49 protein-coding genes (1 of these 49 running past the window's edge) are annotated in these 57,671 nt (G+C 63.4%); 23 read left to right on the forward strand and 26 right to left on the reverse strand.

Annotation, left to right across the window (positions count from 1 at the left end; all coding sequences use genetic code 11):
- Positions 1–389: 389 nt before the first annotated feature.
- The 3 genes from BLS08_RS26455 (at position 390) to BLS08_RS23360 (ending at position 2,010) form a co-directional block, all read left to right on the forward strand.
- On the forward strand, positions 390–950 hold the full coding sequence (locus tag BLS08_RS26455) for a hypothetical protein (protein WP_017675797.1): 561 nt from the start codon (positions 390–392) through the stop codon (positions 948–950).
- An 85-nt stretch (positions 951–1,035) separates the two neighbouring features.
- Complete coding sequence (locus tag BLS08_RS23355) at positions 1,036–1,305, forward strand: hypothetical protein (RefSeq protein ID WP_017675798.1); 270 nt, start codon at positions 1,036–1,038, stop codon at positions 1,303–1,305.
- Between the two features lie 294 nt (positions 1,306–1,599).
- Positions 1,600–2,010, forward strand: coding sequence for a lysozyme inhibitor LprI family protein (locus BLS08_RS23360; RefSeq protein ID WP_017675799.1), 411 nt, complete (start codon positions 1,600–1,602; stop codon positions 2,008–2,010).
- 55 nt (positions 2,011–2,065) lie between these two features.
- Here the strand turns inward: BLS08_RS23360 and creC are convergent, their stop codons facing one another.
- The 6 genes from creC to BLS08_RS23390 all read right to left on the reverse strand — a co-directional run bounded on the left by creC (position 2,066) and on the right by BLS08_RS23390 (position 9,075).
- On the reverse strand, positions 2,066–3,487 hold the full coding sequence (gene creC, locus BLS08_RS23365) for a two-component system sensor histidine kinase CreC (protein ID WP_017675800.1): 1,422 nt from the start codon (positions 3,485–3,487) through the stop codon (positions 2,066–2,068).
- Positions 3,488–3,490: 3 nt separating this feature from the next.
- Entirely contained in the window at positions 3,491–4,171 is a 681-nt protein-coding gene (creB, locus tag BLS08_RS23370) for a two-component system response regulator CreB (RefSeq protein WP_017675801.1), read from the reverse strand.
- 224 nt (positions 4,172–4,395) lie between these two features.
- Positions 4,396–4,836, reverse strand: a complete 441-nt coding sequence (locus BLS08_RS23375) for a CBS domain-containing protein (RefSeq protein ID WP_017675802.1) — start codon at positions 4,834–4,836, stop codon at positions 4,396–4,398.
- Between the two features lie 58 nt (positions 4,837–4,894).
- Positions 4,895–6,925, reverse strand: a complete 2,031-nt coding sequence (locus BLS08_RS23380; protein ID WP_017675803.1) for a methyl-accepting chemotaxis protein — start codon at positions 6,923–6,925, stop codon at positions 4,895–4,897.
- Positions 6,926–7,087: 162 nt separating this feature from the next.
- Positions 7,088–7,597, reverse strand: a complete 510-nt coding sequence (gene rloA2, locus BLS08_RS23385; protein ID WP_017675804.1) for a retropepsin-like aspartic peptidase RloA2 — start codon at positions 7,595–7,597, stop codon at positions 7,088–7,090.
- Positions 7,598–7,836: 239 nt separating this feature from the next.
- Positions 7,837–9,075 carry an HD-GYP domain-containing protein gene (locus BLS08_RS23390; RefSeq protein ID WP_017675805.1) on the reverse strand — a complete coding sequence of 413 codons (1,239 nt, stop codon included), beginning with the start codon at positions 9,073–9,075 and terminating at the stop codon, positions 7,837–7,839.
- A 162-nt stretch (positions 9,076–9,237) separates the two neighbouring features.
- On the opposite strand from BLS08_RS23390, the gene BLS08_RS23395 reads away from it, so the two are divergent.
- From BLS08_RS23395 to aauR, 7 genes are all read left to right on the forward strand, one after another.
- Positions 9,238–10,131: an acyltransferase gene (locus tag BLS08_RS23395; protein WP_017675806.1), complete on the forward strand. Its 894-nt coding sequence runs from the start codon at positions 9,238–9,240 to the stop codon at positions 10,129–10,131.
- A 257-nt stretch (positions 10,132–10,388) separates the two neighbouring features.
- A complete protein-coding gene (locus tag BLS08_RS23400) occupies positions 10,389–11,297 on the forward strand; it encodes a glutamate/aspartate ABC transporter substrate-binding protein (protein WP_017675808.1) in 909 nt (302 codons plus the stop codon).
- Between the two features lie 216 nt (positions 11,298–11,513).
- Positions 11,514–12,260 (forward strand): amino acid ABC transporter permease, encoded by a 747-nt coding sequence (locus BLS08_RS23405; protein ID WP_017675809.1) that lies wholly within the window; start codon positions 11,514–11,516, stop codon positions 12,258–12,260.
- Positions 12,257–12,925: an amino acid ABC transporter permease gene (locus tag BLS08_RS23410; RefSeq protein WP_026088468.1), complete on the forward strand. Its 669-nt coding sequence runs from the start codon at positions 12,257–12,259 to the stop codon at positions 12,923–12,925. The genes BLS08_RS23405 and BLS08_RS23410 overlap by 4 nt, the downstream gene beginning before the upstream one ends.
- Complete coding sequence (locus BLS08_RS23415; protein WP_017675811.1) at positions 12,922–13,656, forward strand: amino acid ABC transporter ATP-binding protein; 735 nt, start codon at positions 12,922–12,924, stop codon at positions 13,654–13,656. Before BLS08_RS23410 ends, BLS08_RS23415 begins: the two co-directional genes overlap by 4 nt.
- A 108-nt stretch (positions 13,657–13,764) precedes the next feature.
- Entirely contained in the window at positions 13,765–15,633 is a 1,869-nt protein-coding gene (locus tag BLS08_RS23420) for a sensor histidine kinase (protein WP_033377329.1), read from the forward strand.
- Positions 15,630–16,949 (forward strand): two-component response regulator AauR, encoded by a 1,320-nt coding sequence (gene aauR / locus BLS08_RS23425; RefSeq protein WP_017675813.1) that lies wholly within the window; start codon positions 15,630–15,632, stop codon positions 16,947–16,949. The genes BLS08_RS23420 and aauR overlap by 4 nt, the downstream gene beginning before the upstream one ends.
- Positions 16,950–17,112: 163 nt before the next feature.
- On the opposite strand, the gene fdhA is transcribed toward aauR, so the two are convergent.
- The 7 genes from fdhA to glyA all read right to left on the reverse strand — a co-directional run bounded on the left by fdhA (position 17,113) and on the right by glyA (position 26,441).
- Positions 17,113–18,312, reverse strand: a complete 1,200-nt coding sequence (gene fdhA / locus BLS08_RS23430) for a formaldehyde dehydrogenase, glutathione-independent (protein WP_017675814.1) — start codon at positions 18,310–18,312, stop codon at positions 17,113–17,115.
- A gap of 351 nt (positions 18,313–18,663) precedes the next feature.
- Positions 18,664–19,527 (reverse strand): formyltetrahydrofolate deformylase, encoded by an 864-nt coding sequence (gene purU / locus BLS08_RS23435; RefSeq protein ID WP_017675815.1) that lies wholly within the window; start codon positions 19,525–19,527, stop codon positions 18,664–18,666.
- A 124-nt stretch (positions 19,528–19,651) separates the two neighbouring features.
- Complete coding sequence (locus BLS08_RS23440; protein ID WP_090337580.1) at positions 19,652–20,281, reverse strand: sarcosine oxidase subunit gamma; 630 nt, start codon at positions 20,279–20,281, stop codon at positions 19,652–19,654.
- Positions 20,274–23,297 (reverse strand): sarcosine oxidase subunit alpha, encoded by a 3,024-nt coding sequence (locus BLS08_RS23445; RefSeq protein ID WP_090337582.1) that lies wholly within the window; start codon positions 23,295–23,297, stop codon positions 20,274–20,276. Before BLS08_RS23445 ends, BLS08_RS23440 begins: the two co-directional genes overlap by 8 nt.
- Entirely contained in the window at positions 23,294–23,620 is a 327-nt protein-coding gene (locus BLS08_RS23450) for a sarcosine oxidase subunit delta (RefSeq protein ID WP_090337585.1), read from the reverse strand. Before BLS08_RS23450 ends, BLS08_RS23445 begins: the two co-directional genes overlap by 4 nt.
- 194 nt (positions 23,621–23,814) lie before the next feature.
- Positions 23,815–25,065, reverse strand: coding sequence for a sarcosine oxidase subunit beta family protein (locus tag BLS08_RS23455; protein ID WP_021490391.1), 1,251 nt, complete (start codon positions 25,063–25,065; stop codon positions 23,815–23,817).
- 122 nt (positions 25,066–25,187) lie between these two features.
- Positions 25,188–26,441, reverse strand: coding sequence for a serine hydroxymethyltransferase (gene glyA, locus BLS08_RS23460; protein WP_017675820.1), 1,254 nt, complete (start codon positions 26,439–26,441; stop codon positions 25,188–25,190).
- A 357-nt stretch (positions 26,442–26,798) separates the two neighbouring features.
- On the opposite strand from glyA, the gene BLS08_RS23465 reads away from it, so the two are divergent.
- Positions 26,799–27,806 carry a GlxA family transcriptional regulator gene (locus tag BLS08_RS23465; protein WP_090337586.1) on the forward strand — a complete coding sequence of 336 codons (1,008 nt, stop codon included), beginning with the start codon at positions 26,799–26,801 and terminating at the stop codon, positions 27,804–27,806.
- A 19-nt stretch (positions 27,807–27,825) separates the two neighbouring features.
- On the opposite strand, the gene BLS08_RS23470 is transcribed toward BLS08_RS23465, so the two are convergent.
- The 7 genes from BLS08_RS23470 to BLS08_RS23500 all read right to left on the reverse strand — a co-directional run bounded on the left by BLS08_RS23470 (position 27,826) and on the right by BLS08_RS23500 (position 36,859).
- Positions 27,826–29,283 carry a sodium:solute symporter family protein gene (locus BLS08_RS23470; RefSeq protein WP_090337588.1) on the reverse strand — a complete coding sequence of 486 codons (1,458 nt, stop codon included), beginning with the start codon at positions 29,281–29,283 and terminating at the stop codon, positions 27,826–27,828.
- Positions 29,284–29,488: 205 nt separating this feature from the next.
- Positions 29,489–31,123: a BCCT family transporter gene (locus tag BLS08_RS23475; RefSeq protein ID WP_090337590.1), complete on the reverse strand. Its 1,635-nt coding sequence runs from the start codon at positions 31,121–31,123 to the stop codon at positions 29,489–29,491.
- 75 nt (positions 31,124–31,198) lie between these two features.
- Positions 31,199–31,984: a creatininase gene (locus BLS08_RS23480; RefSeq protein WP_090337592.1), complete on the reverse strand. Its 786-nt coding sequence runs from the start codon at positions 31,982–31,984 to the stop codon at positions 31,199–31,201.
- 80 nt (positions 31,985–32,064) lie between these two features.
- A complete protein-coding gene (locus BLS08_RS23485) occupies positions 32,065–33,276 on the reverse strand; it encodes a M24 family metallopeptidase (RefSeq protein WP_090337594.1) in 1,212 nt (403 codons plus the stop codon).
- A gap of 234 nt (positions 33,277–33,510) precedes the next feature.
- Positions 33,511–34,500 carry a GlxA family transcriptional regulator gene (locus BLS08_RS23490; protein WP_090337596.1) on the reverse strand — a complete coding sequence of 330 codons (990 nt, stop codon included), beginning with the start codon at positions 34,498–34,500 and terminating at the stop codon, positions 33,511–33,513.
- Between the two features lie 36 nt (positions 34,501–34,536).
- The gene (locus BLS08_RS23495) at positions 34,537–35,919 is read right to left on the reverse strand and encodes an L-serine ammonia-lyase (protein ID WP_090337599.1); all 1,383 of its coding nucleotides are present in this window, start codon (positions 35,917–35,919) and stop codon (positions 34,537–34,539) included.
- A gap of 640 nt (positions 35,920–36,559) precedes the next feature.
- Positions 36,560–36,859, reverse strand: coding sequence for a hypothetical protein (locus BLS08_RS23500; RefSeq protein WP_017675821.1), 300 nt, complete (start codon positions 36,857–36,859; stop codon positions 36,560–36,562).
- Positions 36,860–37,097: 238 nt separating this feature from the next.
- Between BLS08_RS23500 and BLS08_RS23505 the strand changes: the two genes are divergently transcribed.
- The gene (locus BLS08_RS23505; RefSeq protein ID WP_090337602.1) at positions 37,098–38,138 is read left to right on the forward strand and encodes a threonine aldolase family protein; all 1,041 of its coding nucleotides are present in this window, start codon (positions 37,098–37,100) and stop codon (positions 38,136–38,138) included.
- Positions 38,139–38,247: 109 nt separating this feature from the next.
- Here BLS08_RS23505 and gbcB read toward each other — a convergent pair whose 3' ends face one another.
- A complete protein-coding gene (gene gbcB / locus BLS08_RS23510) occupies positions 38,248–39,351 on the reverse strand; it encodes a glycine-betaine demethylase subunit GbcB (RefSeq protein ID WP_017675823.1) in 1,104 nt (367 codons plus the stop codon).
- Between the two features lie 313 nt (positions 39,352–39,664).
- Here gbcB and gbcA point away from each other — a divergent pair, with 313 nt between their 5' ends.
- Positions 39,665–40,957: a glycine-betaine demethylase subunit GbcA gene (gene gbcA, locus BLS08_RS23520; protein WP_090337604.1), complete on the forward strand. Its 1,293-nt coding sequence runs from the start codon at positions 39,665–39,667 to the stop codon at positions 40,955–40,957.
- A gap of 179 nt (positions 40,958–41,136) precedes the next feature.
- On the opposite strand, the gene typA is transcribed toward gbcA, so the two are convergent.
- Entirely contained in the window at positions 41,137–42,960 is a 1,824-nt protein-coding gene (gene typA, locus BLS08_RS23525) for a translational GTPase TypA (protein WP_090337606.1), read from the reverse strand.
- Positions 42,961–43,110: 150 nt separating this feature from the next.
- A complete protein-coding gene (thiI, locus tag BLS08_RS23530) occupies positions 43,111–44,565 on the reverse strand; it encodes a tRNA uracil 4-sulfurtransferase ThiI (protein ID WP_090337607.1) in 1,455 nt (484 codons plus the stop codon).
- A gap of 328 nt (positions 44,566–44,893) precedes the next feature.
- On the opposite strand from thiI, the gene glnA reads away from it, so the two are divergent.
- From glnA to ntrC, 5 genes are all read left to right on the forward strand, one after another.
- The gene (gene glnA / locus BLS08_RS23535; protein WP_017675827.1) at positions 44,894–46,300 is read left to right on the forward strand and encodes a glutamate--ammonia ligase; all 1,407 of its coding nucleotides are present in this window, start codon (positions 44,894–44,896) and stop codon (positions 46,298–46,300) included.
- A gap of 277 nt (positions 46,301–46,577) precedes the next feature.
- On the forward strand, positions 46,578–47,144 hold the full coding sequence (locus BLS08_RS23540; protein WP_090337609.1) for a DUF4124 domain-containing protein: 567 nt from the start codon (positions 46,578–46,580) through the stop codon (positions 47,142–47,144).
- A gap of 5 nt (positions 47,145–47,149) precedes the next feature.
- Positions 47,150–47,767, forward strand: a complete 618-nt coding sequence (locus BLS08_RS23545) for a DUF4124 domain-containing protein (protein WP_090337611.1) — start codon at positions 47,150–47,152, stop codon at positions 47,765–47,767.
- A 188-nt stretch (positions 47,768–47,955) separates the two neighbouring features.
- Positions 47,956–49,044, forward strand: coding sequence for a nitrogen regulation protein NR(II) (gene glnL, locus BLS08_RS23550; RefSeq protein ID WP_090337613.1), 1,089 nt, complete (start codon positions 47,956–47,958; stop codon positions 49,042–49,044).
- Entirely contained in the window at positions 49,041–50,474 is a 1,434-nt protein-coding gene (gene ntrC / locus BLS08_RS23555) for a nitrogen regulation protein NR(I) (RefSeq protein ID WP_090337615.1), read from the forward strand. Before glnL ends, ntrC begins: the two co-directional genes overlap by 4 nt.
- Positions 50,475–50,621: 147 nt before the next feature.
- Here ntrC and BLS08_RS23560 read toward each other — a convergent pair whose 3' ends face one another.
- Entirely contained in the window at positions 50,622–51,020 is a 399-nt protein-coding gene (locus BLS08_RS23560) for an NINE protein (protein ID WP_021490398.1), read from the reverse strand.
- A gap of 147 nt (positions 51,021–51,167) precedes the next feature.
- Between BLS08_RS23560 and BLS08_RS23565 the strand changes: the two genes are divergently transcribed.
- Together BLS08_RS23565 and BLS08_RS23570 are read left to right on the forward strand one after the other, a co-directional pair.
- Positions 51,168–52,379 (forward strand): putative DNA modification/repair radical SAM protein, encoded by a 1,212-nt coding sequence (locus tag BLS08_RS23565; protein ID WP_090337617.1) that lies wholly within the window; start codon positions 51,168–51,170, stop codon positions 52,377–52,379.
- A complete protein-coding gene (locus tag BLS08_RS23570; protein ID WP_090337619.1) occupies positions 52,379–53,266 on the forward strand; it encodes a TIGR03915 family putative DNA repair protein in 888 nt (295 codons plus the stop codon). Before BLS08_RS23565 ends, BLS08_RS23570 begins: the two co-directional genes overlap by 1 nt.
- Here the strand turns inward: BLS08_RS23570 and BLS08_RS23575 are convergent.
- The gene (locus BLS08_RS23575) at positions 53,232–54,377 is read right to left on the reverse strand and encodes a PilT/PilU family type 4a pilus ATPase (RefSeq protein WP_017675834.1); all 1,146 of its coding nucleotides are present in this window, start codon (positions 54,375–54,377) and stop codon (positions 53,232–53,234) included. The genes BLS08_RS23570 and BLS08_RS23575 overlap by 35 nt on opposite strands.
- A gap of 126 nt (positions 54,378–54,503) precedes the next feature.
- On the reverse strand, positions 54,504–55,538 hold the full coding sequence (locus BLS08_RS23580; RefSeq protein ID WP_055984795.1) for a type IV pilus twitching motility protein PilT: 1,035 nt from the start codon (positions 55,536–55,538) through the stop codon (positions 54,504–54,506).
- Between the two features lie 217 nt (positions 55,539–55,755).
- On the opposite strand from BLS08_RS23580, the gene BLS08_RS23585 reads away from it, so the two are divergent.
- The 3 genes in view from BLS08_RS23585 to BLS08_RS23595 are tightly spaced (at most 17 nt apart) and all read left to right on the forward strand, a layout consistent with a single transcriptional unit that may run on beyond the window.
- Positions 55,756–56,448 (forward strand): YggS family pyridoxal phosphate-dependent enzyme, encoded by a 693-nt coding sequence (locus tag BLS08_RS23585; RefSeq protein ID WP_055984798.1) that lies wholly within the window; start codon positions 55,756–55,758, stop codon positions 56,446–56,448.
- A 17-nt stretch (positions 56,449–56,465) separates the two neighbouring features.
- A complete protein-coding gene (gene proC / locus BLS08_RS23590) occupies positions 56,466–57,284 on the forward strand; it encodes a pyrroline-5-carboxylate reductase (RefSeq protein WP_055984800.1) in 819 nt (272 codons plus the stop codon).
- Positions 57,285–57,295: 11 nt separating this feature from the next.
- Positions 57,296–57,671, forward strand: the 5' portion of a protein-coding gene (locus BLS08_RS23595) for a YggT family protein (protein ID WP_055984803.1). It continues 218 nt past the right edge of the window; the window shows 376 of its 594 coding nt (coding positions 1–376); it begins with the start codon at positions 57,296–57,298; its stop codon lies beyond the right edge, outside the window.

Consider the following 57,671-nt stretch of genomic DNA (forward strand, 5'->3'; position numbering starts at 1 on the left):
CTAAAAGCCTCAGTGCCGTACGCTCAGGCCGTAGCTTTGCGCGCCAACGCAAACGCGCAGCCAGCCGAGGTTGTGAGGGCTACAAACCGACGCGCTGAAGAAACACCACCGCCCAACCTCCGTGCAAAAAAGCTGGCCACAAGCGGTCGGCATAGGCTCGTCCGGAGAACGAGAAATCTCGCCTAGACAGCCGGAACAGACGATGATCACATCACCGCCAGCCCAGCTAGACCGCCTGATTGAGCGGCAGAGGCCTGGTCATCGCCCGACGGCCATGGCGGCTGGCTGCTTCGGGGGGCTTGCCTTGGGCAGGGCTGCAGCTTAGGTTGATGACATTGGGCTAAAGCCAGCCCCTTAGCTTAATCGTTATGCACCAATAGGATTCACTCATGGAACCTGACAGAATTTACTTTAAGGACAATCCTTGGCCAGAAGGGCATCCAATCAAGGCGTTCTCATGGTTGGCGAAGGTGGTGGGTGAAGATGTGTGGTTCGATCTGCATCTTGAGTCAGTCGATTACTATGCGGAGCGCGACATAGAAGACGATGAGGATGTCGATTATCCATCTGACTGGGCCGCGCCGATTGTCTGGGGTAATTATCACTCATGCACGCTGTCTTCCAATTATTGGCACAATGGCGGATTTAGGGTGTGCGCAGTCGCCGAATACACACCTGAGCTTCTGGACGGTCTTGAGGTAGTAGTCGATCCGAATCCCGAAGCCCTAAAGGACTGGGATGACCTCGCATTTCATATCTACTTGCTTGGCCATGATGCGGTCGGCAAGCACCGGATCAGGTTTGAGCGGATCGGCAACTCTATGCAATTCAAAATTACGTGGTTGGGTGCGATTGCTCAGGCATATGTGGGCGACTATGAGTTCAAGCACGAGTTTACAGCCTTGGTGGACGCAGCAGAGTTTCCAGAGCTATCCAGCAGAAATGCATAACAGGTTGCTGCACGCGGAAAAATTACTCGCTGCGCTCCCAATTTCACGGTGAGCAAAGCGTTAGATCTAAAGGAGCAGCAATTACATGGCAGTCACACAAGACCAAGTGTTGGCGTTCGCTATCTACGAAATCCGGCAATTGCTCGCCTATCATTTAGGTAGCGACGACACTCCTGATCCAGCGGTAAAAGCTGCAGCCCATCTGGCATATGCTCTCCATAACCAAGCTGACGCTATCCTGCAAGGGCGCACATTCGATCCTCAGCAGGCTATAGAGTCTCTGAACGTAGTAGATCGAATGCTGGCAACCAATTTTCAAGCTAGGTTCTTACAATCAGTTAGCCATGATGTCTAACTAAGCAATAACAGCAATAACAGGGGACAGACCACAATTTACGGATAAATCAATCAGCCCCTTATTATTCATGTGACTTACTACGCAGGTAGATACCTGTACCACAGCAGAATCATCGTAACGCCAACCCAACCAGAGCAACTCCCAGCGCAAAAAGCCAAAGTTGCCCGCAATAAGAAATGCAGGTGCGCACAAAAATTAGTCTTACGTTCAAGCTGTACCTTTTTCGTCCTCAAACGATGTAAAACACCATCTCACTCAAGCGAAAAGCCCGCCCTGGCGCAGGATACGATCATGAATGGACTCCCTCTCTCACTCGCCCTCCTTCTCATCTCCAGCACAACCTTTGCTGCCGAGGAAGATGATGATCCCTGCACGGTTCAAGGTGGTGGCGTTATGGCGGGTTATGCCTGCGCTGCTCAGCGATACAAGGTCGCCGATGACCAGCTCAATGCCGAATACAAGAAAGCCATCCAGCGAACGGAAGAGGAGCAGACAGCATTGCGCGAAAACTGGCCGAATACGGAACTGGTCAGCCTGCTCCGTTCGGCACAGCGGGCCTGGCTGAAGTTCAGGGATGCCGAGTGTCAGTTCACGGGGATTTCCTCGACACCCTCGCCCTGGCAGGGCGTTCAGGTGGAGGAGTGCAAGTTGCGCATGACCATCGAACGAACAGAGCACCTGAAAGGCGTTCACTCAGGTTGAACAAAAGGTTCGCGGCTGAAGCCCCTCCCACAGGGCTGCCGGTGAGAGACGCAGCCTAGGCAGGTAGCGTCAGGCTCACTTCCACCCCGCCTTCGACATTACCGATCTGCAACTCGCCGCCATGCAGCTCGGCCACCTCCTGCACGAAGTTCAGGCCCAGCCCGGTGCTCTTGCGCCCGCCGCCGGGGCGGGCCAGGGAGTAGAAGCGCTCGGTCAGGCGCGCCAGGGCGTAGTCGGGGATGGCTTCGCCCTGGTTGAACAGGCGCAGGACGATACGCTCGCCATCGCGCTCGGCGGCGATGCGGATACGCCCACCGGGCGGGGTGAAGTCCAGCGCATTGTCCAGCAGATTGGCCAGTGCCTGGCGCAGCAGGAAGCGCTCGCCGCGCAGGCTGAGGCCTGCTGGCACAACCTGTTCGATCTGCAGGTTGGCGGCGGTGACACGCGCCTGTTGCGCTTGCAGCAGTTCGTCCACCAGTGGCGCCAGCGGCACCGCCACGCGTTCTTCCAGCCCCTGGCGTTGCTCCACCTGAGCCAGGTGCAGCAGGCGTTCGATCAGGTTCTGCAGGCGCGCGCTTTCCTGCTGGATATTGGCCACGAAACGCTGGCGCTGCTCGGCCGGCATGTCGCCGTCGAGCAGTTCGGCGGCGCCGCGGATGGCCGCCAGCGGGCTCTTCAGCTCGTGGGTCAGGGTGTGCACGTAGCGCTCGACGTAGGCCTTGCCTTCCAGCTCGGTGCGCATGCGCTCCACCGCCTTGGCCAGTTGCCCCAGTTCACCGCCGCGCACGTTCGGTGCCTCGGCACGTTGTCCCTCACTGACCGCCTGGGCGTAGCGAGTGAGCTTGCCCAGCGCGGCGCTGAGCCACCAGGACAGCCCCGCGCCAATCAACAGGCCAAGGCCGATCAACCCGGCACCGAGCCAGCCAAGACGCGTTTGCGAGCGCTCGATATAGGGCTGCAGGGTGCGGTTGGGTTTGGCCACCGAGACCACGCCGATGATCTGCTCGCCATCCCTGATCGGTGCGGCGACGTACATCACCGAAGAGTCGGGATCGTCCGGCTCTTCACGGGTCGAGCGGGCGCCGTATTGGCCGCGCAGGGTCAGCAGCACGTCGTTCCAGCGCGAATAATCCTGGCCGACCGCCAGGCCAGTGGAGTCGAGCAGGACGATGCCCTGGGCGTCGGTGACGTAGATGCGGTGGTTGACCTCGGCCTTGGTCAGCCCCCAGATGCTGGCCTGCGGCTGGCGCCGGCCATAGGCTTCCAGCGCTTCGTGCAGACGGCCCTGGCCGAGGGTACCGGCCTTGACCTCGTCGCGCAGGATCTCGGCCAGCAGGTTGGCGGTATCGACCAGCGTCTCCTCGGTGCTCTGGCGTACGCCGGGGCGAATCTCGTCCATCACCGTGCTCAGCACGAACCAGCCGGCCAGGCCAACGAAGAGGAAGTAGACGAGGAAGATGCGCACGCCAAGTGGCATGACTCAGGCCTCCGGTTCGAAACTGTAGCCCAGGCCGCGATGGGTCTGGATCGGCTCTTCGCTCGGGGCGATGGCGCGCAGTTTGGCGCGCACGCTCTTGATATGGCTGTCGATGTTGCGCTCGTAGCCAGCCTCGCTGGCCACGCCTAGGGCATCGAGCAATTGCTCGCGCGAATAGACCCGGCGTGGCTGTCCGAGCAGCGTGCGCAGCAGGCGAAATTCGTGGCGGGTCAGGCTCAGGGCCTGGCCGTGGTAGTGGATGCGAAAGGCGGCATCATCGATCTGAAAGGTGCTCGGCACGCTGGCTGCTGGTGTTTCACGCGGCGCCACGCGTTTGAGGATGGCCTTGACCCTGGCAGCGACCTCACGCGGGCTGAAGGGTTTGACCACGTAGTCGTCGGCGCCGATTTCCAGGCCCACCACACGGTCGATCTCCTCGCTGCGTGCGGTGAGGAAGATCACCGGCACCTCGGAGAAACGGCGCAGGCGCTTGCACACTTCGAAGCCGCTGATATCGGGCAGGCCGACGTCGAGAATCGCCAGGTCGAAGGCGCCGTTTTCCAGCAGCGTCAGGGCCTCGCCACCGAGGCTCGACCAGTGCGTGACGAAGCCTTCGGCCTGCAGGGCATAGACCAGCGTATCGGCAATCGCGGCTTCGTCTTCGACTATGAGTATCTGCGGCATCGGGCGTCCTGCACCTAGTGGGCAACGGCGGCAGACTGCCGGGGGCCGGATCATGCGTCAAGCGGACGATAGCGTAGGACTGGGGCAGCCCGTCAGGGGTGGTTGGCGGGTTGCACCCGCCCTACGCGACAAGCGCCTCCCACAAGGTTTTCGCTCACCTTTGGCCCGGATGCAATCCGCGAAATCGTGCCATTCGTTCCCCGGATTGCATCCGGGCTACGCGCTCAGGGAATCTCGCCGCGGATGTACTGCTCCAGCTGGCGGATCAGGTCGGCCTGTTCGGCAATGGTTTCCTTGACCAGGTCACCGATGGACAGCAGGCCAATCAGTTCGCCTTCGGCCAGCACCGGCAGGTGGCGCAGGCGGCGCTCGGTCATCAGCTCCATGCAGTACTGCACGCTGTCACGCGGACCGACGCTGATGACGTCGCTGGTCATGATTTCACTGATCTTGGTGTTGAGCAGCGAACGCTCGGCCAGCGCTACCTTGCGCACGTAGTCACGCTCGCTGACGATGCCTACCAGGCGCCCGCCGGAGAGCACCACCAGTGCCCCGACACCCTTTTCGGCCAGTACACGCAAACCGTCGAGCAGGGAATCCTCACGGTCGACGCTGTAAACGTAGGCATGGGCTTTATTGCGAAGAACTTCTGCGGCGGTTTTCATGCTGACGACTCCTTTTGTTGTTATCCGTTTTTAGCAGAGTTGGCCGCCGCGGTCAGCCTCACTCGAGGCTGAATCGTCCAGTATTCTGCGCCAGCCCTTCGCTGCCTCGGCGCAGTTGCTCGGCGGCGCTGCTCACGGCCTGGGCGCCGTCGAGCAGTTGTCCGGCGGCCTGATCGACCTGCTGGATATTGCCACTGACCTCATCGGCGGTGGCCGCCTGCTGCTCGGCGGCCGTGGCGATCTGCGCCAGACGGTCGCTGACGCGCTGCACCGAGTCGACGATGTTCTGCAGTTCATCACCCATGGCCAGCACGCTGCCGATGTCGCCGTCGGCCTGGCTGCAGGCTTCTTCCATCAGGGTGACCGACTGGCCAACCACGCGCTGCAGATTGTCCACGGTCTGGGCGATTTCCTGGGTCGAGTCCTGGGTGCGTTTGGACAGCGAGCGCACTTCGTCGGCAACCACGGCAAAGCCTCGACCGGCCTCGCCCGCGCGCGCCGCCTCGATGGCGGCATTGAGTGCCAGCAGGTTGGTCTGCTCGGCAATGCCCTTGATCACCTCGACCACGCGGTTGATCTGCTGGGTCTGATCACGCAGTTGCTGCAACGCAGCGGCGCTGTCGCCGAGACGGCTGCTGAGGTGGCGCATGCTGGCGCTGGTGCGCTCACTGCGCTGGTTGCTGCTCAACGCCACCTCGCGGGTCTGCTGCGCTTCCACCGCTGCCTGCTCGCAGCTTTGCGCCACGCTCTGCGCGGTGGCGGCCATCTGCGTCGCGGCAGTGGCGATCTGACTCATCTGCGCCTGCTGCTGCTCGACGGCATCCAGGGCGTCACGCGCCTGGCCACCGAGCAGTTGCACCGTGCTGTCCAGTTGCTGGCTTTCGCGGTTGACGCCCTGCAGCGAGTCGCGCATCTGCTCGACCGCAGTATTCAGCGCCTGGGCGATGGCGGCCAGGTCATCACGGCCGTTGACCTCCATGCGCACGCGCAGGTCGCCGTCACGCAGACCACGCGCAGCTTCGATGATGTTGCTGGTGCTGATGCGGATCGAGGCGTTCAGGCATATCAGCACGTACATTGCCAGCAGGGTCAGCACGCTGAAGGCACCGATCACCTCGATCATCGAGTGCAGTGCCTGCTGCCGGTAATGACCGAGGCTGGCGCTGAACTGTTGATAGAGCGCCTGCTGCAGGCCCTGCAGCTGGCTTTCCAGCGCCTCGACACGCTGTACGAACTGCTCGGGCGTGAGCGCCATCGGGCTGGCCTCGAACATGTCGCGATCGATCTGGGTGAGGAAGTCGTCGAATGCCTTGAGCGAGGCGTCAAAGGGCGCGCTCAGCTGGCGCATGGCCTGCGGCGCCTCGCGCGACAGGGTGATCTGCGCCTTGACCAGTTGCGCCCGCTGCTCGTCCAGGCTGCGGCGCAGGTCGCGGATCAGCACCCGGCTCTGCAGGGTGAAATGCTGCGAGACCACGGCGCCATGGCCCTGAGCGGCGAAGGTGCCAAGCTGCTCGAGCAGCCGCGGCATGACGTAGGTGATCTGCTCCATCATCAGGTAGGTGTCGAGGCGCGGATCGAGAATCAGGGTGCTGTCGGTCGCCACCTGCTCGCGCAGGGCGATCAGGTACAACAGCGCCTTCTGGTAGCGCTCCAGTGCATCGGGCAAGGGAACCTTGGTCAGCCCAGCAGCTCGCAGACCGTCGCGCTCACCCTGCAGGGCCTGGAAATGCTGGCGCGCCTGATCACTGATCAGCTCGCTCTGCAGCGGCTCGGCGGCCTGCTGCAAAGCCTCGTCGAGCCTGGCCTCGCGCTGCTGCAGCAGCCCTTGCGCGGCATTCTCGGTGCCTTTCCAACGCGCCAGCAGGGTGCGCTGGGCAATCAGCTCATGCTGCACCTGCGCCATGCGTTCCAGCGCTTGCGCACCTTCCACCTCGAAGTCCACGGACTGCAGACGTGACAAGTAATCACTGCTGATGACCCACAACGCGTATCCGAGCGGAAGCGCGAACAACAGGAACACCAGCTGAAACTTGTGGGCAAAACTGAAACGCTGCAGCAGCCGTACACCCGGCTTGAGTACTCCCGTCATAGCGACACCTCAACGACCTAAAGGGCCTACAGGCCTGGCAAAGAATTGCATGTAGCAAAAAGCAGGCCCGGCGCCCCTTGGGGCAAGGAAGTCGATACTGGGCACTCTCGACGAGTGTAATGGCCAATGAGTATCAGCCTTTTCCGAAATGCGACAATTAACTCAGCATTGGGGACGATCGCGGGTGTAGCGCTCGGCCGGGTCCACGGCTGCACCAAGATCGCGCATGGCGCTGGCACCGATCAGCAGCGGATAGCTGAAAGTGCTGCGATCCGTCAGGTTGACTTCGATGGTGCGTTCCTCTTCGCCCAGGCAGATCGGCATCTCGATCACCGGACGCTGCGAATAGGCGACTTCCTTGATCTCGGCGTCACTCTCTTCAGCGCGCTTCTTGATCTCGGCGATGCGCACGAGCGGGTGTTCGTAAACCGTATCCTCGGCACCATCGACGGCCAAGCGGAAGCGTACCCAGTCTTCACCGTCGCGCTTGAAGGGTTCGATGTCCTTGGCCGATAGCGAGGCGGTCATTGCGCCGGTGTCCATCTTGGCCTTGAGGGTCTGGCCCAGAGCAGGGAGCTTGATCAGTTCGTAGCGGCCGTAAAGGTCCGGTTGTTCATCGGCCATGGTCGGCAGACTGATGGCGGCGGCCAGCAGGAGCAGAGCGTATTTCAAGGTCAGGTCCTCTCGTTTGCGGTGACCGAACCTACGACTGCCATGCGCCTGCCGCGTTCCACCAGAAGCGTTACAACATGCTGCGTACAAGCGCTATTTTTTAACCTGAGGTTTCCGCACGCCGTCAGGGAGACACTGAAAAAATCGTCATGCCCGCGCAAGCGGGTATCCAAAATCTGCGAAGCATCTGGGCTCACGCCTTCGCGGGAGTGACGACAGATGGCTTTTGCAGAACAGCCTCAGCGGCCGCGCCCCTCCAGATCCATCCCACTCCACAACTCGTCGAGCCGCTCGAAGCCCCACTCTTCGGCCGACTCACGCCCGACGATGCGGTCCTGATCGGTGATCTTGCTCAGATCGACGACGCTCTGCGGCAACGGCAAACGTGACTTGGCCGAGAAGAACACCTTGACCCTGGGCGCCAGCAGCGCCTTGGGATTCTGCTCCATGACTACCGCCAGGCGTCCACTTTGCAAACGCACCAGCGCGCCGACCGGGTAGATGCCGACGGTCTTGACGAATGCCTGGAACACCAGCTCGTCGAAATGCCCCTTCCACTCGGCCATCTTGCGGATCGACTCGGCCGGGTCCCAGCCCTGTTTGTAGGGACGGTTGGAGGTGATGGCATCGTACACGTCGCAGACCGCGCCCATTTTCGCCATCAGGCTGATCTGCTCGCCCTGCAGGCGGTGTGGATAACCGCTGCCATCGACCTTCTCGTGGTGATGCAGGCACACGTCGAGGACCAACGCACTGACCTGTTTGCTGGCGATCAGAATGCCACCGCCCTCCTCCGGATGCTTGCGCACCTTGGCGAACTCGTTGTCGGTGAGCTTGCCGGGCTTGTCCAGCAACTCCTGCGGTACGGCCATCTTGCCAATATCGTGCAGCAAACCGGCCAGCCCGGCCTCGCACACAGCCGCTTCAGGCAGGCCGAGCTGACGCGCCAGGGCGATCATCAGCGCACACACCGCGACCGAGTGCATGTAGGTGTATTCATTGCTGTGCTTGAGCCGTGCCAGGCTGATCAAGGCATTGGGGTGGCGCATCACCGACTCGGAAATTTCCTCGACCAGCGATTCGGCCTGCTCGAACTGCAGCGCCTGGCCCATGCGCGCATCGCAGAACATGTCCATCACCGCCTGCTTGGAGCGCGCGCAGAGCTTCACGGCCTGCTCCAGCTCCTGCTCCATCGACAGCGCCTTGACCTTGGGCGGCTCGATAGCGGCCAGTAACCGCGCCTCGGCTTCGCACTCGACCTCGGCTTCTGTCGCAGCTTTCACGCCAACGGCGACATCGCTGCCCTTGCTGACGTCGATCCACAACTCGGTGATCGCACTATCGCGAATACGAGCGAGGTCTTTTTCGGAGTTGAGGACAAACTTGGACTTCCAGAAGGGATGATCCATCCAGGAGCCGCAGAACTCCTGGATGAACATTCCGACGCGTAGATCAGCGACGGCGATCCGTTTGAGCATGGTGCATACCGGCAGGTTGAAGCGCCTTCCGTGGGCGGGATGTCCCGTGGTGACGATCATTGGCTTATAGACGCTGATCTGGCAATAGGCCAGTGGGGGGAGCTTTGAGCAAAATGCCGTGCTTGCATAAGATGGCCGCTCACTGCCCGCCATGGAGTCGACATGCGCCCTCTGCTGACCGGCCTCGCCAACATCGTCCTGCTGCTCGCCAACACCCTGATCCTGATCGGCCCGTTGCTGCTGATCGCCCTCGCCAAGCTCGTCTTGCCCGGACAAAGCGCCCGCGACACCTGTTCGCGCGGGGTGATGTGGGTGGCCGAATTCTGGGCGGAGAACTGCAAACGCATCTTCGCCCTGCTGACGCCGACACACTGGGACATCCGCGGCAACGCCGAGCTGCGCAGAGACCGCTCCTACCTGGTGATCAGCAATCACCAGTCCTGGGTCGACATTCCCGCCCTGGTGCAGGCCTTCAACCGCAGGACGCCCTACTTCAAGTTCTTCCTCAAGCAGCAACTGATCTGGGTGCCCTTTCTCGGCCTGGCCTTCTGGGCGCTCGATTACCCCTTCATGAAGCGTTACTCCAAGGCCTTCCTCGACAAGAACCCGCACATGAAGGGCAAGGATCTGGAGATCACCAAGGCCGCCTGCGAGAAGTTCAAGCGCCTGCCGGTGACCGTGGTCAACTATCTCGAAGGCACCCGCTTCACTGCGGCCAAGCGGGCCCAGCAGCAGTCGCCCTACCGCTACCTGCTCAAGCCCAAGGCCGGCGGCGTGGCGTTCGTACTCTCGACGCTGGGTGAACAGATCGATGCTGTGCTGGACGTGACGCTGGTGTATCCCGGCAAGCAGGTGCCGGGGTTCTGGGCCCTGCTCAGCGGCCAGGTGCCGAAGGTGATCATGGATATTCAGACACTCGAACTGGATCCGGCGCTGTACCAGGGCGATTACGAGAACGACCCGGCTTTCCGCCTGCAGGTGCAGGACTGGGTTTCGGACCTGTGGCTGGCCAAGGACAAACGCATCGAGCAGTTGCGCAGCGAAAACCACGACTGACTGTCGGCACCGCACCGGGCGTCGTTCGGATTTCCGAATACGCCCGCACGCAATGGTCGGAAGAGCGAACGAGCAACGCTTGAAGATAACCTGAAGTTAAAAATTTAATTCATATAAATCAAATAGTTAACAAATTATCGAAGCCCTCGAAAACGCTGGCACACAACCTGCTCAAGTCACTACAGGAATGCAATAGACCTTCCATGAGCAAAGTGGCGTACCGCGCCATCACAACAACAACATCGAGGATTCGATTCATGCGTACCTTCCACCGTGTACTGAGCGTGGCCATTGCCGCCGCCGTCCTTTCCACCCCGGTGACCGCTGCGGAACTGACCGGCACCCTGAAGAAGATCAAGGACAGCGGCACCATCACCCTGGGCCATCGCGACTCGTCCATTCCCTTCTCCTACTTCGGCGACAACTCGCGCCAGCCGATCGGTTACTCCCACGACCTGCAACTGAAAGTGGTCGAGGCGATCAAGCAGGAACTGGGCATGCCGGACCTGAAGGTACGCTACAACCTGGTCACGTCGCAGACCCGCATCCCGCTGGTGCAGAACGGCACCGTCGACCTGGAGTGCGGCTCCACCACCAACAACATCGAGCGTCAGCAGCAGGTCGACTTCTCCGTCGGCATCTTCGAGGTCGGCACCCGCCTGCTGGCCAAGAAGACCAGCGGCATCAACGATTTCGAAGACCTCAAGGGCAAGAACGTGGTGACCACCGCCGGTACCACGTCCGAGCGCCTGATCAAGTCGATGAATGCCGAGAAGAAGATGGGCATGAACGTGATTTCCGCCAAGGATCACGGCGAGTCCTTCCTGATGCTCGAATCCAACCGCGCCGTCGCCTTCATGATGGACGACGCCCTGCTCGCCGGCGAAATGGCCAAGGCCAAGAAGCCGGATGACTGGGCCGTGGTCGGCACTCCGCAATCCTTCGAGATCTACGGCTGCATGGTGCGCAAGGGTGACGCTGGCTTCAAGCAAGTGGTCGACAAGGCCATCAGCGACACCTTCGCCTCCGGCGAGATCAACGGCATCTACGCCAAATGGTTCCTCCAGCCAGTGCCGCCGAAGGGCCTGAACCTGAATTTCCCCATGAGCGACGAGCTGAAGAAGCTGATCGCCAACCCGACCGACAAATCTGCAGAACAGATCTGACGGTAAACCTGCGCCAGCTTCACAAGAGCTAGCACAGCACCGTAGGGCGGGTGCAACCCGCCAACCCGATCGTCCACGACGACTCTGGCGGGTTGCACCCGCCCTACGGTTCTTTCTCCTGATGGATAAGGGGCACAGCCGCCACCCGCGGCTGGGGCACGCTGCTGCGCGCTCGGCCCCTCCAACCCAAGCTTTAGCCACACGGGGGTCACCCGCATGAATTACAACTGGGACTGGGGTATTTACTTCAAGTCCACCGGCATTGGCAGCGAAACCTACCTGGACTGGTTCATCACCGGCCTGGGCTGGACCATCGCCATCGCCCTGGCTGGCTGGATCATCGCCCTGGCACTGGGCTCGCTGCTCGGCGTGATGCGTACCCTGCCGAACCGCTGGCTGTCCGGCCTGGCCACCGCCTACGTGGAAATCTTCCGCAACGTGCCGCTGCTGGTACAGCTGTTCCTCTGGTACTTCCTGGTGCCGGACCTGCTGCCCGAGCCACTGGAGCTGTGGTTCAAGCAGGATCTCAACCCGGCCACCTCAGCCTATCTCTCGGTGGTGGTGTGCCTCGGCCTGTTCACCGCCGCGCGGGTCTGCGAACAGGTACGCACCGGCATCGAGGCGCTGCCCAAGGGGCAGACTGCCGCCGCTTACGCCATGGGTTTCCGCCTGCCGCAGATCTACCGCAACGTGCTGCTGCCGCAGGCGTTTCGCATCATCATTCCGCCGCTCACCAGCGAGTTTCTCAACATCTTCAAGAACTCCTCGGTGGCCTCGCTGATAGGCCTGATGGAGCTGCTGGCGCAGACCAAGCAGACCGCCGAATTCAGCGCCAACCTGTTCGAGGCCTTCACCCTGGCCACGCTGATCTACTTCACCCTGAACATGAGCCTGATGATGATCATGCGCCTGATCGAGAAGAAGGTTGCCGTGCCCGGCCTGATCTCCGTAGGGGGTAAATGATGGATTTCAGCGAAATCATCCCCGCCCTGCCGGGCCTGTGGGACGGCATGGCGATGACCCTGCAACTGATGGCCCTGGGCATCATCGGCGGCGTGGTACTGGGCACACTGTTGGCCCTGATGCGCCTGTCGCACAGCAAGTTGCTGGCGAACATTGCCGCCACCTACGTCAACTATTTCCGCTCGATCCCTTTGCTGCTGGTGATCACCTGGTTCTACTTCGCGGTGCCGTTCATCCTGCGCTGGATCACCGGCGAGGACACCCCGGTGGGCGCGTTCAGCTCGTGCCTGGTGGCCTTCGTGATGTTCGAGGCGGCCTACTTCTGCGAGATCGTGCGTGCCGGTATCCAGGCCATTCCCAAGGGCCAGATGGGGGCCTCCCAGGCGCTCGGCATGAGCTACGGGCAGAGCATGCGCCTGATCATCCTGCCGCAGGCCTTCCGCAAGATGACGCCGCTGCTGCTGCAGCAGAGCATCATCCTCTTTCAGGACACCTCGCTGGTGTACACCGTGGGCCTGATGGACTTCCTCAACGCCGCACGCTCACGTGGCGATATCATCGGCCAGCCCCATGAGTTCCTGATCTTCGCCGGCCTGGTCTACTTCACCATCAGCTTCGCCGCCTCGCGCCTGGTCAAGCTTCTGCAAAAAAGGTTAGCCGTATGATTTCCATCCAGAACGTCAACAAGTGGTACGGGGACTTCCAGGTGCTGACCGATTGCAGCACCGAGGTGAAGAAGGGCGAGGTGGTCGTGGTGTGCGGGCCGTCCGGCTCGGGCAAATCGACCCTGATCAAGTGCGTCAATGCGCTGGAGCCGTTCCAGAAGGGTGACATCAACGTCGACGGCACCTCCATCGCCGACAAGAAGACCAACCTGCCCAAGCTGCGCTCGCGTGTCGGCATGGTGTTCCAGCACTTTGAGCTGTTCCCGCACCTGACCATCACCGAGAACCTGACCATCGCGCAGATCAAGGTGCTCGGCCGCAGCAAGGAAGAAGCCACCAAGAAGGGTCTGGCCCTACTCGATCGCGTCGGTCTGGCTGCCCATGCGCACAAGCATCCTGGTCAGCTCTCCGGTGGCCAGCAACAGCGCGTGGCCATTGCCCGTGCCCTGGCCATGGACCCGGTGGTGATGCTGTTCGACGAGCCGACCTCGGCACTCGACCCGGAGATGGTCAACGAAGTGCTCGACGTCATGGTGCAGCTGGCCCAGGAAGGCATGACCATGATGTGCGTGACCCACGAGATGGGCTTCGCTCGCAAGGTCGCCGATCGGGTGATCTTCATGGACGCCGGGCAGATCGTCGAGGATTGCCCCAAGGAAGAGTTCTTCGGCGACATCAACGCCCGCTCCGAGCGCGCCCAGCAGTTCCTGGCGAAGATCCTGCAGCACTGACCTGTCGCGCCTGACGTAGCCCGGATGCAATCCGGGGATGACCGTTCACGGCTTCCCGGATTGCATCCGGGCTACACATCCACATATCTGGCCAGTCTGGGGAGGACTATGATGCAATGCCTGCCCGCCCCTTCTCGCGCCGATCTGACCGTGAAACCGCGCCTGCTCCGCCACCTGTCGCTGATTCTGCTGTTCCTGCTGCTGGTGCTCGGCTGCGGCTACGCCGCCTATCACATCAGCGACCGCGCCGGCATTCGTGCGCTGGCCGAGAACGGCGAGCGTCAGCTGGAGCTCAACGCCCGCGCGGTGGAAAGCGAAATCACCAAATACACCTACCTGCCCAGCCTGCTGGAGCTGGAAGGCAACGTCTCGCGCCTGCTGCTGGCGCCTACGGCCTATCGCCGTCATCACGTCAACATGTACCTGCAGGGTCTCAACGAACGTAGCGGCAGCCTGGCCATCTACGTGCTCGACCTGGACGGCCGGGTAATCGCCACCAGCAACTGGGACGAGGCCGACAGCTACCTCGGCGAGGACCTGTCGTTCCGCGCCTACTACCAGGACGCCATCAAGGGCCGTCCGGGCCGTTTCTACGGTATCGGTAGCACCACGGGAGAGCCTGGCTACTACCTGGCTCATGGCCTGCGTGAGGGCAATCGCATCATCGGCGTGGCGGTGGTCAAGGTGCGCCTCGACGCGCTCGAGGAGCGCTGGCAACGCGCGCTGCTGGAGGCCTATGTCAGCGACGAGAACGGCATCATCATTCTCGCCAGCGATCCGATGGTGCGCCTGAAGTCCGTACGTCCGCTCGACGATGCAACCAAGGAGCACCTGGCGCGCAGCCTGCAATATCACTGGGCGGCGCTAGAAGAACTGCAGCTGTTCAACCGCTCGCCGCTGGACGAAGGTATCGAACAGGTCAGCTTCGCCACCGCCGGCGCGCCCGCCAACTACCTGCTGCAGACGCGCCGCCTGGAAGACACACCCTGGCACCTGACCCTGCTCAGCCCGCTGCAGGAACAACGTAGCGCGGCCATGAGCCACGGCATGCTGGCGGCAGTGGCGGCGGCCCTGCTGGCCTTTCTGCTGATCGCCTGGAACGAGCGGCGCAAGGTCATCGCCACCCGCCTGGCCGCCCGCGAGGCACTACAGGCGGCCAACGACGAACTGGAACGCAAGATCACCGAACGCACCGCCGACCTGCAGGCCAGCAACGAGCGCCTACAGGCCGAGGTGCGTGAGCGACAGCAGGCCGAGACCACCCTGCGCCAGGCCCAGGACGAGCTGGTGCAGGCGGGCAAGCTGGCGGTGATCGGGCAGATGTCCACCAGCATCGCCCACGAACTAAACCAGCCGCTGGCAGCGCTGCGCACCCTGTCCGCCAATGCCGTGCGCTTTCTCCAGCGCGGTGCGCTAGATGTTGCCAGCAGCAATCTGCAGAACATCGCCGAGCTGGTCGATCGCATGGGCAAGATCACCGGCAGTCTGCGCGCCTTCGCCCGCCGTAGCGGCGACCAGGGCGAGGCGTCGCTGCAGCAGGCGGTGGACGCGGCGCTGCTGCTGTTGCACCCGCGCCTGCAGCGCACCCGCGTGCAAATCCACCACACGTTCACCGAGACGCGCCTGAATATCGAGCAGATTCGCCTGGAGCAGATTCTGGTCAACCTGATCAGCAACGCCCTCGACGCCCTGCAGCCGCAGACCGACCGACAGATCTGGCTGAGCGGCAGCCGTGAGGCCGAGCATTATCAGTTGGAAGTGCGCGACAATGGCCCCGGTATCGCCCCGGAAACCCGCGCGCACCTGTTCGAGCCCTTCTTCACCACCAAGCCGGGCGAACAGGGTCTGGGCCTCGGCCTGACCCTTTCTGCCAGCCTCGCCGCCGCTGCCGGTGGCAGCCTCACCGTGCGCCACCCCGAAGAGGGCGGAACCGCCTTCGTCCTCAGCCTGCCCTACCCGCGAGAGCCACAAGCATGAGCGACCGCCTCACCGTCCTGATCGTCGAAGACGATCCCCATGTGCTGCTCGGCTGCCAGCAGGCCCTGGCGCTGGAAGACATCCCCAGCATCGGTGTCAGCAGCGCCGAAGAAGCGCTGGCGCAGGTCGACGCGGACTTCGCTGGCATCATCGTCAGCGACATCCGCCTGCCCGGCATCGATGGCCTGGCGCTGCTCACCCGCCTCAAGCAGCGTGATCCGAGCCTGCCGGTGGTACTGATCACCGGCCACGGCGATATCGGCATGGCGGTCAGCGCGATGCGCGACGGCGCCTATGACTTCGTGGAAAAACCCTTCTCCCCCGAGCGCCTGGTAGACGTCGCCCGCCGCGCTCTGGAGCAACGCAGCCTGGCCCGCGAGGTCAGCGCCCTGCGCCGCCAACTGGCCGGGCGCCAGGCGCTGGAGCAGCGCATCATCGGTCGCTCGCCAGCCATGCAACAGCTGCGCGAACTGATCGCCAACGTCGCCGATACAGGCGCCAACGTGTTGATCGAAGGCGAAACCGGCACCGGCAAGGAACTGGTCGCCCGTTGCCTGCACGATTTCAGCCGCCGGCAGAGCAAGCAGTTCGTCGCCCTCAACTGTGGCGGCCTGCCGGAAAGCCTGTTCGAGAGCGAGATTTTCGGTCACGAGGCGCATGCCTTCACCGGCGCCGGCAAACGCCGCATCGGCAAGATCGAACACGCCGACGGCGGCAGCCTGTTCCTCGACGAGATCGAGAGCATGCCGATCAACCTGCAGATCAAGCTGCTGCGCGTGTTGCAGGAGCACAGCCTGGAGCGCTTAGGCTCGAACCAGTCGATCACGGTCGACTGTCGGGTGATCGCCGCGACCAAGGCGGATCTCGGTGAGCTGGGCAAGCGTGGCGAATTTCGCAGCGACCTGTATTACCGCCTCAACGTGGTGACCCTGGAGCTGCCACCGCTACGCGAGCGGCGTGAGGACATCGCCCTGCTGTTCGAACACTTCCTGCAACTGGCGGCGCTGCGCTTCGACCGCGGCGTGCCGGAGCTGGATCGACACACCCTGGCGGCGCTGACCGCCCACGACTGGCCCGGCAACGTACGCGAACTGCGTAACGTTGCCGAGCGCTTCGCCCTCGGCCTGCCGGTGTTCAAGAAAAGCGGCCAGACCGACAGCAACGCGCTGGGCTTCAACGAAGCCGTGGAGGCCTTCGAGCGCAACCTGCTGGGTGCGGCCCTAGAGCGCCACGCCGGCAACCTCAGCCAGGCGGCGCAGGCACTGGGCCTGGCCAAGACCACGCTGTTCGACAAGGTGAAGAAGTACGGGCTGTAACCACCGCAGCCGCGGTAGGAGCGGCTTCAGCCGCGAAAAAGGTGAACCCGGAACGACCTCATGCAAAACAAAAAGGGAGCCCGCAGGCTCCCGAAAGACGACGCCAACAACTGCGCCTTTGCCGTGAAAGGTAGCGGCCTGGGACTAAGCCCAGGTCACGCCGTCACGCCGCACTGAAGGTCTTGTGCGGGTCGATGACGAATTTCTTCGGCACGCCAGCATCGAACTCGCCGTAACCGCGCGGCGCATCGTCCAGGCTGATCACCTGCACACCGACCACTTCGGCGATATTGATGCGATCCCACATGATGGCCTGCATCAGCGCGCGGTTGTACTTCATCACCGGGGTCTGGCCGGTGTGGAAACTGTGCGACTTGGCCCAGCCGAGGCCGAAGCGGATGCTCAGGGAGCCGATCTTCGCCGCCGCATCCACCGCGCCCGGATCTTCGGTCACGTACAGGCCGGGGATGCCGATCTTGCCGGCCACGCGCACGACACCCATCAGCGAGTTGAGCACCGTGGCCGGCGCCTCCTGCTGGGCACCGGCATGACCGTGACCACGGGCTTCGAAGCCCACGGCGTCGACCGCGCAATCCACTTCCGGCTCGCCCAGCAGATCGGCGATCTGTTCATGCAATGGCGTGTCTTTGGACAGGTCGGCGATTTCAAACCCCTGTGCCTTGGCATGGGCCAGACGTGTTGGATTCACGTCACCGACGATCACCACCGCAGCACCCAGCAGGCGCGCCGAGGCGGCAGCGGCCAAACCGACCGGACCCGCGCCAGCGATATACACCGTGCTGCCCGGTCCGACACCGGCAGTGACCGCACCGTGATAGCCGGTGGGCAGGATGTCGGACAGGCAGGTCAGGTCACGGATCTTCTCCATGGCCTTGTCGCGATCCGGCAGCTTGAGCAGGTTGAAGTCGGCGTAGGGCACCAGCACATACTCTGCCTGGCCACCGGTCCAGTCGCCCATGTCGACGTAGCCGTAGGCGCCGCCGGCACGCGCCGGGTTGACGGTCAGGCACACGCCGGTGTGCTGTTCCTTGCAGGAGCGGCAACGGCCACAGGCGACGTTGAAGGGAACGGACACCAGATCACCGAGCTGCAAACGCTCGACGTCGCGGCCCTTCTCGATCACCTCGCCGGTGATCTCATGCCCCAGCACCAGGCCGACCTGCGCAGTAGTACGGCCACGCACCATGTGCTGGTCGGAGCCGCAAATATTGGTGGAAACGACTTTCAGGATGACCCCGTGCTCGATCTTCTTGCCGCGCGGGTCCTGCATTTTCGGGTAGTCGATCTTCTGCACTTCGACCTTGCCCGTACCGAGATAAACCACACCACGATTACCAGACATGCGTAACTCTCCTTTCTTGTTGTGGACACAAGACGCGACCGACTGGCCGCGCGGCCTTGCACTGGAGCTTGTTGCGTCTGTTGCCGGAAACCACCGGTGAAACCTGGCAGGGCGGCTTCCGTAGGGTGGGCCGAGCGGCGATCCGCTTTAGCCCACCAATAACTTTCTTCGTTGCGCCTGGTGGGCTAAAGCCCACCCTACAAGTGGCATCGTTACCGTAGGGTGGGCTTTAGCCCACCAAATAGCGTTTTCCGTTGCGACTCCTTCTGTAGGGTGGGCCGGGCGGCGTTCTGCTTCAGCCCACCTAAAAAATCTGTGGGCTGAAGCCCACCCTACGCGGCTGCGATTGCCTCAGGCGTTGAGCACCACCGTGCGATTGGCGTTGAGGAACACGCGGCGATCGATGTGATAACCGACGGCGCGGGCCAGGGTCAGGCATTCGATGTCGCGACCCTTGGCGATCAGGTCTTCGGGATAGTGGGCGTGATCCACCGCCTCCACGCCCTGGGCGATGATCGGCCCCTCGTCGAGGTCGTTGTTGATGTAGTGCGCCGTGGCGCCGACCAGCTTGACGCCCTTCTGGTAGGCCTGATGGTAGGGCTTGGCGCCCTTGAAACCGGGCAGCAGCGAGTGGTGAATATTGATCGCCCAGCCATCCAGCTTGCGGCACAGCTCGGGTGACAGCACCTGCATGTAGCGGGCGAGCACTACCAGTTCCGCACCGGTGTCCTCGATCACCTGCAGCACCTTGCGCTCCTGCGCCGGCTTGTCGGCCGGATCGAGCGGGAAATGGTGGTAGGGAATGCCGTGCCAGCGCGCCAGCGGTTCCAGATCCGGGTGGTTGGACACCACCGCCACCACGTCCATGGCCAGTTGGCCGATGCGCTGGCGATAGAGCAGATCATTAAGGCAATGGTCGGCCTTGGACACCATCAACACCACCTTGGCGCGGTAGCCCGGCGGGGTCAGCTCGACCTGCATCTCGAAGGGCGCCAGGCGCTCGGCCACACCGGCGCGGAAGGCGGCCTCGTCAAAGTCCTGCGGCTGACGAAACTCGACGCGAATGAAGAAGCGCGAGGACAACCGATCATCGAAGCTGTGATGCTCGGTGACGTAGCAGCGCTGTTCGAAGAGAAAGCGCGTCACCGCGTCCACGGTGCCAAGCACGCTCGGGCAATGGGCGGTGAGAATCCAGGTGTCGGGGGTGCGGCTCATGGTAGGGGGCTCCGCTGAATGGCTCCCCTCTCCCATTTATAGGAGAGGGGCTGGGGGAGAGGGTAAAGCGGCCCTCTCCCTAACCCTCTCCCGCAAGCGGGAGAGGGGACGGTTCGCATGCGGCTCAGGCCTCGACCGCCAACCCATACTCGGCGCTGGCATCCTGCAGCCACAGCCAGAAGTAGTCGGAGAAGCTGCGGCGGATCACCAGCTCCCAGCTCTCCTCGCCGGTGTGGCGAATCACCAGCTGGGACTTGGCGAACACGGTGCCCACCGCCTTGCCGACCGGGAAGTTGCTCGGATGCACGTCGTAGCTGGTGGACTTCATCAGCAGCTCGCGCACCTTCGGCCCGGACAGCTCCAGCAGGGTCTGCCCGCCACTGACGTTGACCACCGAGAAATGCTGGCCGTCCAGCGCCGCGCGCAGTGTGCGCTCGACCTCGAACTCGGTGCCGCCCGGCACGATCAGCAGCCATTCATCGGGGCCCAACCACTGCAACGAGGTGTCGCCATCGGCCACCAGGGTCAGCGCCACCGGCAGTTCCAGGCCCAGGGCCTTGTGCACGCCGCCGGAGAAGGCGGCGTCGCGAGCGTCGCCACGGATCACCAGATGTCCGCGCAGCGTCTTCTCGCGCAGGGTGATGCCGGCGTTGTTGCGGCCCTTGCCGACCAGTTCGTGCAGGCCGGCGTGGTGCAGCGGCGATTGCCCGGCGATGTCGGCGGGGCGTTGCTGATAGACGTTGACGTTAGACATTCTGGCGATCCCCTTTCGGGTCATAGAACACGGAGCTGCAGATTTCGGCTTCGATCAGGCTGCCATCGGCCAGCGGCGCGAACACGCGCTCGCCCATGCGTTTGAGGCCGCCCTTGACCACCGCCATGGCGAAGCTGTAACCCATGGCCGCGCTCATGTAGCTGGAGGTGACGTGGCCGACCATCTGCATCGGGATCGACTGTTTCGGGTCGAACACCAGTTGCGCGCCTTCCGGCAGCACCTGGTTCGGGTCGATGGGCTTGAGCCCGACCAGCTGCTTGCGGTCTTCGCGCAGGCAGTCGTCGCGGTTCATGCCGCGCTTGCCGATCCAGGAGAAAGGCTTGGTGCGACCAACGCACCAGCCCATGTTCAGGTCGTCCGGGGTCACCGAGGCGTCGGTGTCCTGGCCGACGATGATGAAGCCCTTCTCCGCACGCAACACGTGCATGGTCTCGGTGCCGTAGGGCGTCAGGTCGAACTCCTTGCCGGCTTCGATGATCTGTTCCCAAACGCCCAGGGCGTAGTCGGCCTGCACGTTCACCTCGTAGCTCAGCTCACCGGTGAAGGAGATACGGAACACCCGTGCTGGCACGCCGCCGACCAGGCCTTCCTTCCAGCTCATGAAGGGGAAGGCATCCTTGTCCAGGTCGATGTCGGTGACCTTGGCCAGCAGCTTGCGGCTGTTGGGGCCGGACAGGGTCATGGTCGCCCAGTGGTCGGTGACCGAGGTGAAGTAGACCTTCAGTTCCGGCCATTCGGTCTGGTGGTAGATTTCCAGCCACTCCATCACCCGCGCCGCGCCGCCAGTGGTGGTGGTCATGACGAAATGGTTGTCCGCGAGACAGGCGGTAACGCCGTCGTCGAAAACCATGCCGTCTTCCTTGCACATCAGACCGTAGCGCGCCTTGCCCACGTCCAGCTTGGTCCAGGCATTGGTGTAGACGCGGTTGAGGAACTCGCGCGCGTCCGGGCCCTGGATGTCGATCTTGCCCAAGGTGGAGGCATCGAGGATGCCCACGCTGTTGCGCACGGCCAGGCATTCACGAGCCACGGCGGCGTGCAGGTCCTCGCCATTTTTCGGGAAGTACCAGGGGCGCTTCCACTGGCCGACGTCCTCGAACTCGGCGCCGTTCTTCAGGTGCCAGGCCTGCATCGCGGTGTAGCGCTTGGCATCGAACAGCTCGCCACAGTGGCGACCGGCCACGGCGCCGAAAGTCACCGGGGTGTAGTTCGGGCGGAACATGGTGGTGCCCATCTGCACGATGCTGATGCCCATCGAACGCGCGGCGATGGCCAGGCCGTTGATGTTGCCCAGTTTGCCCTGGTCGGTGCCGAACCCCAGTGCGGTGTAGCGCTTGACGTGCTCGACCGACTCGAAGCCTTCGCGAGTGGCCAGCTCGATGCCGGCCGCAGTGACGTCGTTCTGCAGGTCGACGAACTGCTTGGGCGCACGTGCCGTGGACTTGTCGTGCGGCACCTGGAACAGCGCCAGCATCGGCTCTTCCTGGCGCATCTCGGCCTGTGGCAGGCTGCCGCTGACGGCCTTGTAGCCAGTCTCGGCAGCCGCCTTGGCGCCTGCTTCGAAGCCATTGGCGAGCACGTCGCCGAGGGCAAACACGCCGTTCACCGCACCGGCGTCGATGCGCTGCTGGATGCCGTTGCCCGGCCCCGGCACGAAGCCGAGGATGTCTTCGCGCCACTCGGGACGACCGCCCAGGTGCGAGGCCAGGTGCACCACCGGGCTGTAGCCACCGGAGCTGACGATCAGGTCGCAGTCGAGCACTTCACCAGGGCTGGTGACCTTGTGTGCCTTGGCATCGATGGCGCAGATACGCGCACCGGTCACGCGCTTGCTGCCACGTGCCTCGACCACTGCGCTGCCGGTGAGGATGCGCACGCCACGCGCACGCGCTTCCTCGACCCAGCTGCCGCGCGGGTTGCTGCGGGCATCGGCGACAGCCACCACCTTGCGCCCGGCATCGAGCCAGTCGAGCACCACGCGATAGGCGTAATCGTTGTTGGTCGACAGCACCAGTTCCTGCCCTGGCGCCACGCCATAACGACGCACGTAGGTCGACACGGCGCCAGCCAGCATGTTGCCGGGCACGTCGTTGTTGGCGTACACCAGCGGCCGCTCATGGGCGCCGCTGGCCAACACCACACGCTTGGCACGCACGCGGTGCATGCGCTGACGGGCCTGGCCCATCGGCGCGGTTTCACCGAGGTGATCGGTGAGGCGCTGGTGGATGGTGAGGAAGTTGTGGTCGTGGTAACCGTTGACCGTGGCGCGAGGCAGCAGGGTCACTTCCGGCATTTTCTGCAGCTCGGCGATGGCCTGCGCCACCCAGTCGGCGGCGGGCTTGCCGTCGAGGGTTTCGCGAGTGTCGAGCAGGCTGCCGCCGAACTCTTCCTGTTCATCGGCAAGAATCACCCGCGCGCCGCTACGGCCAGCAGCCAGCGCGGCGGCGAGACCAGCAGGGCCGGCACCGACGATCAGCACGTCGCAGTGCTGGTTGAGCTGGTCGTAGATATCCGGGTCGACCTCGGTGGGCGAACGGCCTAAGCCTGCGGCCTTGCGGATGTACTTCTCGTAGGTCATCCACAGGTTCTGCGGATACATGAAGGTCTTGTAGTAGAAACCGGGCGGCATCATGCCGCCGCCGACCTTGCCGAGGATGCCCATCAGGTCGGTGTTGACGCTCGGCCAGCCGTTGGTGCTGTTGGCCACCAGACCGCTGTACAGCGCCTGCTGGGTGGCGCGCACGTTGGGGATCTGCGCGGCCTCGGTGGAGCCGATCTGCAGCACGGCATTGGGCTCTTCACTACCGGCTGCGACGATGCCGCGTGGGCGCGAATACTTGAAGCTGCGGCCGACGATGTCGACGCCGTTGGCCAGCAGCGCGGCGGCCAGGCTGTCGCCGGCGAAGCCCTGGTAGGTCTGGCCATTGAAGGTGAAGCTCAGCGCCTGGCTGCGGTCGATGCGACCACCCTTGGCAAGACGATTGACCTGACTCATGCCGTTACTCCTTCTGCCACGGCTTGCTTGTCGGTGGCCGCGGCTGCGGTGACCGAAGGCTTCTCACCGACCTTGTAGGTCTCGAGGATCTCGTAGGTCACGGTGTGGCGGGTGGCGTTGAAATATTTGCGGCAACCGGCTGCGTGTACCCACAGCTCATGGTGGATACCACGCGGGTTGTCGCGGAAGAACATGTACTCGCCCCACTCTGCATCCGTGCAGGCATCGGGATCGAGCGGGCGGGCGATGTGCGCCTGGCCCTTGGCGTGGAATTCCTCTTCGGAGCGCAGTTCGCCACAGTAGGGGCAGAAGATGTGCAGCATGGTGGAGCCTCCGCTTGCTTTACTCCCCTCTCCCGCTTGCGGGAGAGGGGCTGGGGGAGAGGGCTGCTCTATGCACGCCATCCCCCGAGTCAGTTACAGGGAGCTGCAGTGCCGAACACAGCACCCTCTCCCGCCCTTCGGGCACCCTCTCCCGCAAGCGGGAGAGGGTCATCAGCTTTGCGCTACGCGCGCTTTTAATGAGCCACGGCAGCAGCGCCGTGCTCGTCGATCAGTGCGCCGGTGTGGAAACGGTCGATGGAGAACGGCTTGGCCAGCGGGTGCATCTCACCCTTGGCCAGGCTGGCCGCGAAGACGTGGCCCGAACCCGGCGTGGCCTTGAAGCCACCAGTGCCCCAACCGCAGTTGAAGAACAGGTTGTCCACCGGAGTCTTGGAGATGATCGGGCAGGCGTCCGGACTGGTATCGACGATGCCGCCCCACTGGCGGTTCATACGCACCCGCGAGAGCACCGGGAACATCTCGACGATGGCCTGCAGGGTGTGCTCGATGGTGCCGTAGGAGCCGCGCTGGCCGTAGCCGTTGTAGCCGTCGATGCCGGCACCGATGACCAGGTCGCCCTTGTCCGACTGGCTGATGTAGCCGTGCACGGCGTTGGACATGATCACGCTGTCGATGATCGGTTTGATCGGCTCGGATACCAGCGCCTGCAGCGGGTGGGATTCCAGCGGCAGACGGAAGCCGGCGAGCCCCGCCATGTGCCCCGAGTTACCGGCGGTGACCACACCGACGCGCTTGGCGCCGATGAAACCCTTGTTGGTCTCCACGCCGATCACCGCACCGTTCTGCTTGCGGAAACCGGTCACCTCGGTGTTCTGGATCAGGTCGACGCCCAGGGCATCGGCGGCACGCGCGTAGCCCCAGGCCACGGCGTCATGACGGGCGACGCCACCGCGACGCTGCACGGTGGAACCCATCACCGGATAACGGGTGTTCTTGCTGCAGTCGAGGTAGGGTATTTCCTCGGCCACCTGCTTGGCATCCAGCAGTTCGCCATCCACGCCGTTGAGGCGGTTGGCGCTGACGCGGCGCTCGGCGTCGCGCATGTCCTGCAGGGTGTGGCAGAGGTTGTAGACGCCACGCTGGGAGAACATGACGTTGTAGTTGATGTCCTGCGACAGCCCTTCCCACAGCTTCATGGCGTGTTCGTAGAGCTGCGCGGACTCGTCCCACAGGTAGTTGGAACGCACGATGGTGGTGTTGCGTGCGGTGTTGCCGCCGCCGAGCCAGCCCTTTTCAACCACGGCGACGTTCTTCACGCCGAACTCCTTGGCCAGGTAATAGGCCGTGGCCAGGCCGTGGCCGCCACCGCCGACGATGACCACGTCGTACACCGGCTTGGGCGTCGGGTTGCGCCACATGCGCTGCCAGTTCTCATGGTGGCTGAACGAGTGCTTGAACAGGCCGAAGCCGGAATAACGTTGCATGAAGATGCTCCTTGAATCTGTTCTCGAACGCCTAACCTGTAGGAGCCAGCTTGCTGGCGATCCATTACAACGAGCTCGGCTGGATCGCCAGCAAGCTGGCTCCTACAACAGAGCAGAAGGCTTTAGCGGTATACGGGGTAGTCCGCGCACAGCCCTGCGACCAGCTTGGCCACCTGCGCCTCGACATCGGCATCGCCGAGGTGATCGAGGATGTCGCAGATCCAGCCGGCCAGCGCCTGGCACTGGGCGACCTTGAAGCCACGGGTGGTCACCGCCGGCGTGCCGATACGGATGCCAGAAGTCACGAACGGCGACTGCGGGTCGTTGGGCACGGCGTTCTTGTTCACGGTGATGCCGGCGCGACCGAGGGCGGCGTCAGCCTCCTTGCCGGTCAGGCCCTGCTTGATCAGGCTGAGCAGGAACAGGTGGTTGTCGGTGCCGCCGGACACCACTTCGTAGCCGCGCTCGATAAATACCTTGGCCATGGCCTGGGCGTTGTCGATGACCTGCTGCTGGTAGGCCTTGAACTCCGGCTCCATGGCTTCCTTGAAGCACACCGCCTTGGCGGCGATGACGTGCATCAGCGGGCCGCCCTGGGCGCCGGGGAAGACAGCGGAGTTGAGCTTCTTCTCGATCTCTTCGTTGGCCTTGGCCAGGATCAGGCCGCCGCGCGGGCCGCGCAGGGTCTTGTGCGTGGTGGTGGTGACCACGTCGGCAAAGGGAATCGGGTTCGGGTACAGACCGGCAGCGACCAGGCCCGCCACGTGCGCCATATCGACGAACAGCAGCGCGCCGACCTTGTCGGCGATGGCGCGAAAGCGCGGGAAGTCGAGGGTCTTGGAGTAGGCGGAGAAGCCGGCGACGATGATCTTCGGCTTGTGCTCCACGGCCAGGCGCTCGACCTCGTCGTAGTCGATCAGCCCGGTGGCGGTGTCCAGGCCGTACTGCACGGCGTTGTAGAGTTTGCCCGAGGACGACACCTTGGCGCCGTGGGTCAGGTGGCCGCCGTGGGCCAGGCTCATGCCGAGGATGGTGTCGCCGGCATTGAGCAGCGCCAGATAGACCGCACTGTTGGCCGAGGAACCGGAGTGCGGCTGAACGTTGGCGTAGTCGGCGCCGAACAGGGCCTTGGCGCGGTCGATGGCCAGCTGCTCGACCTTGTCGACGTACTCGCAGCCACCGTAATAACGCTTGCCCGGATAACCTTCGGCGTACTTGTTGGTCAGGCCGCTGCCTTGCGCTTCCATCACCCGTTGGCTGCAGTAGTTCTCCGAGGCGATCAGCTCGATGTGCTCTTCCTGACGGCGTTCTTCCTGATCGATCGCCGCGAGCAACTCGTCGTCGTAACCCTGAATCTGATCCTGCTTGCTGAACATCTCGATCTCCCGGCAACCCGTCAGGGCCACATCAGTGTTGGTGAAGCGCCCGCCGCGCTGGCTCGCGTAGCCATAGGCAAGACATCTGTTGGAATCGATTGTGCGAAATAGCCTGGGGGGTCATTTGCCTAAATACGACGTCAAAATGCTCAAACTGACCTGCCCCGAATCACGCGACGGGCGGTGACGGCGGTGCCTGGCGGCCCAACGCCGGGGATGTCGCGGAGAGACAGGTGGCGCCCTGGACCACAGCGCCGGGCCAGGGCCAATTCGGTGTAAGATCGCGTCATGCGCGCCGGGGGCCGAACAGGGTTGACCCGCCTCCCGCTGGCGAGGACCGGACAGGAGCACCACCAGATGAGCTACGCCGAATATCTGCAACCGCAAGCGCCTGCCTGCGGCACGCTGAAGACCTTCGGCTTCCTGCTGATCCCCAACTTCACCGCCATCGGCTTCGCCTCGGCCATCGAGACCCTGCGCATGGCCGGCCTGGCCGCCAGACGACCGCTGTACCGTACCCTGCTTATCGCCGCCGGCAATGAGCCGGTGCCGGCCAGCAACGGCATGCGCGTGCTGGCGGACACCAGCTTCGAGCAGGCGCCACCGCTGGACGCCCTGTTCGTCGTCGGCGCCAACCCGATCCCGCAGAAGTACGACCGGACGCTGCTCGCATGGCTACGCCGGCTGGCCGAACAGGGCGTGCCGCTGGGCGGCATCTGCACCGGCAGCCACCTGCTGGCCTGCGCCGGCCTGCTCAAGGGTTATCGCTGCACCCTGCACTGGGAAGACATCGAGCAGGTCAAGGAGAAGTTCCCGGGAATCATCATCTCCAACCAGCTGTACGAGCTGGATCGCGATCGCTACACCTGCTCGGGCGGCACCGCCGCGATGGACATGACCCTGCAGTTGGTCAGCCGCGAGCCCGACGGCGCCGAGATCGCCAGCCGCGCCGCCGAGCTGCTGCTGTGCGACCGGGTGCGCAGCGCCCGCGACCAGCAGCGCATCCCGTTGCGGCAGAAGATCGGCAACGCCCAGCCCAAGCTGAGCCAGATCGTGGCGATCATGGAGTCGAATCTGGAGGAACCGCTGGAACTGGAGGAGCTGGCGCATCTCAACGAGGTGTCGGTGCGCCAGCTGGAGCGGTTGTTCCACAAGTACCTAGGGCGCAAGCCCAGCCAGTACTACCTGGAGCTGCGCCTGAACCGGGCGCGCGAGCTGCTGCTGCGCAGCGATGCCCAGGTGCGCGACGTCGCCCTGGCCTGCGGCTTCGCCTCGCCGGCGCACTTTTCCAAGTGCTACAGCCGCCAGTTCGGCCTGTCGCCGCGCGGCGAGCGCAAGCAGAGCGGAATCGCGGTGCAGGAGTGACCTCCCGCACCGCGCGGGGTCAAGCCAGGCGCGCCGCGACTCCCGCCTTGCCGCGAGTCAGCAGGCTGACCGTCACGTAGCAGAGCGACGAGACCAGGCAACCGAGCAACGGTCCTTCCACCCAGCCGATATCGGTGCTCAGCAACAGACCGCCGCTGGTGAAGAAGCCGACCAGCATGGCCGTCAGCGCGCCGGCGACGTTGCCACGCCAGAAGGTGGAGATGAACACCGGGCCGATCATCGCCGCCAGCAGGGTGCCGGAGCCGAGGATGCCGAGCCAGGACAGCATGAACGGCGGCGCGTACATCATCATCAGCAAGCCGAGCAGCCCCAGCGCCACCACCGCGACACGGTTGACGATCAGCGCACGCGGCGAATCCGTCTCGGCATGCTTGTTCAGTGCCAGGCGCAGGTCGTGCGAGGTCGCCGAGGCCACGGTATGCAGCATGGAGTTGGCGGTGGACTTCATGGCGAAGATGATGAACAGGGTGATCAAGCCCTGCAGCGCCGGGTGCATGAAGGTCTGCAGGTACATCGGCATGGCGTTGTCAGGATCGGCCAGCTGCGGGCCGAAGGCGCGCATGTACAGGCCGACGATGGGGATCAGGCTGAGCAGGCCGCCGAGAATGGCCACGTAGATCCCGACCTTGTGCATCTTCACCTTGGGCCGGAAGGCCAGAAAGCGGATGGCCATATAGGGCAACACCGCGGCGAACAGGAAGGCATAGGGCAGCACCAGAAACACCGAAGCCTTGCTCGCGCCGTAGGGCGCCGCGGTGACCGGGTTGAGCAGGTTCGGGTCGATACCGTTGAGGTTGGCCTCCCACAGCCCCAGGTCGACGCTGGTGAACATCTGCAGCATGATCACCACCGCGGCCAGGGCCATGCCGCAGACCATCACGGTGTCGGTCCAGGCCACCGCAGCCAGGCCGCCGAGCATGGTGTAGAGGATGATCACCGAGATCATCAGCCAGGCGCTGCTGGTCATATCGATGTTCAGCCAGGACGCGCCGAGCATGCCCACCGCCTTGATCTGGCTGACCAGAAAGACCATCAGCAGGACGATGGTCATGACCGCCGCCACCCCCTGCAGCAGGCGCCCGCCGGCGCCGCCGCCATGGATCTGGCCGATGTACTCGGGGATGGTGTTGCTGCCCATGCACAGGGCGCGCTTCTGCATGTGATTGGCGAAGAACAGCACGGCGATCATCATCGCCGGGGCGAAGAAGAAGTTACCCAGCAACTCGATGGCGCCGAACTCGTAGGCCACCGCCGGCGAGCCCATAAAGCCCCAGCCGCTGAAGCCGGTGGCGACTATGGTGCTGGCGCCGACGAAGGCGCCCAGGCTTCGGCCGGCGAGCAGAAAGCCGCCTTCGTCGCTGTCCCTGACTTTGCGCGAGGAGAGAAAACCTATTCCGATCATTACCGCGAAGGTGACGACCAGCAGAGCCCAGTTGAACAGTTCATAGAAGTCCATTGCGCTTACTCCGCCGGTCGGGAGGTTTCGTGGGCGGCACGGCACACATAGGTGGCGGCCGCGATCAGGAACATGAGGATGTTTAGCGCTACGAAGAGCGTGAGTACCCAGGAGCTCATAGATGAGGCCTCTTGTTGTCGTTATGGGTACCCCCACAAGTGGGGGCTAGGGGCAAGGGCCGATCGCGCTGCGCGATCAGTGCCACTCAGCTGGCCGGCGCGGGAACCGCAGCCTCGGCATGCAGGGCCTTGGTCAGGCTCAGGCACATCAGCAGCATGATCAGCGAGAACGGCAGGGCGCCGGCGATAGCCGCGGTCTGCAGGGTGGCCAGCGAGGCAGTGCCGCCGGCGACCAGTAGCACACCGGCCACCACCCCCTGCTGCGCGCCCCAGAACACCCGATGGCGCTTGGCCGGGTGAATGCCGCCGTGGGACATGATGGTGGTCAGCACCAAGGTGGCGGAGTCGGCCGAGGTGATGAAGTAGGTGGCCACCAGCAGGGTGCCCAGCCATAGCGCCAGGGTGCCGAGGCCCTCGAGCGCCATGCTGTCCACGGTGGCGAAGAAGGCGCTGGCGACGTCCTGGGATACCGCGGCGGCGACGCCACCCTGATCGAACAGCTCGTGGCTCATGGCGGTACCGCCGAATGCGGCGATCCACACGAAGGTCATCAGCGATGGCACCAGAATCACCCCGAGGATGAACTCACGGATGGTCCGCCCGCGGGAAACCCGGGCGATGAACACGCCGACGAAGGGCGCCCAGGACAGCCACCAGCCCCAGTAGAACACCGTCCACCAGCCCTGCCAGCTGGATTTCCAGCCTTCCCAGGCGCCCGGATCCTGGCGGTTGGCGTCCATCCAGAAGCTCATTTCGATGAAGTGCGCCAGGTAATCGCCGGTGGCGTCGACCAGCGACATGATCAGGTAGCGGCTCGGCCCCCAGATGAAGAAGAACAGGATCAGCACGAAGCTCAACCAGATGTTCAACTCGCTGAGCCGCTTGATTCCGCGGGTCACGCCGGACACCGCCGACAGCACGGCGACCAGAGTGATACCGCCGATCAGGCTGAGCTGCACCAGGATCGAGCTGTCCAGGCCGAGCAGACGGCTGAGCCCGGCATTGATCTGCTGCGCACCGAGGCCCAGCGAGGTGGCGACGCCGAAGATGGTGGCGAGGATTGCCAGGATATCCACCGCATGGCCGAGCGGGCCGTCCATCAGCCGGCCGAACAGCGGGCGCAGGGTGGAGCGTATGGTCAGCGGCAGGTTCTTGCGGAAGGCGGCGTAGGCCAACGCCAGGGCGACGATGCAGTAGATCGACCAGGCATGCAGGCCCCAGTGGAAGAAGGTGATGCGCATGGCGCTTTCCGCCGTCGCGGCGTTCATGCTGCCGTCGCTGAAAGGGTTGCCCTGCAGGTGGAACATCGGCTCGGCGATGCTCCAGAAGATCAGGCCGATGCCCTGTCCGGCGGAGAACACCATGGCGAACCAGGAGAAGTAGCCAAACTCGGGCCGCTCGTCCTGGCGGCCCAGGCGGATGCGCCCGAAGCGGCTGCAGGCCAGCCAGGCGTTGAAGAACAGGAACAACGCGGCGATCAGTACGTAGTACCAGGTGAAGTAGTAGGTGATGCCGCTGCGCACCCGGTCGAACAGCAGCGCCGCCTGTTCCTGGAACAGCAGCAGGCCGACCACTACCGCCACGATCACCAGCAGCGAGCCGAGGGTAACCACGGGGTTGAGACCCTTGAGCCAGGCGCTCTCGGAGATGTCCACGCGGGCCTCCTGTGGCGGCCCGACGAAGGTTGATGCGGGTTCCGCCACGCATTGGTGCGCTTTCATGATGCTAGCCTCTCGATCATTCTTGTCATTGTCGGAATCAGTGGGCGAAGTCATGCGGATGTCGCGTCTGCGTCGTCAGGGGGCGTTCTCGAACGCCTCGCCGACCGCCTTGGCGATACCCTCTACGCACACCTCGAGAATCAGCTCGCCCTTCTCGCGGCTGGCGCCGCGCGCCGAGGACAGGGTGCCGGGTGCCGGGGTGCGCGAAGGATCGATGGGGTAGAGGTCGTAAGGCGGGAAGGTCGCCGGCGGGTGATCCACCACGCGGCTCATGTCCACTCGCTGCGGGTAGAGGGCGAGCATCAGCGAGGTTTCGAAGACGCCGCCATGCTCGATATCCCAGCCAAGGAAACCGTCCGGGTAGAGCTGGGCGATCACCTGCGGGTCCTTGACGAAGTCCCAGTAGGACAGCAGCACCACACGAAAATCGTCGATGCCGGCGTAGCGCAGCTCGCGCAGGCCGAGGTCGATGCCTTCGACCAGGAACATGGCGTTCTCGTAGTGACCGTTCATCAGCACCAGGCGGCGTACGCCGTGGCGCCCGAGCTCGCGGATGATGTCCAGCACCGTGTGGCTGAGGGTGGCCCCGTCCAGGCTGGTGGTGCCGGGGAAATGGTTGCCGCCGCCGGACTTCTGCTGCGACTTGTAGCCGTACGGCAGAGCCGGCAGCACCAGGCCACCGATACGCTGGGCGACGCGCTGGCTGACCGCGGTGGGCAGCAGCACGTCGACGTCCATGCACAGGTGGTGACCGTGCTGCTCCAGGGCGCCGACCGGCAGGAACAGCACGCGCTGGCCGTCGGCCACCAGGGCTTCGTATTCCTTCCAGCTCAGTTCGCCGACGAACACGCTGTCATTCATTAAGTGACCTCCTGGTCACCTGCTGGCGGCAGGCGACCCGAATGGGGCCGTGCCCGGCAAGGGCACGGCGGTGGCAGAGACTATTTGCGGATGATGTTGCGCTCCGGGCCGTAGGGGAACTTGGTGATGTTCTCCGCGCCCTGCTCGTTGACGATCAGGATGTCGTGTTCGCGATAGCCGCCGGCGCCGGGCAGGCCCTCGGGCAGCATGATCATCGGCTCCATCGACACCACCATACCCGGTTCCAGTACGGTGTCGATGTCCTCGCGCAGCTCCAGGCCGGCCTCGCGGCCGTAGTAGTGGCTGAGGGTGCCGAAGGAGTGGCCGTAGCCGAAGGTGCGGTACTGCAGCAGGTCGTGGCTGAGGAAGATCTCGTTGAGTTCCTTGGCGATGTCGCTGCAGCGTGCGCCGGGCTTGATCAGCTTGAGGCCGGCCTCGTGCACCTCGACGTTGGCCAGCCACAGGCGCAGGTGGTCGTCGGAGCAGTGGTCGAGGAACAGGGTGCGCTCCAGCGCGGTGTAGTAGCCGGCGATCATCGGGAAGCAGTTGAGGCTGAGGATGTCGCCCTTGTTCACCTTGCGGGTGGTCACCGGGTTGTGCGCACCGTCAGTGTTGATGCCGGACTGGAACCAGGTCCAAGTGTCCATCAACTCGACGTCATCGAAGGTCTCGGCGATGGCGCGAACCATGGCCTGGGTGGCGTGCAGGGCCACCTCGTACTCCGGCACCTGGTCGCGCAGGGCCTCGACCACCGCCGCGCCGCCGATGTCGGCGATGCGTGCGCCGTGGCGGATCATCACGTGCTCCTCGGCGGACTTGATCATGCGCATGCGCATGCAGGGCGCGGCGACGTCAACCAGCTCGGCGTCCGGATAGCGGGCGGCCAGCCTGTCGCGGTTCTGCAGGTTCAGGTGGTCGAACTCGATGCCGATGCGGCGCGCGCGCGGCAGCGCCTGCTGGATGGCGACGAAGTAGTTGTCGCGCTGCCAGTCGGTGTAGACGATGTTGTCGGTGCCGACGGTGCGGCGCCAGGGCTGGCCGCCGTCGATATTGGCGCTGATGCTGACCACGTCGCCCTGGGTCACCACCAGGGCGTAGGGGCGGCCGAAGGAGCAGTAGAGGAAGTCCGAGTAGTAGTTGATGTTGTGGTACGAGGTGAAGACCGCCGCGTCGATGTTCTCGGCCGCCAGGTGGGCGCGCAGCTTGGCATGACGGTTGGCGTATTCCTCGGCGGAGAACGTCGATTTGACCTTTTCGCCGTTCCGGATTCGAAGCGTTTGAGGCATCTGCATGGCGTGAATCCCTTTGCTGTCTGGGGTAAGGCGACCGGCCGGTTTGGCGGGTCGTTGAGAGGATTGCAACAGATGCCCGGCGCGAACTTTTGTACGATTCCGACCCGAAGTTGGTCAGATCCGCTGCGGCCTATGCCCTGCCGAGCGGGCAATTTCCGCGCGCAAAAAAAGAGGCCCGTACCGCGCTGCCAGCACGGACGGGCCTCGAAAGGGTGACAGCCGGAGGGACGGCGGTCAGTGCAGCGCCACCTGCGGCGTACGCCGCTCGTCGCTGGGGCAGAGGGCGAAGTGCTCGCGGTAGCAGCGCGAGAAGGTCTGCGCCGAGAGGAAGCCGCAAGCGGCTGCCACCTCGACCACGCTGAGGCGGGTACGGCGCAGCAACTGGCGCGCGCGCACCAGGCGCAGGCGCAGGTAGTAGCGCGCCGGCGAGCACTGCAGATGGCGCTCGAACAGGCGCTCCAACTGGCGCCTCGACAGCGCGACGAACCCCGCCAGCTGGCCGAGTTCGAGCGGCTCCTCGAGGTTGCTCTCCATCAGGCTGATCACCTCGCGCAGCTTGGGGCTGGGCTCGTCGCCGCACAGGTGCAAGGGCATCTGCGCCGGCAGCGGCTCGCAGCGGACCAGCTCGAACGCCAGGGTCTCGGCGATCGCCCTGACCAGCGGCTGGCCATGCCGACCGGCGATCAGCTGCAGCATCAGTTCCAGCCCCGCCGCGCCGCCGGCGGCGGTAGCGCGGTCGCGGTCGACGACGAAGGGCTGGGCGCTCAGCGCCACGCCGGGAAACGCGCGCTGCAGATCGACCCGGCAGCGCCAGCTGGTGCTGCACTGGTGGCCCTCCAGCAGACCGGCGCGCGCCAGCGTCCAGCTGCCGCTGCCGAGCGCGCCGAGAAACCGCCCGGGCTGCGCCTGCTGCCGCAGGTAGCGCTCCAGTTCGGGCCGCTCGCGCGCCTGCGCGGCATCGCTGCCACAGAGGATCAGCCCGTGCAGCTCGCCCGCCGCGTCGGCGGCGCCATCCGGGGTGATCCACATGCCGTTGCTGGCGCGCAGCGGCCGGCCCTGCAGGCTGAGCGTCTGCCAGCGGTACAGGCTGCGCCCGGCCAGCTGGTTGGCCAGGCGCAGCGGCTCCAGCGCGGCGGCCAGGGCTACCAGGCTGAACTGGTCATCCAGCAGAAAGCCGATCGACTCCACGGCGGCAAGGGTCGGCAGTTTCTCGAAACGGGTCATTGCGGCAGTCCTCGACAAAACCAGCGGGCAGGAGAATCAGCACTCGACCTGGCTCACCGCCAGGCCGCCACGCGAGGTTTCCTTGTACTTGTCGTGCATGTCGGCGCCGGTGTCGCGCATGGTGCGGATCACCCGGTCCAGCGAGATGTGGTGCTCACCATCGCCGCGCAGGGCCATCTGCGCCGCGTTGATCGCCTTCACCGCGGCGATCGCGTTGCGCTCGATGCACGGCACCTGCACCAGCCCGCCGACCGGGTCGCAGGTCAGCCCCAGGTTGTGTTCCAGGCCGATCTCGGCGGCGTTTTCCAGTTGCTCGGGGCTGGCGCCGAGCACTTCGGCCAGACCCGCCGCAGCCATGGCGCAGGCCGAGCCCACCTCGCCCTGGCAGCCGACTTCGGCGCCGGAGATCGAGGCGTTCTTCTTGCACAGGATGCCCACCGCCGCGGCGGCCAGCAGGTAGTCGACCACGTCGGCGTCGCTGGCGTCCGGGTTGAAGCGCATGTAGTAGTGCAGCACCGCCGGGATGATCCCCGCCGCGCCGTTGGTCGGCGCGGTGACCATGCGCCCGCCGGCGGCGTTTTCCTCGTTGACCGCCAGAGCGTAGAGGTTGACCCATTCCATGGCGCTCATGGTGCTGCCGATCACATTGGGCTTGCCCAGCTCCTGCAGGCTGCGGTGCAGCTTGGCGGCGCGCCGGCGCACGCTGAGCCCGCCGGGGAGGATGCCTTCCTCGCGCAGGCCGTTGGCCACGCAGTCCTGCATGGCCTGCCACAGCCCGAGCAGGCCGGCGCGGATCTCGGCCTCGCTGCGCCAGGCCTTTTCGTTGGCCAGCATCAGTTGCGACACGCGCAGGCCGTGCTGGCGGCACAGGCGCAGCAGCTCGGCGCCGCTGGAAAAATCGTAGGGCAGCGCGGTGTGGTCCTGGTCCAGCGCGCCGGTGGCGGCCTGGGCGGCATCGACGACGAAACCGCCGCCCACCGAGTAGTAGGTGTCGGCATGCAGCTCGCCGCCCTCGCCCTCGCCCTCGGCCACCAGGGTCATGGCGTTGGGGTGGTAGGGCAGGTTCTCCTCCAGCAGGCACATGTCGCGCGTCCAGTCGAAGGCGACCGCCAGGCGGCCATCCAGTAGCAGCTCGCCGCGCTCGAGCAGCGTGGCGATGCGCGGGGCGATCTGCGCCGGGTCGATGCGATCCGGCCACTCGCCCATCAGGCCCATGATCACCGCACGGTCGCTGCCGTGGCCGACGCCGGTGGCCGACAGCGAGCCGTACAGGCGCACTTCGATGCGCCGCACCCGCGCCAGCAGCTGGCGCTCGCGCAGCGCCTCGACGAACAGCGCGGCGGCGCGCATCGGCCCCACGGTGTGCGAGCTGGACGGCCCGATGCCGATCTTAAACAGGTCGAATACGCTTATGGCCACCAGAGGGGACTCCTTAGCTAGGATGCGCCTCAGGGCGCTGTACAGCGGATTCTCCGGTGTTGCCAGGCTGCAAATTTGTTCAACTTCGACGCGAAAGTGTTCATAGCCGCCCCTGCAGTTATGCACTCCGCTCAAGAGGATCAAGCTGTGGATAAACCGTGCATACCGCGCCTCGCCCCAGCAGTTGCAAGGGTTTCCTGGCAGCGATCATTTCCTGATCGATATCAAGCAGTTAACAATGCAGACCATGCACAGAAGCGGTGGACTAGCCTGTGGAAAAGCTGTCAGCAGATGGCTGCCGCCCCCGCCAGCGCTGCCCATGACGGCGCTGTTCGATATCCATACACGCACGCAGGCTCCCTGGCTTATCCACCAGCGACATGAGCGAGAGGCAGGGATCGGTTGGGGATATGCACAGAAGATGTGGATGAAACTGTGCATAGGCTGTTCGACGAGGGCGCGCGCCCAGAGCCACCGCGGCCTGCCGGGATACGGCTAAAAATCGAACAGGATCAAGGAGATAGGTCAGGCTTGTGCACAAATACTGTGGGCGGCGCTGTGCATGGCCTGTGGAAACATGGCGCCAGGCCAGGGCCCATAGGGCTCCGGAGCCAGCGCCTGCTATTTGCTCAACGACGCCTTACGGCTTGAGCTTGCCAGCACAGCTGCTGGAGGCATTCACCAGACGCTGCTGCATGGCAGGGTCAGGTGGGGACTGGCGGCTGATTTCCTGCAATTCAGCTTCACTGAATTCCTGGCTGACCTTGGTCGCAGCGCAGTCGCAATAAGCGCGCAATTGTGGCTCCTCGTAGCCTGCCGGTGCGCCAGCGATGCACTGCTGAACGAACTCGGTCTTGGCATTATCCGACCACTCGGCGGCGGAAACGGGCAGCGCCACGGCCAGCGGCAGGGCAAGGGCGAGCAGGTGACGATAAGTCATGGGAAACTCCTTCTCTTGATTGCGGAGAGCGGATCGACTGCCGCCCTCTGGTAAGTGTGAACCCCGCTGCAAGCCCCAAGTTCCATCTGCGAGCCGAACGGTTGGCCACGAACCGACCCGGCAGTACGCTTCAGCGCAACAACTCGTCGCCGCGACGGACGCCTGACCGCCAGCCGCAGGTTAAAGTGAGCGCTTTGTCGGCAGACCCGCCGGCAGGCTTTTCAGAAGGAACGCGCCAATGCCCGACAATGCCCAGCAATTCGCCAGCGACAACTACTCCGGCATCTGTCCCGAAGCCTGGGCCGCCATGGCCGAGGCCAACCAGGGCCACCAGCGCGCCTACGGCGATGACGAATGGACAGCGCGCGCCGCCGATCACTTCCGCGGCCTGTTCGAGACCGACTGCGAAGTGTTCTTCGCCTTCAACGGCACCGCCGCCAACTCCCTGGCCCTGGCCTCGCTGTGCCAGAGCTACCACAGCGTGATCTGCTCGGAGACCGCCCACGTCGAGACCGACGAGTGCGGCGCGCCGGAGTTCTTCTCCAACGGCTCCAAACTGCTGCTGGCCAAGACCGAGAACGGCAAGCTGACCCCGCAAGCCATCCGCGAAATCGCCCTCAAGCGTCAGGATATCCACTACCCGAAACCGCGCGTGGTCACCCTCACCCAGGCCACCGAAGTCGGCACCCTGTACCGCCCGGAGGAAGTCCGCGCCATCAGCCAGGTCTGCAAGGAGCTGAATCTCAACCTGCACATGGACGGCGCGCGCTTCTCCAACGCCTGCGCCTTCCTCGGCTGCAGCCCAGCGGAGTTGACCTGGAAGGCCGGCGTGGACGTGCTGTGCTTCGGCGGCACCAAGAACGGCATGGCGGTCGGCGAAGCCATCATTTTCTTCAACAAGGCACTGGCCGAAGACTTCGACTATCGCTGCAAGCAGGCCGGCCAGCTGGCCTCGAAGATGCGCTACCTGTCCGCGCCCTGGGTCGGCATCCTGCAGGATGATGCCTGGCTCAAATATGCCAATCACGCCAACCGCTGCGCGCAGCTGCTGGCCACGCTGGTCGAGGACGTGCCCGGTGTCAGCCTGATGTTCCCGGTGGAGGCCAACGGCGTGTTCCTGCAACTGTCGGAACCGGCCATCGCCGCCCTCACCGCGCGCGGCTGGCGCTTCTACACCTTCATCGGCGCCGGCGGCGCGCGCTTCATGTGCAGCTGGGATACCGACGAAGCCCGCGTGCGCCAGCTGGCCGCGGATATCCGTGAAGTGATGAGCGCCTGAAACGCCATAAGTCCCACGAGTGGGGCTTATGGCTAAGTAGCCCGGATGCAATCCGGGGAGGTCAATCAATCACCCCGGATTTCATCCGGGCCACAAACCTTCATGGCGATCAATAGTCGATCGCCACATCCCCTTTCGGCACGCTGCAGCACGACAGGATGTAGCCCTCGGCGACGTCCTCGTCGGTGATGCCGCCGTTGTGCTCCATCTCCACCTCGCCCGCTGTCTTCATTACCTTGCAGGTGCCGCAGATGCCCATGCCACAGGCCTTGGGAATATGCAGGCCGAGTTTGGCGGCAGCGGCGTGCACGGTTTCGCCGGGCACCACACGAATGCTCTTGCCAGTGCTGGTGAACTCCACCTGATGCAGGTCGGCCAGCGGCACATCCGGCGCATCGGCCGCCTCGGCCGCCAGCTCCTTGACCTCGGCGCGAATCTCCGGCGGCGTCGGGCCGAAGGCCTCCTCGTGATAGCGATTCATGTCGTAGCCAGCCGCCTCGAGCAGGCGCTTGATGGCGCTCATGTAGGGCGTGGGGCCGCAGCAGAAGATCTCGCGATCAAGATAATCCGGAGCGATGAGCTCCAGCATCGGCTTGTTCAGGTAACCGCGATAACCCGCCCAGGCTTCACCCAGACCGTGCTTCTCGCAGATAACGTGCAGGCTGAAGTTGTTGATGCGCGCCGCCATGTGCTCCAGCTCGCGCTGGTAGATGATGTCCTTCGGCGAACGAGCGCTGTGCACGAAGACCATGTCGACATTGGCGTTGGTGTCGTAGAACCAGCGCGCCATCGACATCACCGGCGTGATGCCGACACCACCGGAAAGAAACAGCGCCTTGTCGGTGGGAAAATCGATGGCATTGAACAGGCCCACCGGCCCATGCACTGGCACCTCGTCGCCTTCCTTGAGGTTGTCGTGCAGCCAGTTCGAGACCTTGCCGCCCGGCACCCGCTTGATGGTGATGGAGAAGCTGTAAGGCACCGAAGGCGAACTGGAGATGGTGTAGGAACGCATGATCGGCTGGCCGTCGATCTCCAGCTCCAGGGTGACGAACTGTCCGGGCTTGAAGAAGAACAGCACGGGCTGATCAGCCATGAAGCAGAAGGTGCGCACATCCCAGGTTTCCTGGATCACCTTGACGCAACGCACCAGATGGCGACCGTTGGTCCAGGTCTGCGTCGTAACCGGATTGAGGAAGGCGTTGGTGGTCATGAACGGCTCTCCACGCGGCCGGATATCGGCCTATATGCGGCGGATTGTGCGAAAGGCTGCCGGTCGTCATTTATCTACCAGCGACATCCGCATGCTTATCGCGACCTGCCCGATAGCACGGGGCCTGGCGCGTCGGAAACAAATCTGGCCATGTCGCCCATGGATAAGGTTTTACCTGTTGCCGGCTCCACACTCCGCTCACCAAGCATGCACGCCCATTGCAGGCAGCAGCGAACGATCGAGACCTTGCGGCACATACCGTATCAGCCACTATTTCCGGCAGGCGCGAGGCGCCCGCCAATGAGGAGCCACCATGGACTGCACCCAAAACCTGAGCCTGGGCGACCCGCTGGAACCCGTGCGCAAGGCCACCGCACAGATGCTGAAAGAACGCGACCACAGCTTCTCGCTGCCGCAGCCGTTCTACAGCGACGAACGCCTGTTCCAGGTCGACATGCAGGAGATCTTCCACAAGGAATGGCTGATCGCCGGCATGACCTGCGAAATCCCGGCCAAGGGCAACTTCCTCACCCTGCAGATCGGCGATAACCCGATTCTGGTCATTCGCGGCGCCGAAGGGCAGATCCATGCCTTCCACAACGTCTGCCGTCACCGTGGCTCGCGCCTGTGTGTCTCGGAAAAGGGCAAGGTCGCCAAGCTGGTATGCCCTTACCACCAGTGGACCTACGAGCTGGACGGTCGCCTGTTGTTCGCCGGTACCGAAATGGGCGCCGACTTCGACCTCAAGGACTACAGCCTGAAACCGGTGCAGTGCAAGACCGCCGGCGGCTACATCTTCATCTCCCTGGCGGAAAACCCGCCAGCCATCGACGAGTTCCTCGCCACCCTGGCGCATTACATGGAACCCTATGACATGGAGAACACCAAGGTGGCTGTGCAGACCACCCTGATGGAAAAGGCCAACTGGAAGCTGGTGCTCGAGAACAACCGCGAGTGCTACCACTGCAATGGTTCGCACCCGGAACTGCTCAACACCCTGCTGGAATGGGATGACGTCACCGATCCGCGCGCCAGCCAGGCGTTCAAGGATCAGGTCGCCGAGTGCACCACTCGCTGGGACAAGGACAAGATCCCCTACGCCCACGCCAGCTTCGGCCTGCGCAACCGCATCGTGCGCATGCCGCTGCTCAAGGGCACCGTGTCCATGACCATGGACGGCAAGCAGGGCAGCAAGAAGCTGATGGGCCGCATCACCGACCCGGATCTCGGCTCGATGCGCATCCTGCACCTGCCACACTCGTGGAACCACTGCATGGGCGATCACCTGATCAACTTCACCGTGTGGCCGATCAGCGCCCAGGAGACGATCGTCGTCACCAAGTGGCTGGTGCACAAGGATGCGGTAGAAGGCATCGACTACGACGTGGCGCGCCTGCGCCAGGTGTGGGACGCCACCAACGACCAGGATCGCCGCCTGGCCGAGGAAAACCAGCGCGGCATCAACTCCACCGCCTACCAACCGGGCCCGTACTCCAAGACCTACGAGTTCGGCGTGATCAACTTCCTCGACTGGTACAGCGAGCGCATGCTCAACAACCTCGGCGACACCCCGGCGCAATCGCTGCGCCAGGTGGCAGGCGAGTGATGACGCTCAGCCTGCTGGTGGTGATCGGGCTGGCCGCCTATGGGCTGCTGGCCTGTAGGCCGCAGCGCGGCTGAAGCCGCTCCTGCAGGGGCACAACACCTAACGGCGCCCCAACAAAAAGCCCCGCCAGATCGCTCTGGCGGGGCTTTTTATTTACAGCCGAGGCTAGACGCTAAGCATCAAGCCTTGTTGGCTTTCTTGGCAGCGCGGGTGCGCTCGCCTTCGTCGAGGATCTTCTTGCGCAGACGGATCGACTTCGGCGTCACTTCGCACAATTCATCGTCCTGGATGAACTCCAGCGCCTGCTCCAGGGTGAAGCGAACCGGCGGTACCAGGGCGATGGTTTCGTCCTTGCCCGAAGCACGCATGTTGTCGAGCTTCTTGCCTTTGGTGGGGTTGACGCCCAGGTCGTTGTCGCGGCTGTTCAGGCCGACGATCTGACCGTTGTAGATCTCCTGGCCGTGCTCGACGAACAGCTTGCCACGCGCCTGCAGGGTTTCCAGGGAGTAGGTCAGCGCCTTGCCGGTGTCGATCGACACCAGTACGCCGTTCTGACGGCCAGACATGGTGCCCGGCTTGACGGTGTCGTAACGGTCGAAGATCGAGGTCAGGATGCCGGCGCCGTTGGTCAGGGTCAGGAACTGGTTACGGAAACCGATCAGACCGCGAGCCGGGATGTTGTATTCCAGACGCACGCGACCTTTGCCGTCCGGCGACATGTTGGTCAGGTCGCCCTTACGCAGGCCCATTTCTTCCATGACCTTGCCCTGGGATTCTTCAGGGATGTCGATGGTGACGTTCTCGAACGGCTCCTGCTTGACGCCGTTCACTTCGCGGATGATCACTTCCGGACGGCCAACGCCCATTTCGAAGCCTTCGCGACGCATGGTTTCGATCAGTACCGAGAGGTGCAGCTCGCCACGACCGGAGACCTTGAACTTGTCGGCGCTGTCGCCTTCTTCAACGCGCAGGGCCACGTTGTACAGCAGTTCCTTGTCCAGACGCTCCTTGATGTTGCGGCTGGTGACGAACTTGCCTTCCTTGCCGCAGAACGGCGAATCGTTGACCTGGAAGGTCATCGAGACGGTCGGCTCGTCAACGGTCAGCGGCTTCATCGCTTCGACGTGGTTGATGTCGCACAGGGTATCGGAGATGAACAGCTGGTCCATACCGCTGACGCAGACGATGTCACCGGCGGTGGCTTCTTCGACGTCTACGCGGTGCAGGCCGTGGTGGCCCATCAGCTTGAGGATACGGCCGTTACGCTTCTTGCCGTCGACGTCGATGGCAGTCACCGGGGTGTTCGGCTTGATCTTGCCACGGGCAATACGGCCAACGCCGATGATGCCGAGGAAGCTGTTGTAGTCCAGAGCGGAAATCTGCATCTGGAACGGGCCGTCGAGGTCGACTTTCGGCGCCGGTACGTGGTCAACGATGGCCTGGTACAGCGGAGTCAGGTCTTCGGCCATGTCGCTATGGTCGAGACCGGCGATGCCGTTCAGGGCGCTGGCGTAAACGACCTGGAAGTCGAGCTGCTCATCGGTGGCGCCGAGGTTGTCGAACAGGTCGAAGATCTGATCCATGACCCAATCCGGACGCGCGCCCGGACGGTCGATCTTGTTGATCACGACGATCGGCTTGAGGCCGGCTTCGAAGGCCTTCTTGGTCACGAAGCGGGTTTGCGGCATCGGGCCGTCCTGGGCGTCGACCACCAGCAGTACGGAGTCGACCATCGACATCACGCGCTCGACTTCACCACCGAAGTCGGCGTGGCCGGGGGTGTCGACGATGTTGATGCGGTAGTCGTTCCACTTGATGGCGGTGTTCTTGGCCAGAATGGTGATGCCACGCTCTTTTTCCTGGTCGTTGCTGTCCATCACGCGCTCGTCGTTGAGCTCGTTGCGTTCCAGAGTGCCGGACTGACGCAGCAGGGCGTCGACGAGGGTGGTTTTGCCATGGTCGACGTGGGCGATGATGGCGATGTTGCGCAGATTTTCGATCACTGTGTGTATCTCGATCAGAGGATTCGGTGTGTCGCCCAGCCTGGACGACGAATATGAAGAAAACTGTTTCAGCGAGCTGAATGGGGTGTCGCCGCTGGCGAACGGTCGGGAGGGCGATGGCGGATACTTCCGCCATTGAGCCCCGGCGTTCTATGCCGGACGATAAACGCGCACATTGGCATGTCCCTCGCTCAGCAGATGGTGGGCATGCAGACGGCTCATCACGCCCTTGTCGCAATACAGCAGGTACTGGCGATTCTCATCCAGTTCCTTGAATTTGTTGTTCAACGCGTAGAACGGCAGCGCCTGCACTTCGATGCCCGGCACGTTCAGCGGCTCGTCTTCGGCGGCATCAGGGTGGCGGATGTCGATGACGATCTGCCCGGCCAGCGCTTCACGCACCTCCTCGACCTGCACGTCCTTGCCCAGCTCGTCGATCACGCGGTCGATGGGCAGTTGGGTGGCGCGTTCGAGGGCGCGTTCGAGGATGGCCATGTCGAACTGGGCCTCCTCGTGCTCGATGCGGTAACCGCGCGCCTTGGTGGTCGGGTTGACCGAGATCACGCCGCAGTACTCAGGCATGTTCTTGGCGAACTCGGCGGTACCAATGCGTGTGGCAGTGTCGATGATGTCCTGCTTGTGGCTGGCGATCAGCGGACGCATGACCAGCATGTCGGTGGCCGAATCGATCACCGCGAGGTTGGTCAGGGTCTGGCTGGAAACCTGGCTGATCGCCTCGCCGGTGACCAGCGCCTCGATCTGCAGCTTTTCGGCGACACGGGTGGCAGCGCGCAGCATCATGCGCTTGAGGATAACGCCCATCTGGCTGTTGTCGACCTTGCCGAGAATTTCGCCGACCACTTCCTCGAACGGCACGCTGACGAACAGCACGCGCTGCGAGCGGCCGAACTTCTGCCAGATATAGTGCGCCACTTCCATCACGCCCAGTTCGTGAGCACGGCCACCGAGGTTGAAGAAGCAGAAGTGGCTGACCAGGCCGCGACGCATCATCTGGTAGGCCGCCACGGTGGAGTCGAAGCCACCACTCATCAGCACCAGGGTCTGCTCCAGCGAGCCCAGCGGGTAACCGCCGAGGCCTTCGTGACGGTTGTGCACCACGAACAGGCGCTGGTCGCGAATCTCCATGCGCACTTCGACGTCCGGCTTCTTCAGGTCGATGCCAGCGGCATCGCATTCGCGACGCAGGCGCGAACCGACATGACGCTCGACATCGATGGAAGAAAACTCATGCTTGCCGCCGCGCTTGCAACGCACGGCGAAAATCTTGCCCGGCAGTTGCTCGGCGTAATGACGCTTGCAGTGTTCGGTGATGTCGTCCAGATCGCCCAGCGGGTATTCATTGACCTCGAGGAACAGACCGATACCCGGCGTGTTGCGCAGGCGTTCGGTCATCTCGGCGAGCAGCTTGGGATCGTCCAGATCGGTTTCGACCTCGAGGTTGTCCCAGACACCGGTCACCCGCAGTTCGGGGTCAAGATCGCGCAGCACGGAGCGAATGTTCTTCCCCAACTGGCGGATGAACTGCTTGCGCACCGGGCGGCTCTTGATGGTGATTTCCGGGAAAACTTTGACGATGAGCTTCATGAATAGAGCGCCCGCTTGGGGGACGAAAAAACAGGGGCGCGGATTATAGCGGAAATTGTTCAAGCTTTGACCAAAAATACTGCACCACCCATATAGCGCACCAAAATGGATCTTTTTCGAAATTAAAGGCCCTTAAATGGTGCAAATATTTCTGGTGAATTGCCGCGCAGACGGCGCAGCACCTGAGCTTCGTGGCTTCTGCCCAATAAAGGGCACTGGCATGCAATTTGCTCCCTTGTGAGGCAGGTCGCCCTGGAGGACTATCCCGCCGGGCTTCACCGCATCTTCAAGGCTTATCGATAAGAGCCTTTTCCACCTGGAGGACAACATGTCTAAGGCTGTTCAACTGATCAAAGAACACGACGTGAAGTGGGTAGACCTGCGCTTCACCGATACCAAGGGCAAGCAGCACCACGTGACCATGCCGGCCCGTGACGCCCTGGACGACGATTTCTTCGAGCACGGCAAAATGTTCGACGGCTCCTCCATTCATGGCTGGAAAGGCATCGAAGCCTCCGACATGATCCTGATGCCGGTAGACGATACCGCCGTTCTGGACCCGTTCACCGAAGAGCCGACCCTGATCCTGGTCTGCGACATCATCGAGCCGAGCACCATGCAAGGCTACGACCGCGACCCGCGCTCCATCGCCAAGCGCGCTGAAGAGTTCCTCAAAGGCACCGGCATCGGTGACACCGTATTCGTTGGCCCGGAGCCCGAGTTCTTCATCTTCGACGAAGTGAAGTTCAAGTCCGACATCTCCGGCTCGATGTTCAAGATCTACTCCGAGCAAGGCTCCTGGATGACCGACGGCGACGTCGAAGGCGGCAACAAGGGCCACCGTCCAGCCGTCAAAGGCGGTTACTTCCCGGTTCCGCCGTGCGACCACGACCACGAAATCCGTACTGCCATGTGCAACGCCATGGAAGAAATGGGCCTGGTCGTCGAAGTGCACCACCACGAAGTGGCCACTGCCGGTCAGAACGAAATCGGCGTGAAGTTCAACACCCTGGTCGCCAAGGCTGACGAAGTTCAGACCCTGAAGTACTGCGTGCACAACGTAGCCGACGCCTATGGCAAGACCGCTACCTTCATGCCGAAGCCGCTGTACGGCGACAACGGTTCGGGCATGCACGTGCACATGTCGATCTCCAAAGACGGCAAGAACACCTTCGCTGGCGAAGGCTATGCCGGCCTGTCCGAGACCGCTCTGTACTTCATCGGCGGCATCATCAAGCACGGTAAGGCCCTGAACGGCTTCACCAACCCGTCGACCAACTCCTACAAGCGTCTGGTTCCGGGCTTCGAAGCACCGGTGATGCTGGCCTACTCGGCTCGCAACCGCTCCGCCTCGATCCGTATCCCGTACGTTGCCAGCCCGAAAGCCCGCCGCATCGAAGCCCGCTTCCCGGACCCGGCTGCCAACCCGTACCTGGCCTTCGCTGCTCTGCTGATGGCCGGTATCGACGGCATCCAGAACAAGATCCACCCGGGCGATGCGGCCGACAAAAACCTGTACGACCTGCCGCCGGAAGAAGGCAAGCTGATCCCGCAAGTCTGCGGCAGCCTGAAAGAAGCCCTGGAAGAGCTGGACAAGGGCCGTGCGTTCCTGACCAAGGGCGGCGTGTTCTCCGACGACTTCATCGATGCCTACATCGAGCTGAAATCCGAAGAAGAAATCAAGGTACGTACCTTCGTACACCCGCTGGAATACGACCTGTACTACAGCGTCTAAGCCAGTCTCGCGCCGCCCTCGTGCGGCGCCTTTCAAAAGCCCTGCCCGGCCCTGCCTGGCGGGGCTTTTTCATGGACACGCAGCGGCACCATGCCCTGTAGGAGCGAGCATCGCGATGCGAACCTGGCGACCTGAAGAGCTTCGCTCGCGACGCTCGCGCCTACGGCAGATCCGCGTCCACTTTTTGTAGCCGAATATCACAGCTGCGGCGCCCTGCGCTTGCCAGGAACCGCCAGCAGTGCAAGGCTTAGCGCATCATCCGCGGAAGGATCGGCCCATGCGCCCGCTACTCGCCTGCCTGCTGCTTGCCCTGGCCTTGCCGGCCAATGCGCAGATCTACAAATACATCGACGCCAACGGCAACACGGTCTTCACCAACCAGCCGCCCGATGGCGCAGCAGCCGAGAGCGTCAACCTGCCACCAACCAATACGGTAGAGATGCAGACGCCCAACATTCCTGCGGACACCAGCGGCGACACCTCAGCACAGAGCGCGGCCCCTTACTCCGTGTTGAGCCTGACCGGTATCCCGGATGATGAAGCCATGCGCGCCAACAACGGCACCTTCGTCGTCGGGGTGAATATCCAGCCACGTCTGCAACCCGGCCACCAGCTGCGGCTGATTCTCGATGGCGAACCATACGGCCAGGCCAGCAACGTACCGAGCCTGCAGCTGACCAATGTCGAGCGCGGCGAACACAGCCTGGCGGTGGCAGTGGTCTTGGGTGAGCGCATCATCCAGCAGAGCGCCACCGAAACCTTTACCGTGCAGCGCATCAGCGTCAACAGCCCTGCCCGCCCACCTGTGACGCCACCGCGTCCGACCCCAAGACCTGCGAACTGATCACGATGCGTACACTGCTGCTCTGCCTGCTGTTCGTCACCCAAGCAGCTTCGGCTCAGGTCTATACCTATATCGATGCTGAAGGTAACCGCGTTTTCACTGACAAACCGCGCAGCAGCAATGCCGAACGGGTGATGCTGGCGCCGTCCAACAGCGCGCAAATGAGCCAGCCCCAACCCACGGTGCGCATGGCCTCGCCACCTGCGGTAAGCAAACCGACCGTGCACTATCAGCTGCTGCGCATTCTGGTGCCGGAGCCGGACGCCTCGATCCATAACGGTTCCGGCGACATGATCGTCACCCTCAACAGCGAGCCGGGTCTGCTGCCTGGCCACAGCTATCGGCTGCTGCTCAATGGCGAGCCCCAGGGCGAGACAAGCCGCAGCCCGGTCTTCTCCCTGCAGCATGTCGACCGCGGCACGCACCAACTGGTGGCAGAAATCATCGACTCCGCTGGCCTCATCGTCGAACGCACACCGGCACAACCCTTTCACATGCACCGCATGACCCTGGCGCAGAAGCGCAAGATCAATCCGTGCAAGAAGGATGAATACGGCGTTCGCCCCGAATGCCCGCTGAAAGACAAACCCAAGGAAGAGGTCAGCATCCTTCCCTTCTTCTGAATTCGATCGCACCTTAATGGTGCAATCGAGCGCACCACCTCCTAAGCTCTCCCTGTTTTGGGTCGCTTTTCCACGCCCTGCTTCGCCGCAGTACCACCAAAACCTGGCAGACCGCACAAATAATGCGTCTTTTCGGGGCCTTGGTTTGCTTCTTGCATTTTCCTGCCCATTGCCGGAAAGCACTGCCTATGACCATCAATGACGCGCTGCACCGCCTGCTACTCGACAACCTGACCACCGCTACCCTGCTGCTCAACAGCCAGCTGTGCCTTGAGTACATGAACCCGGCGGCGGAAATGCTCCTGGCCGTCAGCGGCCAGCGCAGCCATGGTCAGTTCATCAGTGACCTGTTCACCGAATCGCCAGAGGCGCTGTCGTCGCTGCGCCAGGCGGTGGAGCAGGCACATCCGTTCAACAAGCGTGAAGCCGTACTGACCTCGGTCACTGGCCAGACGCTGACCGTGGACTACGCCGTCACCCCACTGTTCAGCAAGGGTGAAACCCTGCTGCTGCTGGAGGTGCACCCGCGTGATCGCCTGCTGCGTATCACCAAGGAAGAGGCGCAGCTGTCCAAGCAGGAAACCACCAAACTGCTGGTGCGCGGCCTGGCCCACGAGATCAAGAATCCACTCGGCGGCATTCGCGGCGCAGCACAACTGCTGTCGCGCGAACTGCCCAACGAAGAGCTCAAGGACTACACCAACGTCATCATCGAAGAGGCCGACCGCCTGCGTAACCTGGTCGACCGCATGCTTGGCTCGAACAAGCTGCCGTCGCTGGCAATGACCAATATCCACGAGGTGCTGGAGCGCGTCGCCAACCTGATCGAAGCGGAAAGCCAGGGCAGCATCACCTTGGTGCGCGACTACGACCCGAGCATTCCGGACCTGCTGATTGACCGCGAGCAGATGATCCAGGCCGTACTCAATATCGTGCGCAACGCCATGCAGGCCATCGCCGGGCAGAAGCACGACATGGGCCTCGGGCGCATCAGCCTGCGTACCCGCACCCTGCGCCAGTTCACTATCGGCCACACCCGTCACCGCCTGGTGGTCAAGGTCGAGATCATCGACAACGGCCCCGGCATCCCGCCTGAGCTGCAGGAAACCATCTTCTATCCCATGGTCAGCGGGCGTGCCGACGGCACCGGCCTGGGCCTGGCCATCACCCAGAACATCATCAGTCAGCACCAGGGCCTGATCGAGTGCGAGAGCTATCCCGGCCACACCGTATTCTCGATCTTCCTACCGCTGGAACAAGGAGCGCCCACGCCATGAGCCGCAGTGAAACCGTCTGGATTGTCGACGACGATCGTTCCATCCGCTGGGTACTGGAAAAGGCCCTGCAACAGGAAGGCATGACCACCCAGAGTTTCGACAGCGCCGACGGTGTACTCGCCCGCCTGACCCGCCAACAGCCGGACGTGATCATCTCCGACATCCGCATGCCCGGCGCCAGCGGCCTCGACCTGCTGGCCCGCATCCGCGAGCTGTACCCGCGCCTGCCGGTGATCATCATGACCGCGCATTCGGACCTGGACAGCGCGGTAGCCAGCTACCAGGGCGGCGCCTTCGAGTACCTGCCCAAGCCCTTCGACGTCGATGAGGCCGTTTCGCTGGTCAAGCGCGCCTTCCAGCACGCCCAGGAACAACAGAGCCTGGCCGTCCCGGCTGCGCAGGCGCGCACCCCGGAAATCATCGGTGAAGCGCCAGCGATGCAGGAGGTGTTCCGCGCTATTGGCCGCTTGAGCCACTCCAATATCACCGTGCTGATCAACGGCGAATCCGGCACGGGTAAAGAGCTGGTGGCCCACGCCCTGCACCGCCACAGCCCGCGCGCTGCAGCGCCGTTCATCGCGCTGAACATGGCGGCGATTCCCAAGGATCTGATGGAATCCGAGCTGTTCGGTCACGAGAAAGGCGCCTTCACCGGCGCGGCCAACCAGCGTCGCGGCCGTTTCGAGCAGGCCGATGGCGGCACCCTGTTCCTCGACGAAATCGGCGACATGCCAGCTGACACTCAGACCCGCCTGCTGCGCGTGCTGGCCGATGGCGAGTTCTACCGCGTTGGTGGTCACACCCCGGTGAAGGTGGACGTGCGCATCATCGCCGCCACCCACCAGAACCTGGAAACCCTGGTACAGGCCGGCAAGTTCCGTGAAGACCTGTTCCACCGCCTCAACGTCATTCGTATCCATATCCCGCGCCTGGCCGACCGCCGCGAGGACATCCCGACCCTGGCTCATCACTTCCTCGCCCGCGCCGCGCAGGAGCTGGCGGTCGAGCCCAAGCTGCTCAAGAGCGAAACCGAGGATTACCTCAAGCACCTGCCCTGGCCGGGCAACGTGCGCCAGCTGGAGAACACCTGCCGCTGGATCACCGTCATGGCCTCGGGCCGTGAGGTGCATGTCGACGACCTGCCACCGGAGCTGCTGACCCAGCCGCAGGACGCCGCACCGGTGACCAACTGGGAACAGGCGCTGCGCCTGTGGGCCGACCAGGCCCTGGCACGCGGCCAGTCCAACCTGCTCGACAGCGCTGTGCCGGCGTTCGAGCGCATCATGATCGAGACCGCGCTCAAGCACACCGCCGGCCGCCGCCGCGACGCCGCCCTGCTGCTGGGTTGGGGCCGCAACACCCTGACGCGCAAGATCAAGGAGCTGGGCATGAAGGTCGACGGCGGGGACGACGACGACAGCGACGACTGATACCGCCAGCGTTACGAAAAAGGGCATCCCGTGGGATGCCCTTTTTATTTGCAGTCAGTGGCCGGCCATTGGTGGTGCGCACAGCGCACCCTACCCAGAGCGCGACGACCGCAGGGTGCGCCGCGCGCACCGCCTATTGAGGCAGACTCAACCGCGCTGCGCGTTCTTGATCGAGATCTGCGTATTGAGCGTCCAGAAGTCGTAGAGCACGCCGATCAAAAACAGGCCGCCAGTGAACAGGTAGATGATCCCGGTGATCCACTTGCCCTGGTACATGCGGTGCACACCGAACACGCCGAGGAAGGTCAGCAGGATCCACGCCACGTTGTAGTCGGTATCACCTGCGGTAAAACGCAGGTCGGCCTCGCGATCCATCGAGGGAATCAAAAACAGATCAATGATCCAGCCGATGAAGAACAATCCCAGGGTGAAGAACCAGATGGTGCCGGTGACCGGCTTGCCATAGTAGAAGCGGTGGGAACCGAGAAAACCGAAGATCCACAGCAGGTAACCGATCAGTTTGCTGTGCGTATCCTGTCGTTGCATGACGAACTCCTTGTGCGAGATGCAGCTATGACGCTGCGCGCCGAGTGAAGGTTTCATTTGTGCCGAAACAGCGCAACACAACGAATGGCTTGATAGCTGTACGACGCCCATATACTGTATAAAAAAACAGTATAGATATTGCCCGCCATGCAACTGATCGAAAAGCTCACCATCCTCGCCGACGCCGCCAAGTACGACGCCTCCTGTGCCAGCAGCGGCGCACCAAAGCGCAGCTCCAAGGGCAAGGACGGCATCGGCTCGACCAACGGCATGGGCATCTGCCACAGCTATACGCCGGATGGTCGCTGCGTGGCGCTGCTCAAAGTACTGCTGACCAACTTCTGCCTGTACGACTGCCAGTACTGCATCAACCGCCGCTCCAGCGACGTGCCGCGTGCGCGCTTCACGCCCGAGGAAGTGGTGACACTGACCTTGGACTTCTACAAGCGCAACTGCATCAGCGGCCTGTTCCTCAGCTCCGGCATCATCCGCTCGGCCGACTACACCATGGAGCAGTTGATCCGCGTCGCCAAGCTGCTGCGCCAGGAGCACCAGTTCCGCGGTTACATTCATCTGAAGACCATCCCCGATGCCGCACCGGAGCTGATCGCCGAGGCCGGTCTGTACGCCGACCGCCTCAGCGTCAATATCGAACTGCCCACCGAAACCAGCCTGGTGCGTCTGGCGCCGGAAAAGAACGTCGGCAGCATCCATCAGGCCATGCACAGCATTCATCTCGGTGAGCGCGAGGCCCAGGAAGAACGCCGCGCGCCACGTTTCGCCCCGGCCGGGCAGAGCACGCAGATGATCGTCGGCGCCGATGCCACCGACGACAGCACCATCCTGCACAACGCTCAGAGCCTGTATCACGACTATCGCCTGCGCCGCGTCTACTACTCGGCCTTCAGTCCGATTCCGCAGAGCCCGAAGACCGTGCCCTTCGAGGCGCCACCACTATTGCGCGAGCATCGCCTGTACCAGGCCGACTTCCTCATGCGCGGCTACGGCTTCAGCGCCACGGAGCTGCTCGCCGGCCCCGGCAACCTGGCACTGGACATCGACCCCAAGCTGGCCTGGGCGCTGGCCAATCGCGAGCAGTTTCCGGTGGACCTGAACCGCGCCGACGAGTCGCTGATCGCCCGCGTGCCCGGCATCGGCGTGCTCAGCGCCAGGCGCCTGGGGGCGCTGCGGCGTGAACGGCGCATCCGCTACGAGGATCTGACCCGCCTGCGCTGCGTGTTGGAAAAGGCCAAGCCCTTTATCGTCACCCAGGACTACCGACCGCCGCGGGCCGAACACGAGTCCGTGGTGCTGCGCCAGCAGTTGCGCGACACCCCGGCACAGATGGCGTTGTGGTGATGCACAGCCTGCGCTTCGACGGTACCTTCACCACCTGGCGCCAGGCCGCGCGCCGTGCCCTGCTCCAGGGTCTGGCACCGCACCAGTTGCAGTGGCTGGACGAAGAAGCGGCGCCTGGCCTATTCGACCAGCCCGCCGAGCGCGCGCCGGAGCCCAACGGTCGTCTGCGCGTGTCCCCCGAACTGCTGGAGCTGCTGGAGAGCGCTGCACAGTACCGTGGCGATGAACGCTGGAGTCTGCTCTACCGCGTGCTGTGGCGCTTCGTGCAGGGCGAGCGCAGCGCCGTGCTGGCCGGCGACCCCGACGGCAGCGAGCTGCATCGCCGGCTCAAGGCGGTGCGCCGCGAGGCCCATCACCTGCACGCCTTCGTGCGCTTTCAGCCGAGCAAAGCGCAAGGCGCGCCAGATTTCGTCGCCTGGTTCGAACCGGCGCACGACATCCTCGCCGCGGCCAGCGGCCATTTCGCCGAGCGCCTGGGCAAACACAGTTGGCTGATCGCCACGCCGCGCGACGGCGTGTACTGGGATGGCCAGCGTCTGCAGCACGAACGCCGCTGCCCAGCGCAGTGGCAAGCCTGGGCACAGCAGCCCGAGGATGACGGTCAGGCCCTGTGGCGCGCCTATTACGGCAGCACCTTCAACCCGGCGCGGCTCAACCGCACGGTGATGCAGCAGCATCTGCCGCTGAGATTCTGGAAGCACCTGCCGGAAGGCCCGCTGATTCCGCAACTGATGAGCGAAGCACGCGCCGGCGCACAGCGCGATGGCCAGGCATTGGTGCTGGCCGGCAGGAAGGGCAAACGCATCGCCCAGATAAACGAAGGGGACGCAGCGCGTCCCCCGTCAGGCAGCGTCAGCGGAAGCGACGCCCCGGATCTTCCTCGCTGACCTCCAGCGCCAAGCCCTGGGCCATGCTGGTCAGGTGATCGCCATCGGTTTCCGAACCGAGCTTGATCATCAGGCGCAGGTCGTTGGCCGAGTCGGCGTAGAGCAGCGCATCTTCGTAGGTGATCTCGCCCTGGGTGTAGAGGTTGTACAGCGCCTGGTCGAAGGTCTGCATGCCCTGCTCGGTGGAGCGCTTCATCAGTCCCTTGAGCTCGTGCACCTCGCCCTTGCGGATCAGGTCGGCGGCCAGCGGGGTGTTGATCAGCACCTCGATCACTGCGCGACGGCCTTTGCCATCCGGGGTTGGAATCAGTTGCTGAGCGACGATGGCCTTGAGGTTGAGCGACAGGTCCATCCACACCTGGTTCTGCCGGTCGGCCGGGAAGAAGTTGATGATGCGGTCCAGCGCCTGGTTGGCGTTGTTGGCGTGCAGGGTGGCCAGGCACAGGTGACCGGTTTCGGCGAAGGCCACGGCGTGGTCCATGGTCTCGCGGGTGCGCACCTCACCGATGAGGATCACGTCCGGCGCCTGACGCAAGGTGTTCTTCAGCGCCACTTCGAAGGACTCGGTGTCGATGCCCACTTCACGCTGGGTGACGATGCAGCTCTGATGCTGGTGGATGTACTCGATCGGGTCTTCGATGGAGATGATATGGCCGCTGCTGTTCTTGTTGCGGTAGCCGATCATCGCCGCCAGCGAGGTGGACTTACCGGTACCGGTAGCCCCGACGAACAGCACCAGGCCGCGCTTGGTCAGCGCCAGCTTCTTGAGGATGTCCGGCAGCTTGAGGTCGTCGATGGTGGGGATATTGGTCTCGATCCGGCGCAGCACCATGCCCACCAGGTTGCGCTGGTAGAAGGCACTGACGCGGAAACGACCGATACCACGTGCGCTGATGGCGAAGTTGCACTCATGGTTCTCGGCAAAGTCGCGGCGTTGTGCCTCGTTCATCACGCCCAATACGGTCTCGCGGGTCTGCTCCGGCGACATGGCGTTCTTGGTCACCGGCATGATCTTGCCATTGACCTTCATCGACGGCGGTACGCCAGCGGTGATGAACAGGTCGGAGCCGCCTTTTTCGACCATCAGGCGCAGTAGTTTTTCGAATTCCATCGTCGTTCTCGCAGCTTCGTGTGCAATGCCGTTCGGCAGCCATCTGCCGAATCGTAGGCGCGAGCTCTGCTCGCGAACAGGGTGACGCCAAAAGCTTCGCGAGCAGGCCCGCTCCTACACCAGTCCCTAGAAGTTTTCCGGGCTCTTGGCCTTCTCGCGCGCGCTGTCGCGGCTGACCAACCCCTTGGACACCAGCGTCTTCAGGCAGGCATCGAGGGTCTGCATGCCCAGCGCACCACCGGTCTGGATCGATGAGTACATCTGCGCCACCTTGTCCTCGCGGATCAGGTTACGGATGGCCGGGGTGCCGATCATGATTTCGTGTGCCGCGACGCGACCGCCACCGATCTTCTTCAGCAGGGTCTGCGAGATCACCGCCTGCAGCGATTCCGACAGCATCGAACGCACCATCGACTTTTCCTCGGCCGGGAACACGTCGACCACACGGTCGATGGTCTTGGCGGCGGAGGTGGTGTGCAGGGTGCCGAACACCAGGTGGCCGGTTTCCGCGGCGGTCAGCGCCAGGCGAATGGTTTCCAGGTCACGCATCTCGCCCACCAGGATGATGTCCGGGTCTTCCCGCAGCGCCGAGCGCAGCGCTTCGGAGAAGCCGTGGGTGTCGCGGTGCACCTCGCGCTGGTTGACCAGGCACTTCTTCGACTCGTGGACGAATTCGATGGGGTCTTCGATGGTGAGGATGTGGTGATACTTGTTGCTGTTGAGGTGGTCGATCATCGCCGCCAGGGTGGTCGACTTGCCCGAACCGGTAGGGCCGGTAACCAGCACCAGGCCGCGCGGCACGTCAGTGATCTTGCGGAAGACCTCGCCCATGCCCAGGTCTTCCATGGTCAGCACCTTGGACGGAATGGTACGGAACACCGCACCGGCGCCACGGTTCTGGTTGAAGGCGTTGACCCGGAAACGCGCCACACCCGGCACTTCGAAGGAGAAGTCGGTCTCGAGGAACTCTTCGAAGTCCTTGCGCTGCTTGTCATTCATGATGTCGTAGATCAGCGCGTGTACCTGCTTGTGATCCAGCGGCGGCAGGTTGATGCGGCGTACATCGCCGTCGACGCGGATCATCGGCGGCAGACCCGCCGAGAGGTGCAAATCCGACGCGCCTTGCTTGGCGCTGAAGGCGAGCAGCTCAGTGATATCCATGGGACTCCCCAATTACAAGCAAGCAGGTAGAATGCCGCAAACCCTGAGAGGGCGTTTACAAAGCAGTGAGCGAAGGTCAGGCAAGGCGGAGTAAGGCGAAAAAGCGCAGTGTACGAGCTGTACATGAGCATTTTGAGACTGACTTCAACGCAGCATGGCCGAGCGCAGCAATTTGTAGACGCCCTCTCTAGAGGTAGGGCTTTATAGAGCGCGATTAATGTCCACGATAGCAGAGAATATTGCAAAGGTCGGAGCGCGCATCCGTGAGGCGGCGCAAGCCTCGCAGCGTAATTTGACGGATATCGGCCTGCTCGCGGTGAGCAAGACCAAACCGGCAGCGGCCATTCGTGAAGCTCATGCGGCTGGTTTGCGCGATTTTGGCGAGAACTACCTGCAGGAAGCGCTGGAAAAACAGACCGAACTGAGTGATCTGCCCTTGATCTGGCACTTCATCGGCCCCATTCAGTCGAACAAGACCCGGCCCATCGCCGAGCATTTCGACTGGGTACATTCGGTGGATCGCCTGAAAATCGCCCAACGCCTCTCCGAGCAGCGCCCCGCCCACCTGCCGCCGCTGAATATCTGCCTGCAGGTCAACGTCAGCGGTGAGGACAGCAAATCCGGCTGCAGCCCGGAAGCGCTGCCAGAGCTGGCCAAGGCTGTAACCGCCCTGCCCAACCTGCGCCTGCGGGGGCTGATGGCAATTCCCGAGCCTACCGACGATATCGCGGCGCAACATGCCGCCTTCGCCCACTTGCGCCAATTGCGTGATGACCTGGCGCTGGACCTTGATACCTTGTCCATGGGCATGAGCCATGACCTGGAGGCCGCCATCGCCGAAGGTGCCACCTGGGTGCGCATCGGCACCGCACTGTTCGGCGCCCGCGATTACGGCCAGCCCACTCACTGAATGAAGGATTTTCTGCAATGAGCAACCCGACCATCGCCTTCGTCGGCGCCGGCAACATGGCCGCCAGCCTGATTGGCGGCCTGCGCGCCCAGGGCGTGGCAGCCAGCGCCATCCGCGCCAGCGAGCCCGGCAGCGAACAGCGCGCCCGCCTGCAGCAAGAGCACGGCATCGCCACCTTCGCGGATAACGGTGAAGCCATAAAAGGCGCCGACCTGATTGTGCTGGCGGTCAAACCACAGATCATGAAAGCGGTATGCCTGGATCTGGCGCCACACCTGGCTCCCAATCAGGTGATCATCTCCATCGCCGCCGGCATCAGCTGCGCCAGCCTGGAAAACTGGCTGGGCCAGCGCCCAGTCGTGCGTTGCATGCCCAACACGCCGGCGCTATTGCGCCAGGGCGTTTCCGGCCTGTTCGCCAACGTCCGCGTCAGCGCCGCACAGAAAGCCCAGGCCGAACAGGTGCTGAGCGCCGTTGGCCTGGCCCTGTGGCTGGATGAAGAAGCCCAACTAGACGCCGTTACCGCCGTTTCCGGCAGCGGGCCGGCTTATTTCTTCCTTTTGATCGAAGCCATGACGGCGGCTGGCGAGCAGCTCGGCCTGCCGCGCGAGACGGCTGCACGCCTGAGCATCCAGACTGCACTGGGCGCCGCACGCATGGCCAGCGAGAGTGATGTCGACGCCGCCGAACTGCGGCGCCGTGTGACCTCGCCGAACGGAACCACCGAAGCGGCGATCAAAACCTTTCAGGCCGGCGGCTTCGAAACGCTGGTACAACAGGCACTCAACGCCGCCGCCAATCGCTCGGCCGAACTGGCCGAACAACTGGGTCAATAAAGGAAGCACACATGTCCGGACTCATCGAAGCCCTGATCTACATCATTCAGACCCTCGGCAGCCTGTATCTGCTGATCGTCCTGCTGCGTTTCATCCTGCAACTGGTACGCGCCGACTTCTACAACCCGCTGAGCCAGTTCATCGTCAAGGCTACACAGCCGCTGGTGAAACCCCTGCGTCGGATCATCCCCGGTTTCGCCGGGCTGGATCTGGCCTCGCTGGTGCTGGCCATCCTGGTGCAGCTGCTGCTGATGGTCATCACCCTGACGCTGATGGGCTACAACGTCGGCGGCTTCATCCTGCAACTTCTGGTGTGGTCACTGATCGGCGTGACCTCGCTGTTTCTCAAGGTGTTCTTCTTCGCCCTGATCATCAGCGTGATCCTGT

Source organism: Ectopseudomonas chengduensis (assembly GCF_900102635.1).
In the GTDB taxonomy this organism is placed as follows: Bacteria; Pseudomonadota; Gammaproteobacteria; order Pseudomonadales; family Pseudomonadaceae; genus Aquipseudomonas; species Aquipseudomonas chengduensis.

What these genes read in the sequence shown, in the direction of transcription:
- BLS08_RS23540 (WP_090337609.1), top strand. Translation starts at nt 46,578, where the DNA reads ATGCGCCCGCTACTCGCCTGCCTGCTGCTTGCCCTGGCCTTGCCGGCC.
- BLS08_RS23380 (WP_017675803.1), bottom strand. Translation starts at nt 6,925, where the DNA reads ATGACGGGAGTACTCAAGCCGGGTGTACGGCTGCTGCAGCGTTTCAGT.
- BLS08_RS23405 (WP_017675809.1), top strand. Translation starts at nt 11,514, where the DNA reads ATGAATTACAACTGGGACTGGGGTATTTACTTCAAGTCCACCGGCATT.
- glyA (WP_017675820.1), bottom strand. Translation starts at nt 26,441, where the DNA reads ATGTTCAGCAAGCAGGATCAGATTCAGGGTTACGACGACGAGTTGCTC.
- BLS08_RS23395 (WP_017675806.1), top strand. Translation starts at nt 9,238, where the DNA reads ATGCGCCCTCTGCTGACCGGCCTCGCCAACATCGTCCTGCTGCTCGCC.
- creB (WP_017675801.1), bottom strand. Translation starts at nt 4,171, where the DNA reads ATGCCGCAGATACTCATAGTCGAAGACGAAGCCGCGATTGCCGATACG.
- glnL (WP_090337613.1), top strand. Translation starts at nt 47,956, where the DNA reads ATGACCATCAATGACGCGCTGCACCGCCTGCTACTCGACAACCTGACC.
- BLS08_RS23445 (WP_090337582.1), bottom strand. Translation starts at nt 23,297, where the DNA reads ATGAGTCAGGTCAATCGTCTTGCCAAGGGTGGTCGCATCGACCGCAGC.
- gbcA (WP_090337604.1), top strand. Translation starts at nt 39,665, where the DNA reads ATGGACTGCACCCAAAACCTGAGCCTGGGCGACCCGCTGGAACCCGTG.
- BLS08_RS23465 (WP_090337586.1), top strand. Translation starts at nt 26,799, where the DNA reads ATGAGCTACGCCGAATATCTGCAACCGCAAGCGCCTGCCTGCGGCACG.
- BLS08_RS23545 (WP_090337611.1), top strand. Translation starts at nt 47,150, where the DNA reads ATGCGTACACTGCTGCTCTGCCTGCTGTTCGTCACCCAAGCAGCTTCG.
- BLS08_RS23470 (WP_090337588.1), bottom strand. Translation starts at nt 29,283, where the DNA reads ATGGACTTCTATGAACTGTTCAACTGGGCTCTGCTGGTCGTCACCTTC.
- BLS08_RS23565 (WP_090337617.1), top strand. Translation starts at nt 51,168, where the DNA reads ATGCAACTGATCGAAAAGCTCACCATCCTCGCCGACGCCGCCAAGTAC.
- BLS08_RS23375 (WP_017675802.1), bottom strand. Translation starts at nt 4,836, where the DNA reads ATGAAAACCGCCGCAGAAGTTCTTCGCAATAAAGCCCATGCCTACGTT.
- BLS08_RS23410 (WP_026088468.1), top strand. Translation starts at nt 12,257, where the DNA reads ATGATGGATTTCAGCGAAATCATCCCCGCCCTGCCGGGCCTGTGGGAC.
- BLS08_RS23440 (WP_090337580.1), bottom strand. Translation starts at nt 20,281, where the DNA reads ATGTCTAACGTCAACGTCTATCAGCAACGCCCCGCCGACATCGCCGGG.
- thiI (WP_090337607.1), bottom strand. Translation starts at nt 44,565, where the DNA reads ATGAAGCTCATCGTCAAAGTTTTCCCGGAAATCACCATCAAGAGCCGC.
- BLS08_RS23580 (WP_055984795.1), bottom strand. Translation starts at nt 55,538, where the DNA reads ATGGATATCACTGAGCTGCTCGCCTTCAGCGCCAAGCAAGGCGCGTCG.
- BLS08_RS23355 (WP_017675798.1), top strand. Translation starts at nt 1,036, where the DNA reads ATGGCAGTCACACAAGACCAAGTGTTGGCGTTCGCTATCTACGAAATC.
- proC (WP_055984800.1), top strand. Translation starts at nt 56,466, where the DNA reads ATGAGCAACCCGACCATCGCCTTCGTCGGCGCCGGCAACATGGCCGCC.
- BLS08_RS23560 (WP_021490398.1), bottom strand. Translation starts at nt 51,020, where the DNA reads ATGCAACGACAGGATACGCACAGCAAACTGATCGGTTACCTGCTGTGG.
- BLS08_RS23400 (WP_017675808.1), top strand. Translation starts at nt 10,389, where the DNA reads ATGCGTACCTTCCACCGTGTACTGAGCGTGGCCATTGCCGCCGCCGTC.
- BLS08_RS23390 (WP_017675805.1), bottom strand. Translation starts at nt 9,075, where the DNA reads ATGCTCAAACGGATCGCCGTCGCTGATCTACGCGTCGGAATGTTCATC.
- BLS08_RS23570 (WP_090337619.1), top strand. Translation starts at nt 52,379, where the DNA reads ATGCACAGCCTGCGCTTCGACGGTACCTTCACCACCTGGCGCCAGGCC.
- creC (WP_017675800.1), bottom strand. Translation starts at nt 3,487, where the DNA reads ATGCCACTTGGCGTGCGCATCTTCCTCGTCTACTTCCTCTTCGTTGGC.
- purU (WP_017675815.1), bottom strand. Translation starts at nt 19,527, where the DNA reads ATGAGCCGCACCCCCGACACCTGGATTCTCACCGCCCATTGCCCGAGC.
- BLS08_RS23505 (WP_090337602.1), top strand. Translation starts at nt 37,098, where the DNA reads ATGCCCGACAATGCCCAGCAATTCGCCAGCGACAACTACTCCGGCATC.
- BLS08_RS23450 (WP_090337585.1), bottom strand. Translation starts at nt 23,620, where the DNA reads ATGCTGCACATCTTCTGCCCCTACTGTGGCGAACTGCGCTCCGAAGAG.
- BLS08_RS23490 (WP_090337596.1), bottom strand. Translation starts at nt 34,500, where the DNA reads ATGACCCGTTTCGAGAAACTGCCGACCCTTGCCGCCGTGGAGTCGATC.
- gbcB (WP_017675823.1), bottom strand. Translation starts at nt 39,351, where the DNA reads ATGACCACCAACGCCTTCCTCAATCCGGTTACGACGCAGACCTGGACC.
- BLS08_RS23415 (WP_017675811.1), top strand. Translation starts at nt 12,922, where the DNA reads ATGATTTCCATCCAGAACGTCAACAAGTGGTACGGGGACTTCCAGGTG.
- fdhA (WP_017675814.1), bottom strand. Translation starts at nt 18,312, where the DNA reads ATGTCTGGTAATCGTGGTGTGGTTTATCTCGGTACGGGCAAGGTCGAA.
- BLS08_RS23475 (WP_090337590.1), bottom strand. Translation starts at nt 31,123, where the DNA reads ATGAAAGCGCACCAATGCGTGGCGGAACCCGCATCAACCTTCGTCGGG.
- BLS08_RS23480 (WP_090337592.1), bottom strand. Translation starts at nt 31,984, where the DNA reads ATGAATGACAGCGTGTTCGTCGGCGAACTGAGCTGGAAGGAATACGAA.
- BLS08_RS23485 (WP_090337594.1), bottom strand. Translation starts at nt 33,276, where the DNA reads ATGCAGATGCCTCAAACGCTTCGAATCCGGAACGGCGAAAAGGTCAAA.
- ntrC (WP_090337615.1), top strand. Translation starts at nt 49,041, where the DNA reads ATGAGCCGCAGTGAAACCGTCTGGATTGTCGACGACGATCGTTCCATC.
- BLS08_RS26455 (WP_017675797.1), top strand. Translation starts at nt 390, where the DNA reads ATGGAACCTGACAGAATTTACTTTAAGGACAATCCTTGGCCAGAAGGG.
- BLS08_RS23500 (WP_017675821.1), bottom strand. Translation starts at nt 36,859, where the DNA reads ATGACTTATCGTCACCTGCTCGCCCTTGCCCTGCCGCTGGCCGTGGCG.
- BLS08_RS23360 (WP_017675799.1), top strand. Translation starts at nt 1,600, where the DNA reads ATGAATGGACTCCCTCTCTCACTCGCCCTCCTTCTCATCTCCAGCACA.
- BLS08_RS23585 (WP_055984798.1), top strand. Translation starts at nt 55,756, where the DNA reads ATGTCCACGATAGCAGAGAATATTGCAAAGGTCGGAGCGCGCATCCGT.
- BLS08_RS23575 (WP_017675834.1), bottom strand. Translation starts at nt 54,377, where the DNA reads ATGGAATTCGAAAAACTACTGCGCCTGATGGTCGAAAAAGGCGGCTCC.
- glnA (WP_017675827.1), top strand. Translation starts at nt 44,894, where the DNA reads ATGTCTAAGGCTGTTCAACTGATCAAAGAACACGACGTGAAGTGGGTA.
- aauR (WP_017675813.1), top strand. Translation starts at nt 15,630, where the DNA reads ATGAGCGACCGCCTCACCGTCCTGATCGTCGAAGACGATCCCCATGTG.
- BLS08_RS23420 (WP_033377329.1), top strand. Translation starts at nt 13,765, where the DNA reads ATGATGCAATGCCTGCCCGCCCCTTCTCGCGCCGATCTGACCGTGAAA.
- BLS08_RS23455 (WP_021490391.1), bottom strand. Translation starts at nt 25,065, where the DNA reads ATGCAACGTTATTCCGGCTTCGGCCTGTTCAAGCACTCGTTCAGCCAC.